Annotated in this window: 55 protein-coding genes and 1 riboswitch (1 of these 56 running past the window's edge); of the genes, 41 read left to right on the top strand and 14 right to left on the bottom strand. The window is 38.6% G+C overall.

Annotation, left to right across the window (positions count from 1 at the left end; all coding sequences use genetic code 11):
* On the top strand, positions 1-13 hold the final stretch of the coding sequence (locus tag O0V13_RS05255) for a VPS10 domain-containing protein (RefSeq protein ID WP_268033947.1). Its footprint begins 3,053 nt before the window's first position; the window shows 13 of its 3,066 coding nt (coding positions 3,054-3,066); its start codon lies off the left edge, out of view; the stop codon is at positions 11-13.
* Positions 14-616: 603 nt separating this feature from the next.
* Here O0V13_RS05255 and O0V13_RS05250 read toward each other — a convergent pair.
* Genes O0V13_RS05250 through O0V13_RS05235 form a run of 4 tightly spaced genes read right to left on the bottom strand, consistent with a single transcriptional unit; the run spans position 617 to position 4,378 of the window.
* On the bottom strand, positions 617-1,429 hold the full coding sequence (locus O0V13_RS05250; protein WP_268033946.1) for a polysaccharide deacetylase family protein: 813 nt from the start codon (positions 1,427-1,429) through the stop codon (positions 617-619).
* Positions 1,430-1,434: 5 nt separating this feature from the next.
* Positions 1,435-2,325, bottom strand: a complete 891-nt coding sequence (locus O0V13_RS05245) for a DUF1684 domain-containing protein (protein WP_268033945.1) — start codon at positions 2,323-2,325, stop codon at positions 1,435-1,437.
* 52 nt (positions 2,326-2,377) lie between these two features.
* Complete coding sequence (locus O0V13_RS05240) at positions 2,378-2,848, bottom strand: hypothetical protein (protein ID WP_268033944.1); 471 nt, start codon at positions 2,846-2,848, stop codon at positions 2,378-2,380.
* Between the two features lie 12 nt (positions 2,849-2,860).
* Positions 2,861-4,378, bottom strand: coding sequence for a M20/M25/M40 family metallo-hydrolase (locus O0V13_RS05235; protein WP_268033943.1), 1,518 nt, complete (start codon positions 4,376-4,378; stop codon positions 2,861-2,863).
* Between the two features lie 165 nt (positions 4,379-4,543).
* Between O0V13_RS05235 and O0V13_RS05230 the strand changes: the two genes are divergently transcribed.
* From O0V13_RS05230 to O0V13_RS05195, 8 genes are all read left to right on the top strand, one after another.
* Positions 4,544-5,275 carry a dioxygenase family protein gene (locus tag O0V13_RS05230; RefSeq protein ID WP_268033942.1) on the top strand — a complete coding sequence of 244 codons (732 nt, stop codon included), beginning with the start codon at positions 4,544-4,546 and terminating at the stop codon, positions 5,273-5,275.
* Complete coding sequence (locus tag O0V13_RS05225) at positions 5,275-5,943, top strand: hypothetical protein (RefSeq protein WP_268033941.1); 669 nt, start codon at positions 5,275-5,277, stop codon at positions 5,941-5,943. The genes O0V13_RS05230 and O0V13_RS05225 overlap by 1 nt, the downstream gene beginning before the upstream one ends.
* Before the next feature lie 30 nt (positions 5,944-5,973).
* Positions 5,974-7,092 (top strand): sensor histidine kinase, encoded by a 1,119-nt coding sequence (locus O0V13_RS05220; protein ID WP_268033940.1) that lies wholly within the window; start codon positions 5,974-5,976, stop codon positions 7,090-7,092.
* Complete coding sequence (locus tag O0V13_RS05215; RefSeq protein ID WP_268033939.1) at positions 7,086-7,748, top strand: LytR/AlgR family response regulator transcription factor; 663 nt, start codon at positions 7,086-7,088, stop codon at positions 7,746-7,748. The genes O0V13_RS05220 and O0V13_RS05215 overlap by 7 nt, the downstream gene beginning before the upstream one ends.
* 127 nt (positions 7,749-7,875) lie before the next feature.
* The gene (locus O0V13_RS05210) at positions 7,876-9,135 is read left to right on the top strand and encodes a sterol desaturase family protein (RefSeq protein ID WP_268033938.1); all 1,260 of its coding nucleotides are present in this window, start codon (positions 7,876-7,878) and stop codon (positions 9,133-9,135) included.
* 77 nt (positions 9,136-9,212) lie between these two features.
* Positions 9,213-9,968, top strand: a complete 756-nt coding sequence (locus tag O0V13_RS05205) for a sulfite exporter TauE/SafE family protein (protein WP_268033937.1) — start codon at positions 9,213-9,215, stop codon at positions 9,966-9,968.
* Between the two features lie 120 nt (positions 9,969-10,088).
* Entirely contained in the window at positions 10,089-11,207 is a 1,119-nt protein-coding gene (locus O0V13_RS05200; RefSeq protein ID WP_268033936.1) for an XdhC family protein, read from the top strand.
* A complete protein-coding gene (locus tag O0V13_RS05195; protein WP_268033935.1) occupies positions 11,204-11,791 on the top strand; it encodes a nucleotidyltransferase family protein in 588 nt (195 codons plus the stop codon). The genes O0V13_RS05200 and O0V13_RS05195 overlap by 4 nt, the downstream gene beginning before the upstream one ends.
* 2 nt (positions 11,792-11,793) lie before the next feature.
* Here the strand turns inward: O0V13_RS05195 and O0V13_RS05190 are convergent, their stop codons facing one another.
* Positions 11,794-12,933: a cysteine desulfurase family protein gene (locus O0V13_RS05190; protein WP_268033934.1), complete on the bottom strand. Its 1,140-nt coding sequence runs from the start codon at positions 12,931-12,933 to the stop codon at positions 11,794-11,796.
* Positions 12,934-13,010: 77 nt separating this feature from the next.
* Between O0V13_RS05190 and O0V13_RS05185 the strand changes: the two genes are divergently transcribed.
* Positions 13,011-13,361, top strand: coding sequence for a hypothetical protein (locus O0V13_RS05185; RefSeq protein ID WP_268033933.1), 351 nt, complete (start codon positions 13,011-13,013; stop codon positions 13,359-13,361).
* A gap of 108 nt (positions 13,362-13,469) precedes the next feature.
* Complete coding sequence (locus O0V13_RS05180; RefSeq protein WP_268033931.1) at positions 13,470-15,500, top strand: glutamine--tRNA ligase/YqeY domain fusion protein; 2,031 nt, start codon at positions 13,470-13,472, stop codon at positions 15,498-15,500.
* Positions 15,501-15,612: 112 nt separating this feature from the next.
* On the opposite strand, the gene O0V13_RS05175 is transcribed toward O0V13_RS05180, so the two are convergent.
* Together O0V13_RS05175 and O0V13_RS05170 are read right to left on the bottom strand one after the other, a co-directional pair.
* Positions 15,613-17,775, bottom strand: a complete 2,163-nt coding sequence (locus O0V13_RS05175) for a xanthine dehydrogenase family protein molybdopterin-binding subunit (protein WP_268033930.1) — start codon at positions 17,773-17,775, stop codon at positions 15,613-15,615.
* A 2-nt stretch (positions 17,776-17,777) separates the two neighbouring features.
* The gene (locus O0V13_RS05170) at positions 17,778-18,236 is read right to left on the bottom strand and encodes a (2Fe-2S)-binding protein (RefSeq protein ID WP_073570214.1); all 459 of its coding nucleotides are present in this window, start codon (positions 18,234-18,236) and stop codon (positions 17,778-17,780) included.
* 233 nt (positions 18,237-18,469) lie between these two features.
* Here O0V13_RS05170 and O0V13_RS05165 point away from each other — a divergent pair, with 233 nt between their 5' ends.
* The 4 genes from O0V13_RS05165 (at position 18,470) to hrpB (ending at position 24,223) form a co-directional block, all read left to right on the top strand.
* Positions 18,470-19,588, top strand: a complete 1,119-nt coding sequence (locus tag O0V13_RS05165; protein WP_268033929.1) for an MBL fold metallo-hydrolase — start codon at positions 18,470-18,472, stop codon at positions 19,586-19,588.
* Positions 19,589-19,932: 344 nt separating this feature from the next.
* On the top strand, positions 19,933-21,081 hold the full coding sequence (locus O0V13_RS05160) for a Gfo/Idh/MocA family protein (RefSeq protein WP_268033928.1): 1,149 nt from the start codon (positions 19,933-19,935) through the stop codon (positions 21,079-21,081).
* 80 nt (positions 21,082-21,161) lie between these two features.
* On the top strand, positions 21,162-21,671 hold the full coding sequence (locus O0V13_RS05155; RefSeq protein ID WP_268033927.1) for a DUF2911 domain-containing protein: 510 nt from the start codon (positions 21,162-21,164) through the stop codon (positions 21,669-21,671).
* Between the two features lie 65 nt (positions 21,672-21,736).
* Positions 21,737-24,223 carry an ATP-dependent helicase HrpB gene (gene hrpB, locus O0V13_RS05150; protein WP_268033926.1) on the top strand — a complete coding sequence of 829 codons (2,487 nt, stop codon included), beginning with the start codon at positions 21,737-21,739 and terminating at the stop codon, positions 24,221-24,223.
* Here the strand turns inward: hrpB and O0V13_RS05145 are convergent.
* Together O0V13_RS05145 and O0V13_RS05140 are read right to left on the bottom strand one after the other, a co-directional pair.
* Positions 24,220-24,840: a hypothetical protein gene (locus O0V13_RS05145; protein ID WP_268033925.1), complete on the bottom strand. Its 621-nt coding sequence runs from the start codon at positions 24,838-24,840 to the stop codon at positions 24,220-24,222. The genes hrpB and O0V13_RS05145 overlap by 4 nt on opposite strands.
* A 40-nt stretch (positions 24,841-24,880) precedes the next feature.
* A complete protein-coding gene (locus O0V13_RS05140; RefSeq protein ID WP_268033924.1) occupies positions 24,881-25,402 on the bottom strand; it encodes a HEAT repeat domain-containing protein in 522 nt (173 codons plus the stop codon).
* A 50-nt stretch (positions 25,403-25,452) separates the two neighbouring features.
* Here O0V13_RS05140 and O0V13_RS05135 point away from each other — a divergent pair, with 50 nt between their 5' ends.
* Positions 25,453-26,154 carry a hypothetical protein gene (locus O0V13_RS05135; protein ID WP_268033923.1) on the top strand — a complete coding sequence of 234 codons (702 nt, stop codon included), beginning with the start codon at positions 25,453-25,455 and terminating at the stop codon, positions 26,152-26,154.
* Positions 26,155-26,213: 59 nt separating this feature from the next.
* On the opposite strand, the gene O0V13_RS05130 is transcribed toward O0V13_RS05135, so the two are convergent.
* Together O0V13_RS05130 and O0V13_RS05125 are read right to left on the bottom strand one after the other, a co-directional pair.
* The gene (locus tag O0V13_RS05130) at positions 26,214-26,597 is read right to left on the bottom strand and encodes a TM2 domain-containing protein (RefSeq protein ID WP_268033922.1); all 384 of its coding nucleotides are present in this window, start codon (positions 26,595-26,597) and stop codon (positions 26,214-26,216) included.
* Positions 26,590-26,895, bottom strand: coding sequence for a DUF2752 domain-containing protein (locus tag O0V13_RS05125; RefSeq protein WP_268033921.1), 306 nt, complete (start codon positions 26,893-26,895; stop codon positions 26,590-26,592). Before O0V13_RS05125 ends, O0V13_RS05130 begins: the two co-directional genes overlap by 8 nt.
* 257 nt (positions 26,896-27,152) lie before the next feature.
* Here O0V13_RS05125 and O0V13_RS05120 point away from each other — a divergent pair, with 257 nt between their 5' ends.
* Positions 27,153-28,052 carry a hypothetical protein gene (locus O0V13_RS05120; protein ID WP_268033920.1) on the top strand — a complete coding sequence of 300 codons (900 nt, stop codon included), beginning with the start codon at positions 27,153-27,155 and terminating at the stop codon, positions 28,050-28,052.
* 4 nt (positions 28,053-28,056) lie between these two features.
* A complete protein-coding gene (locus tag O0V13_RS05115; RefSeq protein WP_268033919.1) occupies positions 28,057-28,971 on the top strand; it encodes an SMP-30/gluconolactonase/LRE family protein in 915 nt (304 codons plus the stop codon).
* An 84-nt stretch (positions 28,972-29,055) separates the two neighbouring features.
* Here O0V13_RS05115 and O0V13_RS05110 read toward each other — a convergent pair whose 3' ends face one another.
* The 3 genes from O0V13_RS05110 to O0V13_RS05100 form a co-directional block, all read right to left on the bottom strand.
* A complete protein-coding gene (locus O0V13_RS05110) occupies positions 29,056-30,420 on the bottom strand; it encodes a hypothetical protein (protein WP_268033918.1) in 1,365 nt (454 codons plus the stop codon).
* A 19-nt stretch (positions 30,421-30,439) separates the two neighbouring features.
* Complete coding sequence (locus tag O0V13_RS05105) at positions 30,440-32,851, bottom strand: TonB-dependent receptor (protein WP_268033917.1); 2,412 nt, start codon at positions 32,849-32,851, stop codon at positions 30,440-30,442.
* A gap of 226 nt (positions 32,852-33,077) precedes the next feature.
* The gene (locus O0V13_RS05100) at positions 33,078-33,782 is read right to left on the bottom strand and encodes a DsbA family oxidoreductase (RefSeq protein ID WP_268033916.1); all 705 of its coding nucleotides are present in this window, start codon (positions 33,780-33,782) and stop codon (positions 33,078-33,080) included.
* 59 nt (positions 33,783-33,841) lie between these two features.
* Here O0V13_RS05100 and O0V13_RS05095 point away from each other — a divergent pair, with 59 nt between their 5' ends.
* The 23 genes from O0V13_RS05095 to O0V13_RS04985 all read left to right on the top strand — a co-directional run bounded on the left by O0V13_RS05095 (position 33,842) and on the right by O0V13_RS04985 (position 57,646).
* Positions 33,842-33,997 (top strand): hypothetical protein, encoded by a 156-nt coding sequence (locus O0V13_RS05095; protein WP_268033915.1) that lies wholly within the window; start codon positions 33,842-33,844, stop codon positions 33,995-33,997.
* A gap of 15 nt (positions 33,998-34,012) precedes the next feature.
* Positions 34,013-35,266 carry an aminotransferase class V-fold PLP-dependent enzyme gene (locus O0V13_RS05090; RefSeq protein ID WP_268033914.1) on the top strand — a complete coding sequence of 418 codons (1,254 nt, stop codon included), beginning with the start codon at positions 34,013-34,015 and terminating at the stop codon, positions 35,264-35,266.
* 389 nt (positions 35,267-35,655) lie between these two features.
* Positions 35,656-36,339: a GNAT family N-acetyltransferase gene (locus tag O0V13_RS05085; RefSeq protein ID WP_268033913.1), complete on the top strand. Its 684-nt coding sequence runs from the start codon at positions 35,656-35,658 to the stop codon at positions 36,337-36,339.
* Positions 36,340-36,365: 26 nt separating this feature from the next.
* Positions 36,366-37,559 (top strand): argininosuccinate synthase, encoded by a 1,194-nt coding sequence (locus O0V13_RS05080; RefSeq protein WP_268033912.1) that lies wholly within the window; start codon positions 36,366-36,368, stop codon positions 37,557-37,559.
* A complete protein-coding gene (gene argC / locus O0V13_RS05075; protein WP_268033911.1) occupies positions 37,552-38,520 on the top strand; it encodes an N-acetyl-gamma-glutamyl-phosphate reductase in 969 nt (322 codons plus the stop codon). The genes O0V13_RS05080 and argC overlap by 8 nt, the downstream gene beginning before the upstream one ends.
* Positions 38,521-38,627: 107 nt before the next feature.
* Positions 38,628-39,761 (top strand): aspartate aminotransferase family protein, encoded by a 1,134-nt coding sequence (locus O0V13_RS05070; protein ID WP_268033910.1) that lies wholly within the window; start codon positions 38,628-38,630, stop codon positions 39,759-39,761.
* Positions 39,762-39,778: 17 nt separating this feature from the next.
* Positions 39,779-40,732, top strand: a complete 954-nt coding sequence (locus O0V13_RS05065; RefSeq protein WP_268034188.1) for an acetylornithine carbamoyltransferase — start codon at positions 39,779-39,781, stop codon at positions 40,730-40,732.
* 11 nt (positions 40,733-40,743) lie between these two features.
* On the top strand, positions 40,744-41,544 hold the full coding sequence (gene argB, locus O0V13_RS05060) for an acetylglutamate kinase (RefSeq protein WP_268033909.1): 801 nt from the start codon (positions 40,744-40,746) through the stop codon (positions 41,542-41,544).
* Positions 41,544-42,626: a M20 family metallo-hydrolase gene (locus tag O0V13_RS05055; protein WP_268033908.1), complete on the top strand. Its 1,083-nt coding sequence runs from the start codon at positions 41,544-41,546 to the stop codon at positions 42,624-42,626. The genes argB and O0V13_RS05055 overlap by 1 nt, the downstream gene beginning before the upstream one ends.
* A 4-nt stretch (positions 42,627-42,630) precedes the next feature.
* Complete coding sequence (gene argH, locus O0V13_RS05050; RefSeq protein WP_268033907.1) at positions 42,631-43,965, top strand: argininosuccinate lyase; 1,335 nt, start codon at positions 42,631-42,633, stop codon at positions 43,963-43,965.
* A 100-nt stretch (positions 43,966-44,065) separates the two neighbouring features.
* A complete protein-coding gene (locus O0V13_RS05045) occupies positions 44,066-45,610 on the top strand; it encodes a SulP family inorganic anion transporter (protein WP_268033906.1) in 1,545 nt (514 codons plus the stop codon).
* On the top strand, positions 45,607-46,257 hold the full coding sequence (can, locus tag O0V13_RS05040) for a carbonate dehydratase (protein ID WP_268033905.1): 651 nt from the start codon (positions 45,607-45,609) through the stop codon (positions 46,255-46,257). The genes O0V13_RS05045 and can overlap by 4 nt, the downstream gene beginning before the upstream one ends.
* Before the next feature lie 85 nt (positions 46,258-46,342).
* A riboswitch (SAM riboswitch) is annotated at positions 46,343-46,451 on the top strand.
* Between the two features lie 149 nt (positions 46,452-46,600).
* A complete protein-coding gene (locus O0V13_RS05035; RefSeq protein WP_268033904.1) occupies positions 46,601-47,905 on the top strand; it encodes an O-acetylhomoserine aminocarboxypropyltransferase/cysteine synthase family protein in 1,305 nt (434 codons plus the stop codon).
* Positions 47,906-47,913: 8 nt separating this feature from the next.
* A complete protein-coding gene (locus O0V13_RS05030; RefSeq protein ID WP_268033903.1) occupies positions 47,914-48,966 on the top strand; it encodes a homoserine O-acetyltransferase family protein in 1,053 nt (350 codons plus the stop codon).
* A gap of 138 nt (positions 48,967-49,104) precedes the next feature.
* On the top strand, positions 49,105-49,770 hold the full coding sequence (gene pdeM / locus O0V13_RS05025; RefSeq protein WP_268033902.1) for a ligase-associated DNA damage response endonuclease PdeM: 666 nt from the start codon (positions 49,105-49,107) through the stop codon (positions 49,768-49,770).
* Positions 49,771-49,827: 57 nt separating this feature from the next.
* Entirely contained in the window at positions 49,828-50,718 is an 891-nt protein-coding gene (locus O0V13_RS05020) for a cell division protein FtsX (RefSeq protein ID WP_268033901.1), read from the top strand.
* A gap of 1 nt (position 50,719) precedes the next feature.
* Positions 50,720-50,932 (top strand): DUF3098 domain-containing protein, encoded by a 213-nt coding sequence (locus O0V13_RS05015; protein ID WP_073570242.1) that lies wholly within the window; start codon positions 50,720-50,722, stop codon positions 50,930-50,932.
* A 29-nt stretch (positions 50,933-50,961) separates the two neighbouring features.
* A complete protein-coding gene (truB, locus tag O0V13_RS05010; RefSeq protein ID WP_268033900.1) occupies positions 50,962-51,648 on the top strand; it encodes a tRNA pseudouridine(55) synthase TruB in 687 nt (228 codons plus the stop codon).
* Positions 51,635-52,558: a bifunctional riboflavin kinase/FAD synthetase gene (locus tag O0V13_RS05005; RefSeq protein WP_268033899.1), complete on the top strand. Its 924-nt coding sequence runs from the start codon at positions 51,635-51,637 to the stop codon at positions 52,556-52,558. The genes truB and O0V13_RS05005 overlap by 14 nt, the downstream gene beginning before the upstream one ends.
* An 8-nt stretch (positions 52,559-52,566) precedes the next feature.
* Entirely contained in the window at positions 52,567-53,265 is a 699-nt protein-coding gene (locus O0V13_RS05000) for a CoA transferase subunit A (RefSeq protein ID WP_268033898.1), read from the top strand.
* Between the two features lie 27 nt (positions 53,266-53,292).
* A complete protein-coding gene (locus O0V13_RS04995) occupies positions 53,293-53,949 on the top strand; it encodes a 3-oxoacid CoA-transferase subunit B (RefSeq protein ID WP_268033897.1) in 657 nt (218 codons plus the stop codon).
* 52 nt (positions 53,950-54,001) lie between these two features.
* Complete coding sequence (gene gldC, locus O0V13_RS04990; protein WP_268033896.1) at positions 54,002-54,343, top strand: gliding motility protein GldC; 342 nt, start codon at positions 54,002-54,004, stop codon at positions 54,341-54,343.
* 336 nt (positions 54,344-54,679) lie between these two features.
* Positions 54,680-57,646: a carboxypeptidase-like regulatory domain-containing protein gene (locus tag O0V13_RS04985; RefSeq protein WP_268033895.1), complete on the top strand. Its 2,967-nt coding sequence runs from the start codon at positions 54,680-54,682 to the stop codon at positions 57,644-57,646.
* Positions 57,647-57,671 lie beyond the last annotated feature (25 nt).

Below are 57,671 nucleotides of genomic sequence, written 5' to 3'. Positions count from 1 at the left end.
AGAAAAGAAATAGTTTTTTCTTTCGAATATTTGTCATTCTAGGCGGAGTCGGAGAAATTCGGCTCCGCTATTTTTTACCTAAAAAGTATTTAAATTTGAAACCTTATTTCAGAATTTATTTTTGGTTCTTTTTCACCTTTAAGAAAAAGGACCAAAAAACCCACCGCTGTCCATTTTTGGGTTTAAATCAAATTAATTTTTTTTATAAGTATTTTTAAATTCAATCACCCTGTATTTCAAACTCTTGAATGTACTTTTGGCATGGCCCAAAAGTACGAAAAGGCCTAGTCGCAGCTAAGCTTCCCCCCACAAATCCTACCCACACCCCGCGACTACGACCACCCACCGCACCACTAGAGTTGAGTTATGAACAAGATTTAAAAAAAGTGGAAATTTAAAAGATTCCGGAATTTGCTTTGAAGTGGCTGGTGACGGATTGGAGGCAATAAGCGTTAAGAAAATCGGCTAGTTCCGAACTTGTTCGGAAATCCTGCGATTTTTAGCATTTGACCCAATCTGGCAGAAAATGTCCGCAGGCATTTTCAAGCCAATTCAGGTAAAAGACTCCCGATATTTCGCGGATGGTCACTTTTGGTCTTTCAAAAGTGACATAAATTTATTTTAATAATTCATCAACCTTCACAAATTGATAGCCTTTAGCTTTTAAGTCCTGAATCAGACTTTTTAACTCCAAATAAAACTTATCTTCCCTTATTGGAGATACTCCGATATGGCTTAATAATAAAAATCCCTCAAGCCCTTTTTCTTTTTCATAGCTTAAAATACTCTTCAAAATAACTTCATTGCTTCGGTAATTTTTTAGATCTGGAGTAGTGTAATCGGCATGAGAAAGCGTTCCTGGCGTGAAATTGATCAATTGGAAACCCAAATCTTTTGTCCATTGACTGATGCTGTCATTGTACCATTCATAAGGAGGTAGATAATAGGTGGCTTTCTTTGGATTGATTCCGAATTTTTCCATCTCCACGTAGTTTCCCATCAGATCAAGTTCGAATTCTTCTTTTGTGACCAAAAGACTATCTCTATTTTCCCAAGAACAATACAGGAGATGTTTATCTGAATGCGCTCCTAAATAATTGCCTTGAGACTTTAGGTTTTGGATGATGCTTTTGAAATCTGGATTTCTATAAAAGTTACCTGTAAAGAAAAATGAAGCTAGAATTTCTTCTTCTTTCAAAGTACTCAAGATGGTTTCTCCACCATCTGCAAATTCATCTCCAGAGAACATCAATGCTATCCTTTTTTCAGATGAATCTCCTCGAATTATTCCTCCTTTTACCCAAGTGAATTCTTGCGATTGGGTAGTTGATTCAAAAGTTGTGAAAGTTTTTTCTTTACATGAAGTAAATGATATTAAGGTACATAATATCAAGAAAATAAGAATGAAGTTTAGGTTTTTCGTTTCCATTTTTATTAATGGATTTGAAGAACCTTAGGCATCTTTTCACCTGCTGGAATTGCAAAGTCTAACCTGTTCTCTTTTGGAGGAATAGGACAAGTTGCAAAACTGGTGAAAGCACAAGGAGGATTGTATGCATAGTTGAAGTCCAAGGCCAATTTTCCTGTTCGATCCGGAAAGCCAACATACATATATCTTCCTGTTGGATAAGTGTCAGATAGGTTGGTTTCATCTGAGAAAATAACCCAGAGTTTTCCCTCTTCTTCCAAAGCGAGTAATTCGTAATCCACCCCATTAAAATTGAAAAGTATATGTCCCATGACATTCCAGTCATATTCTTGACCAAGGACATTGGTGATAGTGATGGATTCGTTGAATTTGGGAATAAACTTGGCTTCAAAATTCCAATCAGGATTGTATTCATAGACAGGAATTCCCTCGAATTGTACGACAGCTGGATGTTTTAGATTTCTAACACGAACTCCATACAATCCTCCCCTTTCTATGATGGACCATTTCCATTGTCCGACTTTCATAGCCAGATCCCCATAATGCTCCTCGGGAAACTGCAGGACTTTTGTAGGCAGGTTGAATTTTTTCTTTGTTTCTGGGTTTGGAATAAACCAAACCGAATCAGATTTCATACTAAATGATCCGAGGTTCTTTTCATTAGAATTTGAATCCAAACTCAAATTATTCCCAGCCTCATTAAGCGATGTCTTGTTTTCTTCTAACCAAAATAATCCGGAAAGATTGAGCCATCCATTTTCAGTAGTGATCTCTTCAAATCTCGCCTGTCTCCAAGCTTCATAGCCTTCGTTTCCTTTGTGGATCACTTGGGAAAAGCTCAGGGAATAACTGATTGATAAAAGAATGGGGAAGAGAAAGAATTTCAAAAGTTTCATTTGGAGGGAAATTTTCTAGGGTTGAAAATTAAGAATTTTCCCGATGTAGCACTCAAAGATCTTCTAATCTATTCATGTAATCATACTGGAGGTCTTCGTGCAATTTTTCGATCAGTTTCTCGACCTTTCCTTTCTGGATTTCAAATAGATTTTTGATCACAGGATTTCTATGTTTTAAAAAACCTCTCTCTTTCATTTCTTCGCTGAAAAACAACAAAACTTCGACTTGGTCTTCTTTAATTTTAGATAGTTTTAAAAGCTTGTTCATTTTTCTTCGAATAGACTGAATTCCCTTTTTAGCATAATAGGAATGATCCACTCTTACTTTTTCAAACTCTATTAGCAAATCTTCTTTGACCAATTCTACAAATAATCCCGGTTGATCCTTTTCATACAATTTGAAAAAAAGATAGGCCTTGTTGTCCCTGCTGAATTTGATCAAGTCAATCAGTAATTCTTTGATTTCAGATTCTGAGAGATAAGAAAGCTCTTTTTTAAGGTTAGCCAGACTGGGTATTTCCATGTAGGATTTAATTTATTTGAAAGGTTGGGTCAGAATACTGATACAAGTCTCGATTCCCTCCAAATAGTTTCCTATTCGGATATTTTCATTAGGAGCATGGATGCTATTGTCGGGATTTGGAATTCTTACAGAAACCGCCGGGGCATTCAAAATATTGATAAATGGAGCCATTGGTTGAGAGCCTCCGGTTTGTCTCGTATTGATAAAATTGTCTCCAAATACATTTCTCATTCCAGCTTCCAACCAATGAGCAAAATCTGAGTTCATATCGGTTCTAAAGGGCTCAGAACCTTCTTTCACAGTAAATGAAGCTAGTTTTTTAAATGTCTTTCGCTCGGCATCAGTTGGATCTTCTCCTTCTATCAAGTGATACCCTTGGGCTTCTATAAAGTCCTTGAGCAGACTCAATTGTCTTTCTCCAGGTGTTTCTTTCACCAATCTGAGATCCAATTCTGCCACTGCTACTGAAGGGATCAAGGTCCGTACTTCTTTCCCTACCCAAGCTGCGTTGATTCCTCTCACATTCAAGGATGGATATTGCAATGCTTCCTGATAGGTGTTTCCAACTTTTTCTGCTTCTGCGATTCCCAAATCATCTTCAATCTCTTCCAAACTTTCAGGTACCAAAGCCATTGCACGGATATCTTCCTCAGTCAGGTTTACTCCACCATAAAAGCCTGGAATCAAAACTTTCCCATCGTCATCTTTCATAGCTGCCAATAGTCTAGCCATTGAAAACACTGGATTAGGTGCAAAATTCCCATATTGACCACTATGAAGATCTCGTGAAGCACCAAATACTTTGATGGTAGCTGTAGCTATTCCTCTCGCTCCGAAGGTAAGATTGGGGAGATTGGATAGGTGTCGTGTTCCATCCATGATCAGTATTCCATCTGCAGCAAAGAGCTCTTTGTTTTGGGCTACCACACCTGCCAATTCTGGAGAAGAAAGTTCCTCCTGAAAGTCTAGAATCATTTTTAAGTTTACAGCTTGCTCCCAATTTTGAGCTTTCATGATCTGAAGTGCTGAGAAAAAGGAATTGGCCGGCCCCTTAGAATCAGATGCTGATCTGGCAAAGATTTTCCAATCCATATCAATCTCTCCATGGATTTTTTCCATTGGAATTTCCTCCCATTCCCCATCTTTTTTTTCTTTCAAAACAGGGATATAGGGATTTGCTTGATTCCATGCCTTCGGATCAGCCGGCTGTCCATCTATTTGCATATAAACCAATATGGTCTTCTTAGAAGGATCCTGCGATCCCTGTGCGAATAAATGAGGAATATTTCCAGCTTGAACAATTTGAGTCTGGAATCCCAATTTTTCCAATAAATTTTGACTCCATTTCAAATTATCCAAAATCTGATCCGGGTAATTTCCATTATTGGGGATTTTTAGAAATTCAATAAACTGATCCAGAGATGGTTTCAAATAGCTCTTTGATTCTCGTCTAATGTCATCAGCCTTTATTTGGGCCTGACTTTGGATTATGATACAGCAAAGAATCAATAGGATCAGAAGCTTTTTCATGCGGTGATTTTTTTTCAAAAGATAAGAATCCTCCTTAAAAAAAATTAAAAACTTTCTTTTCGTCGTAAGATTTTAGGTGATCGTCGCAAAGGGATTGAGAAGGGCAACCAAACCGAAAGAATTTGCCGTTGATTTGGGTATCTAATTTAACTAACCCATGAAATCATGAAAAAGAGAGAATTTATCAAAAGGCTGAGCATGAGTGCATTTGCTTTTCCTTTACTGACAAGATGTATCGATGAATCGGATACAATCATAGATGAGACGAGTACAGTAACTGACGATGGTTCAAGTAGTACAAATTCTTCAACTACCTCCTCGGATTGTACTTTGACCAACACAGAAACCGCAGGCCCTTACCCTACACATTCACCGGGATCATTGGTGAGAGAGGATATCAGAGGTGATAGAACTGGGATCGAACTTGATGTAGAAATCACCATTTTGGACCAATCACAATCATGCCTACCTCTCGAAGGTGCTTTAGTTGATATTTGGCATTGTGATAAGGATGGTAATTATTCTGAATACAGTGGATATACTTCAAGTTCATTCTTGCGCGGTCGTCAAGTAGCAGACGAAAATGGCAAAGTTGCATTCACCACCATCTTCCCAGGTTGGTACAACGGCCGCGCTACCCATATCCATGTCCATGTGTATACTGCATCAGGGAAATCCATAAAAGTAACTCAGATTGCATTCCCTGAAGGAAGTAACTCAGCTATTGTTCAGGTGAATGCCAGTTCGGCCAATGGTTATAAAAAAGGTATGTCTGGCTATACTTATAACAGTAGAGATAATGTATTTAGTGATGGGGTTTCTACTGAGATGGCTATTGTTTCAGGTTCAATTTCTGAAGGATTTAAATTAACTCATTCTATTGTAGCAGCCTCCTAATGGGAAATACAACTGAAATATTCGATAAAAGAATTTTTCTAGGTAAGAATGCTGAAATGCATCAAATCGGAAAAATGATTTTAAGAAATAGAGTTTTGGAGGTTTCTGATGAGGGCTCCATAGCTATTTCTGAGATTACAATTTTACCGGGAGAAAAATTAGATCTTGGCACCAAATCCCCGTCTCTGCAGCTGATCATTCCAGTAGTGGGTGAGTTAAAATTAGAGTCCGGTTTGTTCGTAGAGACCGGGGAAGTTTGGTCTAAGTTTATTCCAAAGAAAATGTCTCTATCACTGGAGAATCCATTTGATAAAGATCCGGTTCACTTTATTAGAATTGAGGTTCCTACCAAAAACTTTTATAGTGAAAGAACATTTGATTTTGACTTGGAAGACATCGCCAATAACATCTATACCATTGCAGAGTTCAAGAATGGAGATGAATCTTTCCGTCTCTGTTTAGGGAATTTACAAGGCAGAACAGATTTGGAATATCAATCTTATGGTCCTTCATTTTCAATGGCTGTAACAGGAGTATTTGAATTTGAAAATTGTCTTTTGGAGCAAGGAGATGCTTTATCAATTAATAAGAGTGGAATCCTCGAAATGGAAGCCTTGACGACAGAAGCTATGATCCTGATATTGGAATATAAAAACTTGAATTTGTAAAAATTGAGATCCTTTTTGTAAATAGGCTTTATGAAATTTATTCGCAGTTGGTGGCTTCACTTCTTCGGAGGTGTTGCTTTTTTGTTGGTACCAGTGATTTTATCTCCTCAGCCTCCTGAGGTTTCCAGATTTGCTTTGGACCCTGCCACCATTCAGGAGTTATTTAGCAATGCCTTAATGCTAGGATTTTTCTACCTGAATTATTTCTTACTGATTCCCAAATTCTTTCAAAAAGGTCATTATCTCATTTATTTTCTTTGGGTTGGAATCTCTTTTCTGCTGATCATAGAAATACCTGAGGTTGTTTTTTCACATGAGCCTGGAGGAAATGTTCCTACTCTTAACCATAATTCCCCACCGAAACCAAATTCAGAATTTAGACCTGGTCATGGTGCTGGTCCTGATCGTCCAGGTTTTGGACCACAGCCTAATTCCTTTTTGGATAAGCTTTTTCCTTGGGAAGAGTTGGCTTCTTATGCTTATCAATTGCTGCTATTTTCCGTGGTTGTGATGTTTTCAATTTTATTGAGATTGAGAGAGGCTTTATTCCAGACTGAGCAGGCAAAATCCAAGGCTGAAATTGGGTCCTTGAAAAATCAAATAAATCCTCATTTCCTATTCAATACCTTGAATTCGATTTATGCGCTTAGCATCAGGGAAAAAGCTGATAAAACTGGAGAAAGCATCATGAAGTTGTCTAAAATGATGCGCTATATAGTTTCAGATTCCATGGAAGACCGTGTCAGTTTGGAAAGTGAAATTCAATACATTGAAAATTACCTAGAACTACAAAAACTTCGTTTACCCCTTGATTTTTCATTGGATTATCAAAAAAGTGGAAGTTTCTCTGGAAAAAAGATGGCTCCACTCATTTTGATATCATTTGTCGAAAATGCCTTTAAACATGGAGTAAGTCCAGAAGAAACAGGTGAAGTCAAAATCATTTTAGAAACTCAAGGAGACGAGTTTATTCTAATGGTTGAAAACAAAATAGTCACCCATGAATTGGCCCAGCATGAGAAAAGTGGATTTGGCTTAGGAAATACCCTATCTCGATTAGAATTAAACTATGGTGACAAGCAAGAACTTGAGTTAGGAGAAAGAAATAGTTATTTTCGGGTTCACCTGAGAATAAACCTTGAATGCTAAAAGCCATTGCTTTAGATGACGAACCCCTTCCTTTAGAGATTCTGCAGACATTCTGTGATCGAATTCCGGAAGAAATTCAATTGGTCAAGATCTTTTCCAAAGTAACGGATGCGAAACAGTTTTTGGAGCTTGAACAAGTAGATTTAATATTTTTGGATGTTCAGATGCCTCTATTGTCAGGAATTGAATTCTATAAACTTTTTGGAAAAAATAAGCTGTTGATCTTAACGACCGCTTTTTCTGAATTTGCCTTAGAAGGCTTTAACCTTGAGGCTGTAGACTATTTATTGAAACCTTTTGATTTTGAAAGGTTTAAGAAATCAGTTGATAAGGCTAGTAGGCATTTTGCAATGCAATCTTCACAAAAGGACGAATCATTTATTTGGGTTAAAGTCGATTCCAAACATGTGAAAATTGAATTGGAAAAAGTGGTTTACATTGAAGGGATGGCTGATTATCTAAGAATTCATTTCGATGATGGGAAGCCAATTGTGACAAGGATGACCATGAAAAAAATGATAGAGAACCTTGATTCAAATTTTTTAAGAATCCATAAATCATTTATCATCCGGGAAGATAAGATTACTGCCAAATCAAGTAAAGAAGTACATCTGGGTGAGGTGACTTTACCGATAAGCGCATCTTATAATCTATGAATGGTTAGATAAACTTTTGAAATTGGTCAAAAAAGCGACTGTTTCAATTAATTGATTTCATGTGCTATTGTTCTGATTGTCCATTTTTCCTAGGTTTAGAGGAGTTAACACGCCATTCTAAACCCAAATGGAAGCCTACGGAGAAATATTATTGATTGCAATGCCTGCCTTTTTTGGCTTGGTACTTTTTGAAAAATTCTGGGGGATCTGGAAAGGCAAAGATACAGTTCCTGTCTCTGATATGATTTCCAGTTTGAGTTCTGGAATCACCAATGTGACCAAAGATGTTTTAGGATTGAGTTTAGTGGTGATCTCCTACGCTTGGCTTTATGATAAACTCGGATTCTTTGAAATCAAAGCTACTTGGTTGATTTATATCATAGCCTTTATTGCTTTGGACTTTGCTGGATATTGGACTCATCGGATTGCTCACGAATACAATATCTTTTGGAATAATCACATCATTCATCACAGCTCAGAGGAATTCAATTTAGCCTGTGCCTTGCGTCAAAGTATTTCAGGGATAGTAAAGATTTTCGCTGTTTTCTTGCTTCCTGCAGCTATTTTGGGAGTCCCACCAGAAGTAATTGCTATCGTAGCACCCTTGCATCTTTTCGCTCAATTCTGGTATCACACCCAGCATATTAGAAAGATGGGAATTCTGGAAAAAGTGATTGTTACCCCTTCACACCACCGAGTTCACCATGCCATCAATCCAGAATATTTGGACAAAAACTATGGTCAGATCTTCATCTTTTGGGATAGATGGTTTGGGACATATCAGGATGAATTGGAAGATGTTCCAGCCGTATATGGAGTTACGAGACCTGTGCAAACCTGGAATCCTATCAAGATCAATTTCATGCATTTATGGCTATTGATCAAAGACGCTTGGAGAGCCCAAAATTGGTCTGATAAATTGAAAATCTGGTTTATGCCCTTGGGATGGAGACCAGCTGATGTAGCTCAAAAATATCCTGTGAAAAAAATTGAAGATGTTTATCATTTTGAAAAATATGACTCTCATTTATCCAAGGGAATGGTCATTTGGAGCTTTGCACAATTAATCGTGTTGCTTTTACTCTTGAGTTACCTTTTTGGGAATCTCGCAGAAATAGGTGCTCCTGGTATATTTTACTATGGAGGTTTTGTCTTTTTAACTGTCTATGCCTATACCGAATTAATGGATAGAAATCCAAATGCATGGGCCTGGGAACTCTTGAAAGCAGTTTACGCCATGTATTTTGTGATTACTTCAGGTGATTGGTTTGGAATGAATACAGCCTTTCCGGGAGCTATTTATGGATTTGTGGGCTATTTGTTTATTTCACTTCTTCTTTCTTTTGTGTTTTCTCTTGGTAAAGAAAGGGTCCAATTGACTCATTGATTCAGATAGACCTAGCTTGGATTTTTTTAAGTTTGGGAAATCGGGATATTTTTGTCCTTTGCTCTTGACCCCAACCTATGTTTTTATCTCTTACCTCTGAAATCAGTACTACTTCGTGGATTCTTAGTTTTTTAGCTGCATTTGTTATTGGGATGTCCAAAGCAGGGATCAAAGGAATTGCGATAATCAATGTGACTTTTATGGCGATAGCTTTTGAGGCGAAGCAATCTACGGGAATTGTTCTACCACTTTTGGTAATCGCGGACATATTCGCAGTAATCTATTACAATCGTCATACCCAATGGAAATACGTTGCCAAATTCCTTCCATGGATGATTTTGGGAATTATTTTGGGAAGTTTGGTGGGGATGGATTTGCCAGAGAAAGCTTTTAAGATCTTTATGTCCATCATTATTTTCTTTACAGTAGGATTTATTGTTTGGTGGGATCAAAAGAAAACCAAAACAGTTCCTACCCATTGGGCATTTTCGAGTGGAGTTGGAACCTTGGCAGGATTTACCACGATGGTTGGAAACTTGGCGGGTCCAATTTCCAATATCTATTTTTTAGCTATGCGCTTGCCCAAAAATCATTTCATAGGGACTGCAGCTTGGCTATTTCTTATTATCAATGTTTTCAAATTGCCTTTCCATTTCTTCATTTGGGAGACTATTTCCAAAGAAACTTTGCTCTTGGATTTAAAACTCATTCCAGGAATTATGCTCGGGTTTATAGTAGGTATCAAAGTCGTAAAAATGATCAATGAGGAGTTTTTTAGAAAGATGATTTTGATCCTTACAGCCCTTGGGGCAATTATTATCCTTTTCAAATAAATTCTTATTCAATTCAAACGACCAAGTGATTTTCATCAGAATTGAAATAAAATCGAGTGTTTAAACATTCAATTTTGGCTATATTTTGATTCAATTCTAAAAAAATCATCATCAAGGTAAATGAAGGAATTCAAGCAAATCATTCAATCTTACGAACTGGCAAAATCTGAAAACCGAAATGTTGCCTTGGCTACGGTAGTTCAGGTGGATGGCTCTTCTTATCGCCGACCGGGAGCTAGGATGTTGGTGACTGAAGAGGGGCATTTGACTGGAGCTATCAGTGGTGGCTGTTTGGAAGGTGATGCTTTAAGAAAGGCTCAAACTGTGATTTTTCAACAAAAATCCATGTTGGTCACTTATGATACGACTGATGAAGATGATCAGAAATTCGGAGTTGGATTGGGATGCAATGGGATCATTCATGTATTGATCGAGCCCATCGATTTTGATAACCCTGTGAATCCTGTTGAGCTGATAAAATTGGCTCTTTCTGAAAGATCGAGCTGTGTTTTGTTGACTTTGTTTTCTATCAAAAGAAGTAAATCAGAACAGATTGGGACTGTTTTTCTAAAAAAAGGGAATCATGAATATGGGAAAGTGGACCATCTCCCTCCTGCCCTTTGGCTCGAAATGAAACACGAACTTTCCAGTTGGGAGTTTGCATCGAGTAAAATTCAAGCCTATCCTGATTTTGATGATATTTCAGTCTTTTATGAATTGATCCGTCCTCCGGTAAGAATTCTTTTATTTGGAGCTGGAAATGACACCATTCCTTTGGCCAAAATGGCGGATTTGTTGGGCTATGAGGTGGTTTTAATTGATGGCCGAAAAAATTTGGCAACGAAGCAAAGATTCCCAAGTGCCATTGATATAATTCAAGTTTCCGCAGAAGATGTTTCTCAACAGATAGAGACAGACTTGAGAACAGTGGCTCTATTGATGACTCATAATTTCGAATATGAGGCGGTGATAATGAGGAAGCTTTTGGATTGCATGATTCCCTATATTGGAATATTAGGTCCTAAAAAGAAGACTGAAAAGCTAATCGATCGACTTCAAAATCAAGGGATCTCTGTGAGTTTGGAAAATATTTATGCTCCGATCGGAATTGAAATCGGTGCCGAAACTTCTGAGGAAATTGCGCTATCCGCTTTGTCAGAAATCACGGCGGTTTTGAATAAGAAGGAGCCGATTTTCTTGAAGGATAAAGTGGGTCCAATTCATGAAAATCCATCATGAAAACAGGAGTACTAATTTTAGCTGCAGGATCCTCCTCACGACTTGGAAAACCCAAACAGCTTCTCAAATTTCAAGACGAAACACTCTTGGAAAAAACCATTAAATCAGCTCAGGAGGCCATTTTAGGCCCTGTTATAGTTGTTTTAGGTTGTCAATCCGACCTTATCAAAGATTCATTAAAAATTGATGGGATTAAGTGGATTGTAAACCAGAAATGGGAAAGTGGGATGGCTTCAAGCCTTCAGGTAGGTTTGAATTTTTTAATTGAAAATGAAAGTCCTGATCAAGTTATCTTACTTCTTAGTGATCAGCCTTATGTAAGTCCAGAATTGATTCATCAATTAATAACTGAAAAGGAAAATTCAGTTAAAGGAATTGCAGCTAGTAGCTATGCTGATACCATTGGTGTTCCTGCCATTATTGAAAAAAAATACTTCTCGGAATTATTAAATCTGAAAGGTGATCAGGGAGCAAAGAAGGTGATCAAACATCATTTAGATGACCTGATTCAAATCCCTTTTGAAAAGGGGAAAATAGATATAGATACGCAAGCTGATTGGGAAAATTTTAATTCAATAAATTAAAATTACCGTAGTTCTCTTACGACTTGTTTAACCCAATTTATAGTAGATTGGATATCTTCTTGATTCGTGTTCAATCCCAGACTAAATCGAATCGAAGCTCTTCCTAAATCAGGCTCTATTCCCATGGCTTCCAAAACATGACTTGGTTTAGGATTGATAGAAGTACAAGCTGATCCCGAGCTGACTGCTACCTTTTGGCAAACCTTTCTCAATAGCTCCTCTCCTTCTACTCCAGCAAATGATATATTGGAAACATGAGGCAATCGGTGAGTTTGACTTCCATTCAAATAAGTATCGGAGATTTCCAAAAGGCCTGTTTCTAATTGATCGCGCAGATTTTTGAGGCGGATTTCTTCAGAAACCAAATTTACAAGTCTTAATTCAGCCGCTTTTCCAAAACCCACAATTCCAGGAACATTTAGAGTACCACTTCTCATACCTTTTTCATGTCCTCCTCCTTGAATTTGAGCCAATGGTTTTGGAAGTGGATGATTATGTCGAACAAATAAGGCTCCTACTCCTTTTGGTCCATATATTTTATGGGCAGACATAGCCATCAGGTGGATCCCTTTGACATTTACAGGTATTTTCCCAACTGCCTGAACTGCATCAGTGAAAAAGATTATTCCCTGATCTTCACATAATGCTGCTATATCTGAAACTGGATGTATGACTCCGGTTTCATTATTAGCCCACATCAGGCAAATCATTTTTGTATGAGGTTTTACTGAATTGTATAGCTCATCAAAATCAATTTCTCCTTTGGAGTCAACAGGTAAATAAGTGACTTCGGCACCTCTTTTTTCGATTTCTTCAAAAGTGTCCAAAACTGCCTTGTGCTCAGTTTGGCAAGTGATATAGTGTTGTCTTTCACCCAAATAATGTTCAAAAAGTCCTTTGATTCCTAGGTTTATCGCCTCTGTAGCCCCCGATGTAAATACGATCTCTTTGGACTTCGCTTCTATCAAAGTGGCTACCTTTTCCCTTGCTTCTTCCACAGCATTTTCAGCCACCCAACCATAAGGATGGCTTTTGCTTGCCGCATTCCCAAAATGTGTCCCGAAATATGGGATCATTTCTTCGATGGCTTCGGGTGCACAAGGTGTGGTGGCGTTATAATCTAGGTAAATCGGATAGTTCATTTGACTAAAATAAGTGATTCTAATTCCATCCCCTTACAAATTTCAAGTAACTTCGATCTGAATCAATTTATTTGATCATGCAAGAAAATTGGACATTTGAAATTGGAAAAGAGCCACTGGCTAATGAAATGGAAATCATTGATTTTTTGACTGCCAGAAAAAAGGAACTAGGGATCTTTCTTTCTTTTTATTACAAAAAGAATGGGGCAGTTGCTGAAAACGTAAGTGTGATCAATACTTTGCTTTTAAAAGATAAAAAGTCCGGGAACCTTACTTTAACATTTGATGTCGTCTATTTCAATGCCTGCTTGGCTATCCATGAGCAAGAGCAGGATAAAATGTTGTTGAAATTCAAGCTAGATAGAGAAAATAGAAAATTGGATTTAATAGGTCCCTACTGGCCAGAAAGAGAAATGGATGAGATTTAAGGTGAAACTTGCCAGATCTGAATTTTTTTAATCTAATCTCTATCTTCATTTTCGCTGATTGTTGCAATTCCTTTCAATTGAAGTAATTTTGAATATCAGTTTTCACTTATGAAAGAATCACCAGAAGCACTCAATTTTATTGAGCAAATTATAGAAGAAGATCTGGCCAATGGCCTTCCAAAAGATAAACTAAGGTTCCGTTTTCCACCGGAGCCTAATGGTTATTTGCATATTGGTCATGCTGCCTCCATTTGTTTGAATTTCGGTTTGGGAGAGAAATACAATGCTCCTGTTAACTTGAGATTTGATGACACTAATCCTGCCAAAGAGGAACAGGAATACGTGGATGCCATCAAGCGTGATATTAGTTGGTTAGGTTTCAAATGGGCAAATGAATGCTATTCTTCTGATTACTTCCAGCAGCTTTATGACTGGGCTGTCCAGTTGATCAAAGCGGACAAAGCTTATGTTGACCAGCAAACTTCTGAGCAAATCGCCGAACAAAAAGGAACGCCGACGACTCCAGGAACTGCAAGTCCATACCGTGACAGACCAATCGAGGAAAGTCTTGAGCTTTTCGAGAAAATGAAAAATGGAGAGTTTGAAAAAGGCGCGTATCTTCTTCGTGCTAAAATCGATATGGCTTCTCCAAATATGCATATGAGAGATCCGATTTTGTATCGAATCATCAATGCTCATCATCATAGAACCGGAAATGATTGGTGTATCTACCCAATGTATGACTGGGCTCATGGCGAGTCTGATTACATCGAGCATATCTCCCATTCCCTTTGTACTCTGGAATTTAAACTTCACAGGGAATTGTATGATTGGTATTTGGATCAGATTTATGATCCAGCCAATCTACGTCCTAAGCAAAGAGAATTTGCACGCAGGAACTTGAGCTATACAGTGATGAGTAAGCGAAAACTTCTTGAATTGGTACAGAAAGAGGTGGTTTCTGGGTGGAATGATCCTCGTATGCCAACTATCTCAGGTTTGAGACGAAGAGGTTATACACCAGACTCAATTAGAAAGTTCAGTGACCTATCCGGTATCTCCAAAAGGGATAATGTGACGGATGTTTCACTTCTAGAATATTGCATCAGAGAGGATTTGAATAAGACTGCTACTCGTGTTATGGCTGTTTTGGATCCAGTAAAGCTTGTTTTGACGAATTATCCTGATGGTGAATCGGAAATTCTACATATGGAAAACAATCCTGAACTTCCAGATTCAGGAACACATGAGGTGCCATTTTCCAGAGAGCTATATATCGAAAGAGCAGATTTCCAGGAAGAGGCAAGCAAAAAATTTTTCAGATTGGCTTTAGGTACTGAAGTTCGATTGAAAAGTGCCTATATCATTAAAGCAGATTCAGTTGTAAAAGACGATTCAGGAAGAATCACTGAGATTCACTGTACCGTTGACTTGGATTCAAAGTCAGGAACGGGAACTGAAGCAAGCTTGAGAAAAGTCAAAGGAACCTTGCATTGGGTATCCATTGAGCATGCCATCAAAGCTGAGGTTCGTGAATATGATCGTTTGTTCTTGGATGAAGCTCCGGATTCTCATGAGGAAAAAAACTTCCTGGAATTCATCAATCCAGATTCTCTGAATGTGATTAAAGAAGCTTATTTGGAGCCGTTTTTGGCTAATGCTACTTTGGAAGACAAATTCCAGTTCCAAAGATTGGGTTACTTCACCTTGGATACGGATACTACTTCTGATCAATTGGTTTTCAACAAAACAGTTGGTCTGAAAGATTCATGGGCGAAGCAAAATCCTCAAAAAGAGCAAGCTAAACCAGCAGCTCCTGCGCCTCAAAATCAGCCAAAGAAAAATCCTTTGAGTGAGATGCAGCAATTGAGTAAAAAGCTAACCAATCTTCCTGAGGAAAAATATGCTTCCACAAAGGCAAACATTCAAAAATTAGCTGAAGAGATAAGTTATGAAGAGATTGAACCTTTGTTTAATACTGCAGCTAAAAAAGTAGGAACTCGAATCGGTGTCATGTTGATTTTAGGAGTTTTGATTAAAAAAGGTCTAGAAAAAACTGAGGCTGCGAAAGCATTCATCGAAGCAGGATTAAATGATTCAAATGAATTGCTAAAAACAGAAGCTGAGGCGATTGGTTGATTTCAATATTGGAAATTCATTTACTATAATTTAATAAAAAACGCCTCTGAGTATAATCAGAGGCGTTTTTGTTATTTCTATGGTCAAAAAACTATCGACTATAGACTTTTCATCAGGTTCTCTTGATTTCTAATTTGATATCAGAGAATTCCTTTTGCTCGATGAAAGGCTGACTTCTCAACCTTCGACCAGTTGCAGCAAAGATTGCATTGGCAATTGCTCCGCCTGTTGGAGGTAAGGCCGGTTCACCCAGACCTGTTGGATCAAAACCACTATCCAAGAAATGAGTATTAATTTCTGGAACTTCTTTCAATCGAATCAAGCGATAAGAATCGTAATTCTTTTGTTTTGGAACACCATTTTCAAATGTCAAATTGGTGTACATGGCATGTCCCATCCCATCCACAATCCCACCTCTTACCTGGTGGTTAGCTCCCGTAGGATTAACTACCATTCCACAGTCTGTTACAGCGGTGATTCTTTTTAGTGTTGGACTTCCAGCATCCATTTCGATGTCTGCAACTTGGGCTACATAGGATCTATGCGAGAAGTAAACGCTCAAGCCTTGTTTTACATTTGGATTTTTACCCCAATTCGACTTTTCAGCCACCTCTTTGGTCACAGCGATCATCCGATTGACATTGTATCCTAACTCTCCTACCGGATTGTTTTTGGCTCTTTCATATAATTCCAATCGAAGTTGAACAGGATCTTTTCCTGCAGCCAAAGCGACCTCATCTAAGAAACTTTGTTCCGCATAGGCTAAGAAGTTGGTAATTGGTGCTCTCCAAGCATTTGTTGTTATACTGGAATCGTAACTTATAGATTCAATCAGGACATTTTCTACAGCGCCAGACGGGAAATTATTTTCTCGGGTTGTATTGCCGGCATTCATACCCACTCCTTTGAGTTTATAGCCGATTATATTTCCAGCATCATCCAATGCCGCCGAAAATTTATATCTCACAGCTGGTCTGTAAGCACCACCAGTCAATTCATCTTCTCGGCTCCAAACAATTTTTACAGGACCATTGATTGCCCTGGAAACTTCTACAGCCTCTTCTACATAGTCTGCTCTTAATCTTCTACCGAAGCCACCCCCTAAACGAGTGATTTCTACAGTGATATTTTCTGGTGGAATTCCCAAAATCTGAGCGGCTGTCTGTCTAGCTCTGTCTGGAGTTTGGGTTGGACCAATCAATTCACAACGATCACCTTGGACATGGGCAAAGAAGTTTTCTGGTTCCATAGGCGAATGGGCTAGAAAAGGGCATTGATATTCAGCTTCAACGACTTTAGCTGCTGTCTTGAAAGCTTGATCTACATTCCCGTCTTTCCTTCTTACATCTGCCTTTCCATTTTCCAGTAGATCTTTGAAAATCCTGTCATGATCTGCGGTGCTTTCTACATTTCCATCTGCTTCATATTCAATTCTAAGAAGCTTTTTGGCTTTCATTAAAGGCCAAGTAGATGTTCCTACCACTGCTACTGAATTTCCAAAGGTCACAACATCTGTTACACCTGAAACTCCTCGAGCTGCTCCGTCATCCATTGATTTGATTTTCATTCCGAAAGGAGCTCGCTGAATCATCGCATGTTTCATTCCCTCACGGTAAAAATCCAAGCCATACATTGGTTTCCCGGTGTAAATTTCTTTTGCATCTACATTCTTTACAGGAGTCCCGATGATTTTGAAATCCTTTTTATCTTTTAAAGTGACTTCTTCCGGGGCTGACAAAGTAGAAGCAATCTCAACAAACTCCCCGAAATGACCTGTTTTATTAGATCCTTTATGGGAAATAACACCGCTTTCTACAGTGATTTCTTCTGCGGGAACATTCCAGGTTTGGGCCGCAGCAGCTACAAGGACATATTTGGCGGTAGCCCCTGCTTTTCTCAATCGCTCCCAGCTATGAGGCATAGCACCCGATCCGCCTGTTAATTGTCTGTCATACTTTTCGGTATCCAGGTTTGCCTGAATTACCCGGACTTTGGACCAATCAGCATCCAATTCCTCAGCAACAACCATGGGAAATGATGTCTTGATATTCTGCCCCAATTCTGGGTTTGGTGAATAAATCACCACGTCTCCCGAAGGTGCTATGGATAAATAGGCATTGAAGTTTTTGACTTGAGCCAAGACTTCTTCCGTGCTTAAAACTTCTACTTTGGGAGAGTCGCAGCTTGACCAGTTAAAGCCAATAAACAATCCTCCAGCAGTGGTTCCGACTATTTTGAGGAAATCTCTTCTTCCTTCTCTAGTGATTGTGCTCATGATTATTTGGTTTTGGCGGCTTGGGCTACGGCTTCTCTTACTTTATGATAGGTACCGCATCTGCAGATATTGCGGTTCATTGCATTGTCAATTTCCTCCATACTTGGGCTAGGATTATTTTTCAAAAATGCAGCGGCTTGCATGATTTGGCCTGGTTGACAAAAACCACATTGAGCCACGTCAATTTCTTCCCAGGCTTTTTGCACTGGATGATCCCCATTTTCTGACAATCCCTCAATGGTAGTAACCTCGGAATTCCCAACACTAGAGACTGGAGTCACACAGGAAAAAGTGGCATTTCCATTCAAATGAACAGTGCAGGCTCCACATTGGGCTATTCCGCAAGAGTATTTCGTTCCGACTAATCCTAAATGATCTCGAAGTACCCACAATAATGGGGTATCGTCCTCGACATCAACGGTATGGGTTTTTCCGTTAATTTTTAAGTTTAATGTTGCCATGGATAGATGTTGTTTGGATTTAAGTTACAAAAAATCAAGCCCTTCCAAATGCCATTTGTGGAATTCCAAGATTAAAATTGTAGTAATTGAACACTCTATATTCTTAATTAGTGAGAAACTAAGCAATCAAAGCATAAAAATATCGCTGGCTTTGGACCTATTTATTCCTGATTCTTGTTGCTTTCAATATCGTATTTTATCGCTCTGCTTTTGTGGAGTAAAAATTTATAAAAGTGATTAAAAAACTATTTCTGGGCCTTTTAGGCCTAATTTTAATAATACTGGTTGCTGGAGTTCTTTTTGTGAATTTGAGTCCACAATTCGGAGAAAACCCAAGTGAAGATAAGCAAGCTGAGTTTGAGAAACTGGACCATTATTCGGATGGAAAATTTCAAAATCTTATCCCTACAGATATGGATATGGGTTTTGCTAAAGCAATGAGAATGATGCCGGAATTTTTCAAAGATGATCCTTCTAGAAGACCAGATTTTGAATTACCCATAGTTTCGGTGGATTCAACTGAATTGGTTGGAAAAGTCTTCCCTACTAGATTGGTTTGGTTTGGACATTCAGCTTTTCTACTTCAATTGGATGGGAAAAATATCCTTTTAGACCCCATGTTGGGTGAAGTTCCTGCTCCTCATCCTTGGCTAGGGGATAAACGATTTTTTGAAGAACTGCCAATCGAGATTGAAGAATTACCTGAAATCGACATTATTTTATTTTCTCACGATCATTATGACCACTTGGACTATGAATCAGTTCAGCGGTTGAAAGATAAAACAAAGGCCTTCTATGTGCCGTTGGGAGTTGGTTCTCACTTGGAATCTTGGGGAGTTCCGGCAGATAAAATTCATGAAATGGATTGGTGGCAGGAAGGAAATGAGAATGAAATATTTTTGGCCTTTACTCCTAGTAGACATTTTTCAGGAAGAGGCTTGACCAACCGTTTTAGTACGCTTTGGGGTTCATGGGTCATTCGAGGCAAAAATGACACCATCTATTTTAGTGGAGACGGAGGATATGGCCCACATTTCAAAGAGATTGGTGAAAAATATGGACCTTTTGATTTTGCTATGGTAGAATGTGGCCAATACAATGAAAATTGGAAGGAAATCCACATGATGCCCGAAGAAACAGCTCAGGCCGGTGTAGATATCCAGGCAAAAGTTATCATGCCGATTCACTGGGCAGCTTTTCGATTAGCAATGCATTCTTGGACCGATCCAGTGGAAAGAGTTTTGGTAAAAGCTCAAGAACTTAACCTACCAATCATAGCCCCAAAAATCGGCTCCAAGATAGAGTTGAGTGCAAATCCTGAAATTCAAGAAAAGTGGTGGATTAAGCCATGATTTTAGCTTTTCATCTGATTTTCAAGGAATAAGTCACAAATTTTTGCTCTAAAAGCTAAACAACTCTACAAAAACTCTTTAAAATTTATAAAATGATAAAATTCACTTGAGTGATTTAGAAGCATTTTTCCTAATTTGAAACTTTAAACTCGAAATATGTAATAGGAATTCAATTCCGAATTGCAATTGCTTTAAAATCAGCCTAGTTCAGCTGTTTTCAATTTTACCATAGCAGTGCTATGACAAAATTTCCAAACAACCTGATTTTTTTGCACTAGCAATACTCACTAGGAATGCTATTACAAAATCCGAGTGAATCTAAAATTTATAAAACCTAATAACCTATGTCGAAAAAGATCAAAGTGGCGATTGTTGGTACTGGATTTATCGGGCCAGCTCATTTGGAAGCATTGAGAAGAATTCCAAATATCGAAGTCACTGCTCTTGTGGAAGTTAATCAGCAGGTTGCTGATGCTAAAGCGGATGAATTGGGAATTCCTTCTGCTTACACTTTTGAAAATATGCTGAAAGATGACAGCATCGAAGTGGTTCATATTTGTACGCCAAATTTCCTTCATTTCCCACAAACCAAAGCTTGTTTACTTGCTGGAAAGCATGTGATTTGTGAGAAGCCTTTGGCAAATACCATTGCTGAAGCAGAGGAATTGGTGTCACTTGCTGCTGAAAAAGGACTAATCAATGCCGTTCACTTTAATTTGCGCTATTACCCAATGGTAAGACAGATGAAAGTGATGAGAGAAAAAGGCGAATTGGGAGAAGTTTATTCTGTGATGGGATCTTACCTACAGGATTGGCTTTTCTTCAATACCGATTACAACTGGAGATTGGAGCCGGATCAATCAGGTGGATCGAGAGCTGTAGCTGATATTGGTTCTCACCTTTTGGATATGACTGAATATGTGACTGGATTGAAGATTACGGCTGTTATGGCTGATTTCTCTACCGTTCACAAAAAAAGATTGAAGCCTTTGAAGGCAATTGAAACGTTCTCCGGGAAAGCTTTGGATCCATCCGATTACAAAGAATATCCTGTAACTTCTGAGGATTATGCGACTGTTTTACTTCGTTTTGATAATGGTAATACAGGTTCCATTACGGTTAGCCAGGTAAATGCTGGTCGTAAAAACCGATTGAATATTGAAATCTCCGGCTCAAAGGCAAACTTTGAATTCAACGCAGAGAAACCTAATGAACTTTGGATTGGTAAGCGAGATGGATTAAACCAAGTTTTGATGAAAGATCCAGCTTTGGTAGACGAAGGAGCCAGATCCTTGGTTAGTTTCCCAGGAGGTCACCAAGAAGGATTTCCTGATACTTCCAAGCAGCTATTCAAAGAAGTTTATGCAGCTGTGAGAGAAGGAAAAATGCCTGAGAAAGCTTCTTTCCCAACTTTTGCTGATGGATTGAGAGAATTGATCATCGGTGAAGCTATCGTTGAAAGCAACGAAAAAGAGGCTTGGGTGAAGATTTAACAACATTTAATTCTATTTTTCAGTTATTAGATTTATTGTTGAATAGAAATAACCTTTAAATCAAAATAAAATCAAAACCCATGAACTTTAAGAAAAGTCTATTTTCATTACTTCTTTTTGCCGGATTTGCTGCTGCAGTATTCGCTCAGGAAAAACCTAGCCCTGCAAAAACAGCCGAAGGTGCCGTTGGCGATGCCAAAATCACTGTTAATTACTCTTCACCTGCTGTAAAAGGTAGAGTTATTTGGGGTGATTTGGTTCCGTTAGGTCAGGTTTGGAGAGCTGGTGCCAATGAAGCAACTACATTTACCACCACTAAAGATTTGATGGTAGAGGGAAAAGAGCTTCCGGCAGGCACCTACAGTTTCTTTATTATCCCTGATGAATATCAATCTACATTCATCTTTAATAAAGTTGCTAAGCAATGGGGAGCCTTCAATTATGATGCTGCTGAGGATCAATTACGCGTTAGTGTTCCTTCTGGGCAATCTTCTACGATGGAAGAAAGATTGAAATATGAAATCAAGGATGGAAAACTTACTGTGAAGTGGGAATATGGCGAGGCATCTGCAAAATTGGCTGCCAAGTAAATAATTTTGAAAACAATTAAAGGCCATCGGGATTATTCCTGATGGCCTTTTTATTTTTGTAGCCCATGTCAAGATTTGATTTCAATTCCTTTGATCTTCCTGTTTCGGAGATTATTCCTTCGGTAAAGAAGGCTCTTTCAGATTCTAATTCCTTAATAGTCCAAGCACCTCCGGGAGCAGGTAAGAGTACACTCCTACCTTTGGCTCTGTTGAAGGAAAAATGGCTTCAGGGAAAAAAGGTTCTGATGCTCGAACCAAGAAGATTAGCGACTAAAAGTATTGCAACCCGCATGGCTTCCATGCTTGGGGAGGAAGTAGGGAAAACAATAGGTTACAGAATACGATTTGAGTCTCGAATCTCAACAGAAACCCGACTTGAGGTAATTACCGAAGGGATTTTGACCAGAATGATGCATTCCGATAACGAATTGTCAGATGTTGGTTTGGTGATATTTGATGAGTTTCATGAACGAAATCTCCACTCAGAAGTGGCTCTGGCATTATGCCGTGAAGTCCAGCAAGTACTCCGTCCAGACTTGAGGATTTTGTTGATGTCTGCGACTATCAATAGCGAAGAATTGTCTCAACTACTTGAAGCTCCTGTTATTGAAAGTAAGGGACGACAATATCCTGTTGAAGTCAACTACCTCAACCCTGTTGATGAATATCATATTGGGGAAGATACGGCTCGTGTAATTTCATCTTTGGCGAAAAGTCATGAGGGTGATTTCTTGGTCTTTTTACCGGGTCAGGGAGATATCAAAAAGGCTGAATCTATCCTTCGAAAGTCACTTCCTGAAGATCAAATTCTTCCCTTGTATGGACAACTTTCTCCAGGTGAGCAAAACAGAGCTATTCAACCTAACCCTACTGGGAAAAGGAAAGTTGTATTGTCAACGGATATCGCAGAAACGTCTTTGACTATCGAAGGAGTGAAAGTGGTTGTTGACTCTGGCTTTGCTAAATCAAACCGATTTGATCCACGTTCTGGACTCTCAAAATTGGAATTACATAGAATAAGTCAAGATTCAGCAGACCAAAGAAGTGGTAGAGCTGGAAGATTGACCGCTGGCCACGCCTATCGTCTTTGGAACAAAGGTGTACAAAATCAATTACAGGAATTCAGAACTCCTGAATTGATGGAGGCAGATTTAACTGGGCTGGTATTAGATATGATGGCTTGGGGAAAATCTGATATCCGAGAAATGACCTGGTTGACTCCCCCTCCGAAAGGGAATCTAGCCTTAGCTGAAAAGACTTTGGAATCATTAGATGCAATTAATGAGGATGGTTTAACTGAGCATGGAAAAGAAATTCATTCCTTGCCATGCCATCCACGAATTGCCCATATGCTGCTTTATGCTGAGGAGCATAACATTTTGGGACTAGGAACAGACATAGCAGCTATTATCGAAGAAAGAGATCCATTAGGCCCAGATGCTGGAGTTGATCTGAATTTGAGGATTGAAGCATTAAGAAGATTTAGATCTCGCGGGCATAGTATTCCTCGAATCAAAAAGATTGAAAAAGTCGCTCAGCAATATCGAAGGCTATTCAAAATTGAAGCTGAAAATAGTCCGGTTGATCCTTGGCAAACAGGGATTCTTTTAGCCTATGCCTATCCAGAAAGAATTGCTTCCGCCAGACCTGGCAACAATGCCCAATTCCAATTGGCGAATGGGAAAATAGCTCAAATAGGTCATAGAGATGATTTGGCTCATGAATCCTGGTTGGCAGTTGCTGAGGTAGATGCTCGAGATGGAATGGGTAAAATTTGGTCAGCAGCACCTTTGAATCCTAAAGATTTGATGCCCTTGGTGAAAACCAAAGAAGTGTTTGAATGGGATCGAAAAAAAGGAGGACTGATTGCTTTGACTGAAGTTAGGATCGGAGCCATCATTTTGGGATCTAGGCCACTTAAAAATTATAGCTCAGAAAAAGCTCAACAAGCTATTTTAGAAGCAATTAAAGAAGAAGGTGAATTCTTGTTGAGCTTTGATGATCAGGTCATGCAACTGATCCATCGGGTGAATTCATTAAGAATATGGAATCAAGATGATAGGTTGCCAAACTGGTCTATTTCAGGTCTTTGTGAATCAGCAAGTGAATGGATCTCTCCATATTTGACCAATATTCAAAAGAATGAAGACTTATTGAAAATCAATCTGAAAGAGATTTTAACCCATAGTCTGGATTATGAATTGCAGCAAGAGTTAAACAAACTTACACCAGCTAAATTGGAAGTTCCTTCTGGAAGTATGATCCAGATCCAATATCGAAAAGATGGAGATATACCTTTGCTATCTGTACGCCTTCAGGAATTATTTGGAATGACCGAAACTCCCCGTGTAAATCAGGGTAAGACTCCCCTATTGATTGAATTGCTTTCTCCTGGATTTAAACCTGTACAGTTAACTCAAGATCTGAAAAGCTTTTGGGAAAACGGATATTTTGAGGTCAAAAAGGAATTGAAAAGAAGGTACCCTAAGCATGAATGGCCAGAAGATCCCAATTCTGCCGAAGCTATTCGTGGAGTAAAGAGAAAGAGCTAATGCAATTGATCCAAAAAGCTCAAAAATTGTAAGTAAGAGGCAATTGTAAAAGGTGTCATTTGTTGACGATTAATTTGACTAAGAAATCCATCGCGAATAATGTGATAGTCTTTCGGGTTGAATAATTTGGCTAATGCCGTTGCTCTGAATGCATTGTAGATGAAGTTTTGGGTTTTGAAAGAATAGTCTCTTTTATGAAAGAAGGCCCGTTCTAACAAAACCGGATCTATCATTTGATCTAACCAAGGGAAACCATCTGATACAAAGAATTTCTCTGCTTTCATCATAACTTGGGAAAGCTCCCAATTTGTGGAAACATGAAAAACCCTAGGTAATTCTTTTCCAATCTTATTGGGCGTTTGCACCAAAGTCAGACTTCGTTCCGAATAATCAGAAAGTGAGGGTAAAAATTTATGGATAATATTTTCTACCTGATCAATGCGTACTCCCAATGAGTACTCTAAAAGGTTGCCATCTTCTGAGTCTGTGAAATGGAGAAAAACTGCCTGTTTTCCGTGGGGAAATTGCTTGGTATACAAAGAGAAAGCCGGATCATAAATAAATCCGGAATCCAAAAAAAATGCATGGTGACGCTCTACAACTTCCAACTTTCTCATCTATTAAAAAACTACAGAAAGTTAGAAATGTTGTGACAGATTATGAAAATAATTCTTTCATTTCCAGTAACATAGGCTCAATCTCTGCTTTTTTGATGGCCATGCTACCCTCATCTTCTGGGTTGTGTATATAATGATTCCAATGCTTTTCAGCTTTTCGGATCGTTCTTGGGGTAATTTCAAATTCCACCTGGTCCAGATAGTCTTTTGCCAAAGTGGAAGCTTTGAAATTTCCAAATAGATAAACTCTAAAAATATCAACAAACCGAAGGCTTAGATCATACTCCTCCAAGATCTGAACGAAAGCCCCTTGGAGGTTTTTATTTTTCCTATCAAAAATAACATCAAAGATGGCGTCCAAAGCTTCATCTTGCCAAATGGTTTTGGAAAGTGCTCGACAAGCTAGATAAGCGACTTCCCAATTTTCACCTTTTACTAATTCCAATAGTTTGTCTTTTGCTTCATCATTAGCTTTCAAACCTAATTTATCGGCAAAAACATAAGCTTCAGATTCATTGGGGTCTGTAATTTTGGAGAAAAGAAATTCAAGGTCCTGGTCCATCTTTTTTGTTTTATTTGCACAAATATACTCGAAATGCCAGCGGAGTACCTATGAAAATCCCCAATTCTGAAATAATCCTTCCTGAACAGTTTGGGCAAGTTTTAGAACTTGCAAAATCAAGAGGTTGGGAAATTTCCTATTCCTCTGATAAACACCAATTAGTACTTTCTGATCAGGAGGACTGGGTAGCTAGAGTTTTTCTACCCTGGAATATGAATTGGCAAAATGAAAAGCTGAATACAATAGACAACTTCCATTGTGTTTTGGTGGCCATTAAGGCCGGTCAAGCTGTTGTTGGCTATTTTCATGAAAAAGAGCTTTTGGATCATAAAGTTTTCAGAGCTTATATGGTCCGTCAAAAACAGGGAAAATCCCAAATCAAGCATCTTAAAACCAAAGGGAAATCAAGAGCTGGTTCTAGGATTCGATTAGAAGAAACTGAGCGGTTTTTTGAGGATATCAGTGAAAGATTGAATAGATATGAAAAGGAATTTCCTATTTCAGTTTGGGGGATTTCTTGCGCAAAAACTCTCTGGCCCTATTTTTTTGGAAGTGAAACTACTCCCCCTTTTGAATCAGGTTCGGAACTTTTAAGGTCATTGCCATTTCATTTTCATCAAGGTTCTTATGAAGAATTGGAATTAGCAGGAAAGCTTATAAATCAGTTTCATTGGTTACCAAACCCTGATAAAAAGATTGAAATAGTGCTTTCAGGTTCAAAAGAAAGTGAACCTGATGAAGATGATTGGTAAAAAAATAAGCCCCGAAATTTCGGGGCTCAGGTTGGTGTTAAGTGGTAATCAGGTAATATTTATGAGTTAGAAGTATCTTCTCCCATTCCAGGCATGGTGCTAGAAAGCATTGCCAAAGTCTCATGGGCCATTTTCACATTGTATTCATAGGCCAAGCTTTTGTAGTTGACCAAATCCACGATGGTACCGATGAAACATAGACCTACAGTCAAAATGTAAAGGATACCTAGTCCGATTTGGCCTAATATGAATCTGTGAAGACCTGCGAATCCAAAGAAACCAAGCAAGGTCAAAATCAAGATCATTTGTGAATCCTTTCTGCGGGCACGATAAACTTGAGCAAATAGTGAAGCTTGATCGTCATCCATGTTTTTCATCAATCCCTGGATGTAGCCCAGTTCCATTCCCTCCAATTCAGGAAGGTGTCTTAATACATTAGCCATAATTGTGTGTTGTTTTTAGGTTTTTAATCAAATTCCAAATTCTAGAGAAGATCACTACATAGGCGAGCATCGCTAGAGGATGCATTGACCAGGAGGCTTGGAACTCCCCTCTTGCGAGTAAGTTCATAGATCTTCCCAATCCACATCCCGGACACCAGTCAAACCCCAAGTTTTCTAATGGACAAAGTGTGAAGTGATTTGAAACTGATGGATCAATTGTCAAAATCGCTACAATACTTCCTATCCAAAATATCAACTCCAGAGGAAATTGACTTAGCCGATTGGTGATTGCTTTCATGCTAGCAGAAGTACGAAAAGGATGCCAGTGCCTAAATGTGCCCTCATTTCGGTTTTTAAGCACTTTCCAATTTTTGATTGCATAATATCCGTACAAAAAAGTGTTCGGTTATGAACGGTTCAGAACAATATTTTGTGTAAAATAAGAATTGACGTGCCTTTTACCTAGGCATTTTTCTGTTTGAATAATCAATATAAGAAAATGGTTCTTTCTTCCTTTGATTTTGTAATTTGGTCGGCTCAGAATGAAATCGAAACATGAATAATAAAATTCTTGCTTGTACCCTTTCACTCGTTTTGGGAGCTTTCGTGGCCCAGGCACAAACTTCTACAGATCTCTGGGAAATCAAAACCAAGGGAAAAGGAAAAAGCTTACAATTGGTATCCGGGTCGGAAAAAGCCATCACTGATCGAGTCGAATATGATAATCAACCCTCTTTTATCAATGATTATCAAATGGTCTTTTCGGCAGCAGATGATAAAGGAAACCATGATATCATTGTCTATAATTTTGAAAGTGGGAAATTTACCAACTTGACCAAAACAGGTGATAGAAGTGAATATTCTCCAAGAATCACAGAATGCGGTCAATATATAGCGGCAGTGGTGATGGAGCCAGATCAAAAGCAAAGACTATGGCTCTACCCTACCAATTTTGGAGAACCGGAACTCCTTTATGATGACATCGAGCCGGTTGGATATTATGATTGGTATGATAACAAAGCCGCCATGTTTGTCTTGGGAGAGCCACATCAATTGATCTATGCAAGAGGTCGAAATGACTTGGTGGAAATGGATGAAGCAATTGGTAGATCTATTGTCAGAAGACCAAAAACTAATCAGATAACTTATTTGTCAACAGAGAATTCTGCCGAGCTACCTGATGGAAAAGCCTTTGAAATGTATGGCTATGATTTAGAAACCATGGTCAAAACGGATTTAGGTTTAAGTTTGGCTGGCTCTCAGGATTTTATTTGGCTTGACAAAAACACTCTTATGATGGGAAGGGAAAATTCCCTTTATATTCGGAAATGGAATGAGAAAAACTGGGAGCTCATAGGCACCCTTGAGTCAGAAACACATCATGGAATCACCCGCCTGGCCTACAGTCCTGATTTGGATGTAATCGTAGTAGCTATGGAAAGAAATCAACAATAAACCAATGAGAAAAAAATTAGGAACACTTGGACTGGCAATACTTTTGGCCAACTCCGCACTTTACGCCCAGATTGAAGATAAAAAAGGCCTTGTAGCCAAAGATGCTGAATTGGTCAAAGTTCAGGATGGATTTTCCTTCACAGAAGGTCCAGCTGTTAATAGATTTGGGGATGTCTTTTTTACCGATCAGCCAAATAATAAAATTTATAAATGGAAGGCGAATACCAATGAAGTTTCTCTTTTCAAAGATAATGCGGGTCGTTCCAATGGAATGTATTTCATGTTGGATGGGACATTGCTGACCTGTGCTGACGAAAATAATGAGCTTTGGTCCATGGATACAGATGGTAATGAAAAAGTTTTGATATCAGGTTTCCGTGGAAAAAAACTAAATGGCCCAAATGACCTTTGGGTTCGTCCGAAAGGTGGATTGTATTTCACAGATCCTCTCTATCCTAGACCTTATTGGGATGGAATCAGAAGCGAAGAAATGGAACAAGATGGTCAACATGTTTACTTCCTTTCTGAAGACAGAACTGAGCTATTCCGCGTTGCGGATGATTTAGTAAAGCCAAATGGAGTGGTGGGTACTCCAGACGGAAAACATCTTTATATCGCTGATATCGGAGCCAAAAAAACCTATCGCTATGATATCCGAGAAGATGGATATTTGACCAATAAAACCTTGTTTGTAGAAATGGGCTCAGATGGTATGACTATCGATTCGAGAGGAAATGTCTATTTGACTGGTGATGGTGTTACGGTTTTTGATAAAAAAGGAAATCAAATAGCACATATTCCTGTTCCAGGAAATTGGACTGCCAATGTAGTCTTTGGATCTTTAACTCGGAAAAAACTATTCATCACGGCTATGGATGCTGTGTACACCTTGGATATGAAAGCGCAAGGCGTTTGGTAGATTGAAATTCTAAAAACAAAAAAAATCCCGGAAATAAAGCTGAAATGCTTATTTCCGGGATTTTTGTTTTATAAATATTTCTAATTAGAATACTCCGATAAAGTGACTTCCAGCCACATTAACTAATTCTGCACCTTTAGTTACATCACCAGTTTCAGTATCTACTACGTAAATGTTTCCATTTTTACCTACAGGAGCTTCAGTGAGGAAAATTTCTGTTCCATGAACTACAAAGCCTTGGTATTGGAATAAGTAAAAGTCTGCTTCATAAGGGATGTCTTCAATTTTTTGAGCAGTTCTTGTTTCCAAATCTACCAAAGCAAAGAAACCTTGAGCTCCTGCAGCACCTGTTTCTGAAGTAGCATCTCTGTAGGCTACCACTGCTTTGCCATTTGCGGCTGGTCTCCAAGCCAATATGTATGCCTCATCAGTTCCTAATGCATTGTCTAGGCTAAACACATATGAATCATCATATTGGTTATCAGCACCGATTTTAAGGATGTGCGAACCATTTGGATCTCCTTGATTTGCCTGATAAACGCTTCCGTTGTATTCAAATGAATTAATGCTTCGATACCCATTTGTATTCCCGTGTCCTACTGTGGATGTAATTACAGTTGGGTTTAATAATGAAGGATAATCTAATACAATGGTTTTGGAACCTAAAATCTCTCCCTCTCTGTCAGTTTCTGCAGTGGCTGGGTCAACTTTGCTTACACGTGCGCCAATGTATAGTTTATCACCAGCAGCATTCAATGTTGGCATATCAATTCTAGAAATATAATAGCCATTTGCTTCTTCCTCTTCACTCAATGGAACAACACTTTCCTGGAAATCTACGATCACAGAATTTACTAAATCAAGAGTTACTATACCCATAGTAGCTTCTGTTCGAAGGTAAGTGTCATCAGTAGCATCTTCTGGTGTGCCATTGTCATCAAATTGATGTTCAGTGGATACATATACAGCAGCTCCTGTATTGTCACCATCGAATAATTTAATCCATCTTGGAGCAGAACCGACATATGGCGCAATACTTACGGAAGTACCTGTCTGAGAAAAACTTTGTCCACCGCCAACAGTGTATTTCGTGTAATTTCCACCTGTATCTCCGGCGTAGCTAATGTTAAAAATTGTAGTACCATCTTCTGAAGACTGAAGACGAGCTGTTCTATTGGAAGGAACAATAAAACCATTATCAAATGGTGCAATAGAAACTGTAGGGTCTTTAGCTTCATCACTTGTCAGAGAATAAATTAATGTTCCTCCATTTCCATCACCTGGATTATCACCCATTTTTGCTGCAGCTACTGTAATCCATCTGGATTCAACCACTGGATCTGGATCTGGTGTTGGGTTAGGTGTAATATCTTCAGTACATGCAGATACTAAACCACCAGCTAAAATAATGGCAGTTAATTTTTTAAAATTCATAAAGTTTCCTTTCATGATATTTGTTTGTGAACAGTTAAAATTTGTTGATTCTATAGTTTAATTTGAGGTAAAATGCGCGTCCCGGTTTTTGGACAGATAGGTTATCATAAACCGGTTTGTCAACTATGTTTTTGATGTCAAAGCTTGCCACCAACTTGTTACTAGGAAAGACATAGCTCAACCCTAAATCCTGTGCTATTTGTTGGGGAACTTTGAAGAATTCATCTCCTACAGTATTGGATCCCTGAGGGACCAGATAGGAAAATTCATCAGTAAAGTACAGGGTGTAAAAAAGATTTAATCGAGATTCTTTTTGGATCAAATCTTTGAATGAATAGCGAATATTTCCATTCATAGTAAAAAATGGGGTATTAGGGACGTCTATTTCTACACCCCTGTTTACAATTTTCAAATCAAAACGGGAAATATTGAAATTGATTCCAAAATTGTTGTTGTAGGTATAATCCAATTGTGCATCAAAGCCTTTGGAAGTCCCATTCCCTTGGTTTTCATAAAGAATGGTTTCATCGTTGACGTTTAAAGATGTTTCAATCGGCAATCCGATTCTATCTTTGATATTTCTAGTGAAAAGATTACTAGAAACTGTAAAATCATGCCCAGAAAGGCTGAATTTTCCGAGTCGAAATCCTAGATTAAAATTGTTGCTAAGTTCAGGCCTGATGCTTGGGTTGGCGACTACATTATCTCCGTCGTTTCCAAATACTTCACTTTCATTTGGCAATCTGATGGCTTTTTCGGCTGAAGTAAGCAGCGTTATGTTAGGAATTAGAGCGTATGAAACTGTAAAACCATAGCCTTCATCTTTGGTATTAGAACTGGTGATATCATCAACAATTTCATTGGTTTCATCATTTATTTCAGGGTCAATATTTACAGTCCTTTGTTGGTAATATTTTCCAAATACATTGGCCTTCAGCTTATTTTCTAATGCATTTACCTCGTAAGTGAATGAAGTAATATTCTTTTGTAAATCCCTAGTTCCCCGGAATGTGTTTTCCAAGACAGATCTTAGTTCATCACTATCTACCCTGTCTATACCACTATACACATGATTTATTAATACTTTGTGATGATCGTTTATCGCATAGGATACCCCGGTTCTAATAGAGGCAACATCACGATTTATTCTAGCCAATGTTGGGCCTCCCTCCTGTTGGGATCTCCATGAATACTGATATTCATTTCCTCTAAAATCAATGGCCTTTTCTCCATTCCAGCTGTAGGCCCAAGCTACTGTATCACTCACAAACCGGTTTCGATTTCCATATAGCCCATTTACGGTTAAATCAAGTCCTTTCGTGAATAGATTTTTCTTTTGATAGGCAAGATTTCCTAGAAAGGCATCCGATTCCATAAACCTATCCTTATAAGGCATAATGGTCATAAAAGCCCCATGCTGGATCTCTTTAAAGTCGCTCGAACTTGTGAAACCTATTAAAAATTGATCCGCCCATTTGACATCGGTATATCCTATTTGAAGCATGCCACCAGAGGATCTATAGGCATCATTAAATCGTCTAGCAGTAACTGGGGTTTGTACTCCTCCTAATCCAGTTACGATTACACTTCTTCCAGAAACTTTATAATCGTTGTCAGAATAATTATGGAAAATTGAGCCTTTGACGGTAAAACCAGAATCTTTAAAACGGTACTGGCCATTTACACTAGCTTGTAAGGTGTTAAATGAACCATAAGAAACTGAGGCATTGAAATTTGATTGGATGGAATTCTGGAGTACAATGTTTATTGCTCCTCCCAATGCATCATCAGACAAGTGACCCGGAACGACTCCTTTATAGACTTCAATTTCCTTAATCATGGAAGGTGGAATGCTATTTAAGTTAAAGGAATTTCCGTAAGCTGAAATAGGGATTCCATCAATAAAGATTCGGACAGCACTTCCTGACAATCCATTTAGGCTATAATTAACTTCTGATCCTAGTCCGCCATTTTGACGGATTTTAACCCCTACTGTTGTATTCAGTAATTCATTTGTTTGAATGTTTCGAAGGCTGGCTTCTTTCGTGTCAACAATGTTTACCGCAAACCCTGACTTCTCAATTTCTGTTTTGTAAGATTCACCATATACTCGGACCTCATCCAAATTGGTGTCTTCTGATCTTTTGAGAATGGGATTGTAGGACTTAATTCCATCACCTATTTCAATTTCGAATTCATGCTTTTGAATTTCAATAGATGAAATCGTTGCTTTATATCTACCCGAAGGAAGACCTACCATTGAATAGTTTCCGTCCTCATCTGAAAGACTATGTTTCTTGATGGATTCTATATAAATCGATGCAAATGCAACCGGCTTTTTATCCTCAAATTTTAGGGTTCCAGTTAGAACTCCGGTTTGAGAATAAGCCTGCAAGCTTCCAAAGAAACATAGGCTAAAAATGATGTGAAGGATCCCCCTTTTCATAGATGATTGACTCTAATTCTGGGGTAAAAATACGATCTATTTGTAATTAGTCTAAATAGTAATTAGAATTTATTTAAATAAGGATCTAAGTCCTAGAAAAACTTAAGCTTATTTAGATTGATTAAAAAGTTGATTTTTAACTACTTGATGGACAAAAAAGAAGGGAGAAAAAATTTTACATTTTCCTCCCTTTAATTCTGATAAAAACTGATTTATCTGGCCTTTTTTAACAGTTTCCGTCTATATCACAAGCTTCACCATCTGATCCTTGAAGCAAAATTTCACTTTTGTTTTTAGAAAACTCAGACCAAGCTTTTTTCAACGTATCATCAAATACTTCGTCAGGTTGAGCTCCTGAAATTCCATATTTTCTATCCAATACAAAGAATGGAACACCTCTCACTCCTACAAGTCTTGATTCATAGATATCCTGATTTACTTCATCCAGATATTTATTTGAATCCAAAACAGCCTGCGCTTCTTCAGCATCCAATCCTAAGTCCACTGCAATGGATTTTAAAGTAGCTATATCATCGACATTTAACCCATCCGTGAAATAAGCTTTCAATAATCTTTCTTTCATTTCAGATCCTTTTCCATTTGCCTGCGCAAAGTGGATCATTCGATGTCCATTTAGCGTGTTTGCAACCACTGCTTTATCAAAGTCAAAAGTCAAGCCTTCTTTGGAAGCTGCTTCTGTTACATAGTTGCTGGCATCTTTTGCTTGCTCCAAAGACCAGCCTTTTCCTTTTGCAAGGTTTTCAATGGTAGAAATAGATGGATTGGTTTTTTCTTCAGGATTTAACTGAAAACTTTTCCATTGAATTTCAATCTCTTCTTTATTGGGGAATTTAGCCAATGCCTTTTCCAACTTCCTCTTTCCGATATAACAAAATGGACAAACGATGTCCGACCAAATTTCGATTTTCATAGATTTTGATTTATTTACAGGTAAATCGAAAAGCCTTCAAAAGAGTTCAGTAAAGTATCGTGAAAACCAAAGAATGCCCTTCCTGTGCGATGGAAATTGATTCCAATGCAGCTGTTTGCCCTATTTGTAACTATGAGTTTCCAAAAAGAGCTCCATGGATCACCTGGTTGGCGATTTTTTTATTGATCGTTTGGCTTTTGACTTATATTCTCTAACCACCAACACGCATTATGAATAAGCGCTCATTTCTTAAATCCCTGGCCTTTTTAGGTATTTCAAGTTCATTTAGTCTGAAATCTCAAGCAAAAGACTTTGGGATTCATTCTATCGATTTTGAGGCGGATGATCTTTGGGACCAAATCCGTGCTGGATATAAGCTGAAGCCTGATTATATCAATTTAGAAAATGGATACTATTGCTTCCTTCCACAAGAAACTCTTGAAAAATACATTGAACACTTAAGAGAGGTGAATTACCAGGGATCTCATTATATGAGAACTGTTCAGTGGGAAAACAAAGCTAAGAGTGCTGCCATGCTAGCCGAATTGGTTGGTGCCTCCCCTGAGGAGATAATCATTACGAGAAATACAACAGAATCCTTAGATCTGATCATCGCTGGGTATCCTTGGCAAGAAGGTGATGAAGCGATCATGTCTAATCAGGATTATGGGAGTATGCTCAATATGTTTGAGTTGGCCAGCCGGAGACATGGGATGAAACCTGTAAAAATCGACATCCCCATGCATCCTGAAAATGATGAAGAAGTGGTGGCGGCTTATGAAGAAGCCATAACTCCCAATACCAAGCTGATGATGGTGCCTCATATTGTCAATATTACCGGACACATTTTACCGATTCAAAAGATCTGCGATATGGCTCATAGTCATGGTGTGGAAGTCATGGTGGATGGAGCCCATGCGGTGGGGCATTTTGCTTTTAATATGAATGACTTGCATTGCGATTATTATGGAAGCTCTCTTCATAAATGGTTGAGCGTGCCACTTGGTGCTGGTCTGCTTTATGTGAAAAATGGAAAAGCCCCTAAAATCAGGCCTCTTTTAGCACCTTATCAATTGGATCAGGAAACAATCCTCAACCTGAACCATACGGGAACCCATGCGGTTTCTACGGATTTGGCAGTGATCAATGCGATAGAATTCCAGAATAAAATGGGTGCAAAAAGGAAGGAAGAAAGACTTCGCTACATTCAGAAATATTGGTCCGATCAAGTCAGAGGCTTACCTAATGTGGTTATCAACACTCCAATCGATCCGCAGAGATCTTGTGCTATTGCCAACGTAGGAATTGAGAGTATGAAACCTGCAGATTTGGCAAAAAGACTTTTGGATGAATATCAAATTTTCACAGTTGCAATTGACGGTGCAGGAGTTAAAGGTTGTAGAATCTCTCCCAATGTTTATACATCCGAAGCAGACATGGATGCCTTCGTAATCGCTTTAAAGGAACTTTCTGGCAACGCTTAAGATTAAAATTCCGCCAAATATTATTTGGTTTCATTGATTTATTGGGAATATTGGCTTGTTTTCATTGGCGCAAATTCAAGGAAGTCCAAGAATCTTTAAATTTTTGAGAAATTTTCTTGCAATTCCTTTACAAAGGCATCACCTTTGCTGCCCATTAGAAATGATTAACACAGTAAACATAGCGCCAAAAACATCTCATCCTATCGCAATCGAATTGCGTTTGGCTGCTATTTTGCTTTTTTCTCCATTGAGGAGGCACAGGTTCTTTTTCAGGGTTTGACCCTGTAGTATTGTTTGTTTTCCTACGTGGAAAACTGTCCCCGCCAAATTTTCCCTTTAATCATTTATTATATTCCCGAAATTACGGGTTTCAATTCATGTCTTAGTCCATGGAAGAAATTTCATTTAAAATCATAGTAGCAGATCCTTCTCACAAAAAATATTCGGAGATAATCACCGAAGAAATGGCTAATTCTGCCAAAGCTAGAGGAACTGGTATTGCTAAAAGATCTCCTGCCTACATCGAAACGAAAATGGATGAAGGCAAAGCTGTAATCGCTTTGACTTCCGATGGCGTGTGGGCTGGCTTTTGTTACATCGAAGCCTGGGGACACGGTAAGTACGTAGCAAACTCAGGTTTGATCGTCTCTCCTGAATTCCGTAAATACGGACTGGCCAGAAAAATCAAACAAGAAGTTTTCAAATTGAGTAGAATAAGGTATCCTGAATCCAAAATCTTTGGCTTGACTACCGGTGCGGCAGTGATGAAAATCAATTCTGAATTAGGCTATATCCCCGTTTCATATTCTGATTTGACAGATGATCAAGAATTCTGGAAAGGATGCCAAAGCTGTGTGAATTTTGAGATTTTGACTGCCAAAAACAGACAAAACTGTCTTTGTACAGCCATGCTATATGATCCTTTGGCCAAGAAAAACCAAATGGCAGAAATGGCTTTGAGAGAAGATTTCAAGAAAGACCTGAAACTATTTGACCGTTGGGTCAGATTAAAAAAATACGTGATGTTGAAGCTGAATAAAACCAAAGATTCAGCACTTAATTTATTCCTTTAATTTAAACCAATTGCAACCCTTTCAAAATGAAAAAAGTTGTTTTAGCCTATAGCGGTGGCCTGGATACCACCTTTTGTGCACTGCACCTGTCCAAAGATTTAGGATATGAAGTTCATGCTGTTTTGGTCAATACAGGTGGATTTTCAAAAGAAGAATTGGAGACTGTTGAATCCAGGGCAAAAAGCTTGGGAATTGCTTCTTTCAAAATTTTGGAAGTTGTTGATACCTATTATCAAGAGGTGATTAAGTATTTGGTATTTGGAAACGTACTGAAAAACCAGACCTATCCCCTTTCTGTATCTGCCGAACGTATTTTGCAAGCCAAGTCTTTGGCAGAGTATGCAAAGTCCATTGGTGCAAAAGCAGTAGCACATGGTTCTACAGGTGCTGGAAATGATCAGGTTCGTTTCGATATGATTTTCCAAACTATCGTTCCAGATATCGAAATCATTACTCCTATCCGTGACTTGAAACTTTCCCGTCAGGAAGAAATCGAGTATTTGAAAAAGCATGGAGTAAGCATGAACTTCGAAAAAGCGGCTTATTCCATCAATAAAGGAATCTGGGGAACTTCTGTAGGAGGAAAAGAGACTTTGACTTCCTCAGAATACCTTCCTGAAGAAGCTTGGCCTACTCAAGTGACTGAAACTGATCCAAAAGAGATCAAATTGACTTTCGTTCAAGGTGAGTTGAAAGGTGTCAATGGTGAGACTTTTGAAAACCCTGTGGATGCGATCCAAAAGGTACAAGCTATGGCTGCTCCTTATGGAATCGGAAGAGATATTCACGTAGGTGATACTATTATCGGAATCAAAGGTCGCGTGGGTTTCGAAGCGGCTGGACCATTGATTATCATCAAAGGGCATCAGTTGCTAGAGAAGCACACTTTGACCAAATGGCAATTGTTCTGGAAGAATCAGCAAGCTGAATTTTACGGTAACCACTTACATGAAGGACATTATTTGGATCCTGTGATGAGAAACTTGGAAGCTTTTATGGCCAGCACTCAGCAATTCGTTAGCGGAGATGTGAAAGTTTTGCTTCAGCCTTATAGATTTACCTTGATCGGTATCGAATCAGATCATGATTTGATGTCTTCCAAGTTTGGTAGCTATGGAGAAATGAACAAAGGTTATACAGGAGAAGATGTGAAAGGATTTACTCGAATTTTGGGTAACCAAACAGCCATTTTCCATAAAGTAAATAGTACCGATGACTAAGATCAAAACAGCAATCATAGGCGCTGCAGGTTATACTGGAGGAGAACTTTTAAGATTATTGGTTCATCATCCAGCCTGTGAGTTGGTTTATGTGCATTCAAATAGCCAAAAAGGAAAAACTGTTTCAGAAGTACACCCTGATTTGATTGGGGACTGTGGTCTTGTATTTAAAGATGAAGTACAAACAGAAGGAATAGACGCTGTTTTCTTAGGGTTGCCACACGGTCAAACCAAAGGGTTTCTAGAAGAGCACTCCTTCCCAGAAACCACTGTGGTCATTGATTTATCGACAGATTTCCGTGATGAAAGCAATGGTTTCGTCTATGGTCTTCCAGAGGTAAATGCTGAAAAGATCAAGACTGCAAAAAAGATTGCAAATCCAGGCTGTTTTGCGACCGGTATCCAATTGGCTTTGGCTCCGGCTATTGCTAAAGGATGGGTTAAAGATGCTGTACATATTTCAGGAACGACCGGTAGTACAGGAGCTGGTAAAAAGTTGGCAGAAACTTCCCATTTCAGCTATCGAACAGGAAACCTTTCTGTTTATAAGCTTTTCACCCATCAGCACCTGAAGGAAATCAAGCAAACTTTTGGACAATTGAACCAGGAGTTTGATTCAGAATTGCTTTTTGTCCCTTATCGTGGAAATTTCTCCCGTGGGATTTGGGTGACTGCTTACTTCCCATTTGACGGAACTGAGGAAGAAGCTGTTCAAGCGTATGAAGAGTTTTATAAAGATGCTGCTTTTACTCATGTTTCTAAGAAAGATATTGATTTGAAGCAGGCTGTAAACACCAATAAATGCATTGTCTATGTTCAAAAAGAAGCTGGACAATTAGTGGTTTATTCTGCAATTGATAACCTTTTGAAAGGAGCTTCTGGGCAGGCAGTACAGAATTACAATTTGGCCTTTGGGTTGGATCAGAGGATGGGCTTGAATCTGAAAAGTATAGCATTCTAAGATATTAGAATCTAGACGCTAGAATCAAGTTTGAGTGATGATCAATCGCTATTCAAAATTCATCATTCGGAATTCATTATTTTCCAATTCTTAAATCGTAATTCAAAATGAAATTATTTGATGTATATCCTCTCATTCCAGTCACTATTGACAAAGCGCTAGGTGCTCAACTTTGGGATGAGAATGGTCAAGAATATTTAGATCTCTATGGAGGTCATGCAGTTATTTCCATTGGTCACACCCATCCTCACTATGTGAAGCGGATCAAAGACCAATTGGACAAAATGGGATTTTATTCGAATTCCATTCAGATTCCTATCCAAAAAGACTATGCCACTAAATTAGGTGAGCTTTCAGGCCTTCCTGATTATCAATTATTCCTGTGTAATTCCGGTGCTGAAGCCAATGAGAATGCCATTAAAATGGCCTCGTTTGCAACTGGAAAGCCAGGTTTCATCGCTTTTTCAGGTGGTTTTCATGGTAGAACATCAGGTGCCGTTGCATTGACGGACAATCCCAAAATTGTCGCTCCTTGTAATGCTCGCGAGGATTTTCACATCCTTCCTTTTGGAGATTTGGAGTCAGTGGAAAAAACTTTGAAAGAGGGAAACATAGCTGGAATCATCATTGAAGGAATCCAAGGAGTTGGTGGGATTCAAGTTCCCTCTCCAGCCTTTCTAAAAGGTTTGGCTGACTTGGCCAACCAATATGATGCAAAATTGATTTTGGATGAGGTTCAGTCTGGATTTGGACGTACAGGTAAGTTCTTTGCTTTCCAAAATGTAGAAGGAATCAATCCAGATTTGATTTCCATGGCAAAAGGAATGGGTAATGGATTTCCAATAGGAGGTTTGTTGATTTCTCCTGAATTCCAAGCTAGCTATGGACTTTTGGGTACCACTTTTGGAGGAAATCATTTGGCATGTGCAGCTGGTATTGCTGTCTTGGAAGTGATGGAACAAGAGGACTTAATTACTAATTCTCAGGAGCTTGGTGAGAAAGTGATTGCAGAGCTTAAAACAATCCCTGGAGTGAAGGAAGTTAGAGGAACTGGTTTGATGATTGGGATTGATCTGGATCGCGAAGCAGGACCTGTAAGATCTGAATTAGTGAACAAATACAAAATTTTCACTGGTTCAGCCTCAAAAAAGGAAACGATTCGTTTGCTTCCACCCTTGTCCATTGAATGGAATCAGTTAAATTCGTTTTTAGTAGCCCTAAAGGAAATCCTCAGCAAATAAACTTGATGAATTCTTCAATTACCCACTTTACACAATTCGACTCCAAGGCATTAGGTGAACAACTCATTCAGGATGCTCTTTATTTCAAAGCCAATCCCCGTGCAGATCTCACAAAAGGTCGAGGAAAAAGGATTGGATGTATTTTCTTAAATCCATCTTTGAGAACTAGAGTTTCTACTCAAATCGCAGCTCAAAATCTTGGTATGGAACCTATCGTCTTGAATATGGACAAAGAAGGTTGGGCTTTGGAAATGAAAGAAGGAGCTATTATGAATCAGGGCACCGTCGAGCATATCAAGGATGCTGCAGGTGTTTTAGGGACTTATTTTGATATTTTGGCTATCCGGGCTTTTCCTACATTGACTGACAAGGAAAATGACATCAATGATTACGTGATTAGTCAGTTTATGAAATACACCGGTACTCCTATCGTCAGCTTGGAATCTGCAATCAGACATCCTCTTCAGAGTTTGGCAGATCAAGTTACCATACATGAGCATAGTGTTGAAAGCAAAAGGCCAAAAGTTGTTTTGACTTGGGCTCCTCATATCAAGGCGATTCCTCATGCTGTTGCCAATAGCTTTGCAGAATGGACTGCGGGAATGGAACATGATCTGACAATCACTCATCCTGAAGGTTATGAGTTGGATGAGAAATTTACCAAAGGTGCTAAAATTGAGTATGATCAATCCAAAGCCTTGGAAGAGGCTGATTTTGTTTATGTGAAAAACTGGTCTTCATTTCAGGATTATGGCAAAATCCATTGCACGGATACCTCTTGGATGTTGACAGAGGATCATTTGAAAAATGCTCCAAATGCTAAAATTATGCATTGTTTGCCTGTAAGAAGAAATGTGGAATTATCTGATGAAATGTTGGATGGACCGCGTTCATTGGTACAAAAGCAAGCAGAAAATAGAATATACGCTGCCCAATCTGTGATCAATCACTTGTTGGACAGCAATTTTTAAGTACCCTTATTATGAAGATTAGTATTATCAAGATCGGTGGCAATGTGATTGACTTTCCTGAAAAGCTTGATGAGTTTTTGGGACAGTTTGCCAAATTTCCTGGACATAAAATTTTGGTCCATGGAGGAGGAATTATGGCTTCCCGATTTGGTGAATCTTTAGGCGTAATGCCAGAAATGGTTGATGGAAGAAGGATTACCGACAAAGATACTTTGGATGTAGTAACCATGGTTTATGCCGGTTTAATCAATAAAAACATCATAGCCAAATTGCAGGCATTGCATGTGAATGGAATTGGAATGAGTGGTGCCGATGGAAATATTATCCGATCAAAAAAGCGTCCTGTCAAAGGAATTGATTATGGTTTTGTTGGTGATATACAGGAAGTTAATACTGATTTAATCAAGCATTTGTTAAGTGCTGATTTAGTTCCAGTTTTGAGTGCAATCACCCATGATAAAAAGGGACAATTATTGAATACCAATGCTGATAGCATCGCCTCTGCACTAGCTACTAGTTTGGCAAAAGAGCATCAAGTGAATCTTTATTTCTGCTTTAACAAAAGCGGAGTTCTATTGGATGAAAAGAATGAAAATTCTATCATTCCTAGAATCAATGAAGATATCTATGCTGAATTGAGAAAGGAGAATGTGATTCATTCAGGCATGATTCCAAAATTGGACAATGCATTCGAAGCACTTCAAAAAGGAGTACATAATGTGTGGATCGGAAAAGCTGAAAACTTATTACTTTCCATCAAAGGCAAACTATCGGGGACTATCATCGAACGACACAGATACGATCTATATTAATGGAAATACAAACAGGAATTGTTCAGGATGCTATTGAGCTTTTGAAGGATTTGATTTCAACTCCTTCCCTTTCTAGAAAAGAAGAAGATACAGCCACCCTGATCAGTAGGTTTTTCATTGAGAGAGATGTAGATATTAAGCGAAAAGGCAATAATATTTGGGCTTTTGCCAACAAGTTTGTCCCTTCCAAACCAACCATTTGGTTGAATTCTCACCATGATACTGTTAAACCAAATGTCGGCTATACCAAAGATCCTTTCCAAGCCATAGTTGAAGAAGGAAAACTTTTTGGATTAGGTTCCAATGATGCAGGAGGTCCATTAGTCTCTTTGATTGCCGCATTTCTTCATTTCAAAGGAGTTGATCTTCCATTTAATTTGATCATGATTGCCTCTGCTGAAGAAGAAATTTCTGGGGCACACGGAATTGCACATGTTATTTCAGAATTACCTGAGCCTGAATTAGCCATCGTTGGCGAGCCAACTTTGATGAATCTAGCTGTGGCAGAAAAAGGCCTGATGGTCATCGATGCCAAAGTTTATGGAAAAGCTGGTCATGCAGCACGTGAGGAAGGAGAAAACGCACTTTATAAAGCCTTGGATGATTTGATCACAATCCGTGACTTCAAATTTGATCGAGTTTCGCCTTTTTTGGGTAAAACCAAAGTATCTGCCACCATCATCCAATCGGGTAGCCAACATAATGTAGTTCCTGATCTTTGTGAATACACTTTGGATGTTCGGGTAACAGATGCATATACGTTGGAAGAGGCTTTGGGAGAATTGGTCAATAGTCTTTCAGCAGAATTGACGCCACGATCTTTGAGACTTCAAAGTTCTCATGTACCCAAGGGTCATTTGATTTTGAAAGTAGCTGATGAATTGGGCTTAGAAAAGTATGGAAGCCCTACTCTTTCAGATCAGGCCTTGATCCCGTTTCCTTCGGTCAAAATCGGCCCCGGAGATTCTGCACGTTCTCATACTGCAGATGAATTCATTTATTTGGATGAAATAGAAAAAGGAATAACTGGATACGTTCAGCTCCTTGAAAAATACGCCTCTTTAAAATCTTCAAATTTATAATCTCATGAAAATCTGGCAAAAAGCCACCGATAGCAAAAAAGAAGTTGAATCCTTTACTATCGGTAGAGACCCGGAATTTGATTTGGTTCTTGCTCCCTTTGATGTCTTAGGTTCTATGGCTCATGCTCACATGTTGGCCAAAATTGGATTGCTAACGACAGAGGAAAATGAGATTCTTCAAAAAGGACTCAAAGAGATTTACCAGGAAATTGAAACTGGAAAATTTGTAATTGAGCCAGGAGTTGAGGATGTGCATTCCCAAGTAGAGTTCCTGTTGACAGAGCGATATGGGGATGTTGGTAAAAAGCTTCATTCCGGTAGAAGTAGAAATGACCAGGTTTTGGTGGATTTGAAACTGTATTACCGAGCTGCTATCCGTGGTTTGGTGGAAGCAAGTACTGAATTGACCACCTTACTTCTTGAATTGGCAGAAAAGCATAAAAAAGATTGGATGCCGGGTTATACGCATACTCAATTGGCCATGCCTTCTTCTTTTGGATTATGGTTTGGGGCTTTTGCAGAAGGGATCAGTGAAGATCTAGGCTTATTGAAGGCAGCTTTTGATTTAAGCAATAAAAATCCATTAGGTTCAGCTGCCGGTTATGGCTCTAGTTTTCCATTGGATAGAACAATGACCACCAATCTTTTGGGATTTGCTGACTTACATCATAATGTAATCAATGCTCAAAATAGCCGTGGAAAGACTGAAAGAACCTTAGGTTTTGCAGTTGCTGGAATGGCTGGAACACTCAATAGACTTGCCGATGATGTTTGCCTGTTCATGAATCAACATTTCGGTTTCATCAAATTTCCAGATGAATTGACGACCGGTTCCAGTATCATGCCTCATAAAAAGAATCCTGATGTATTTGAATTAATTAGAGCTAAGACCAATCAAATTCAGGCAGTTCCAAATACGATAGCACTTCTATTGACGAATTCTACTACAGGATATCATAGAGATCTTCAGTTGTTGAAAGAGGAAATATTCCCAGCAATAGATTCTCTTCAATCTTGTATTGAGATGACTACTTTCATGTTGAAGTCAATCCAGATCAAATCGGATATTCTTAAAGATTCTTTTTACAAGCATGTGTTCTCAGTAGAAGTTGTAAATGACTTGGTACTGGAGGGCATGCCGTTTAGAGATGCTTACAAAAAAGTAGGTTTGGATATTGAAAAAGATGATTTCAACCCTGATCAAAGTCAGTTGAAGCATAGCCATGAAGGAAGTATTGGAAATTTGAACCTTCCTGAGATCCAAGGAAAACTTGATTCAGCTATTCAAGCATTCCAATTTGGCAAAATCGATGAAGCCTTTAATAAGCTGATCCATTAAAATAGTCCCTCTTTACTAATTTTCAGGTTTTAATTATCTTAGATAAAGTTATTTTTGATGAGGATGGGTTTTTCCCGTCCTCAACAATAAACCCACATCTATGGATAATTCCCTTTTTGGCTCGAATCTGAAATATGATTTAAAATCGAGTCTTGTTGTATTTTTAGTTGCTCTCCCCCTTTGTTTGGGAATCGCTATTGCTAGCGGTGCTCCTCCTATGTCAGGACTGATTGCAGGAATCATTGGTGGAATAGTAGTCGGTTCTTTTTCTGGTTCACATGTTAGTGTAAGTGGACCTGCTGCAGGCCTTACAGTCATTGTACTTGATGCAATATCTTCATTAGGGACTTTCGAATTGTTTCTTGCCGCAGTTGTTGCAGCTGGGTTAATCCAAATGATTTTGGGTTTCTTAAAGGCAGGTGTTTTGGGCTACTACTTCCCTCATTCCGTGATCAAAGGGATGCTTACAGCAATTGGTTTGATCCTGATTTTGAAGCAGATTCCTCATGCCTTGGGTTATGATAAGGATACAATGGGAGATGAAACTTTTCTTCAAGCTGATTCACATAATACGATCACCGAAATTTGGTATGCTTTCAAGTACTTCAGTCCGGGTGCAATACCAATAGTTTTAATTTCATTGGGAATTATTCTCTTTTTTGACAGACCTCAAATCAAAAATCATAAAGTCCTGGGATTAATACCTGGAGCGCTTTGGGCAGTCATTGGTGGGATATTGATCAATCAATTCTATGGTACTTTTATAACTTCTTGGCAATTGGACGGAGAGCATTTGGTAAGTATTCCAGTAGTGGATAGTTTGACTTCTTTAGGCGGATTAGTCACTTTTCCGGATTTTGGATTACTAACAAGTCCTGAATTCTGGATTATTGCAGTTACAATAGCAATAATCGCAAGTATTGAAACTTTGCTTTGCTTAGAAGCCGGAGATAAAATGGATCCTTACAAAAGGTTATCTCCTTCTTCTAAGGAATTGGTTGCGCAAGGAATTGGGAATACTGTTTCAGGATTGATTGGTGGCCTACCTGTGACTGCAGTAATTGTTAGAACCTCAGCAAATATTAATTCAGGGGCAAAAACTAAACTTTCGGCTATTTTGCATGGGGTATTGTTATTGGTTTTGGTTATTGGGATTGCAAGCATTTTAAATTTAATTCCATTAAGTTGTCTTGCTGCAGTCCTTTTTGTGGTAGGATATAAATTGGCCAAACCAAGTCTTTTTATCAATGAATATAAAAAAGGTATCAATCAGTTTTTACCCTTTATCGTTACAGTAATTGCGATCTTGTTTACGGATCTTTTGGTGGGGATAGGTATCGGAATGATTTTCGGGATATTCTTTGTGATCAGAACGAATTATCAACGGTCTGTCATCGTAACTGAGCTGAAAGGTAGCTACCTGGTAAAGCTTCAAAAAGACGTGTCATTCCTGAACAAGGCCCCTTTGATGAAAAAATTATCAGAAATCCCTTCAGGTAGTGAAGTGATTCTAAATGCTACAAAAGCTAGATTTATTGATCATGATATTCAGGAGGTTTTAAATGATTTCATAGATAGCTCTCCTGATAAAAATATTACTGTAACTATAGAAGGATTTAATTTTAACCTGAACAAAACTATATGAATCCATACGAAAAACTACTTCTCCAAAACAAAGCTTGGTCTGAAGAAATGGTAGAAGTAGACAAGGAATTTTTTCAAAGATTAGCCAAACAACAAAAGCCCAAATTTTTATGGATTGGATGCTCGGATAGTAGAGTTCCTGCAAATGAAGTTACCGGAACTGATCCAGGTGAGATTTTTGTCCATAGAAATATCGCCAATATGGTGGTCCATACAGATTTGAATATGCTTTCTGTTCTTCAATATGCAGTTGAAGTATTGGAAGTGGAACATATTATAGTTTGTGGTCATTATGGCTGTGGTGGTGTGGATGCTGCATTGACCCCGAATCATTTGGGTTTGATCAATAAATGGCTAAGAAACATCAAAGAAGTCTATTCCAAACATCAGTCAGAGATTGACGCTATTGAGGTACATGCAGATAAAGTAGATAAACTAGTCGAAGTAAATGTCATTGAGCAATGTCAGGATTTGATCAAAACTTCCATTGTCCAAAAAGCTTGGGCGAATAGAAAAGCCCCGGAAATTCATGGATGGGTGTATGGACTCAAAGATGGACTTGTAAAGGAGTTAGTCACAATCAAGCCTGATTTCGACAACATCTCTCCCATCTTCCGTTATGACATGGATCAGCTCAAAGATTCATAAAAATTAAGAACTAGGTGAAATTCTTTTTTGAAAATTCACCTAGTTCTTACATCTTTACATCATCCTTTCACTTTTTCCGTGCAAGGATTTATAAAGAAGAGGCGAGAGACAGGCTCTATGACCCTCTGGCAACCTGGAAAAACCAAGGTGCCAATTCCTGCCAAATGAGATGGTCTTATTTGGAACTATAAATTCTCTGCGATATGAACAAAGGATTTTCAATCCCACTTACTGGACAAACCTCCCCTCTTTCAAAGAGATTTTATTCTATTTATTTCAACTCAATCTTTTCATTGAGCTGTTTTTTCTATGTCTTTTTTCTAAAACCATAAACCCATTAATTATGTCAGCGAACTATCGTTTCGAAACACTTCAGCTACATGCTGGACAGGAACCAGACCCAGCAACTAACGCAAGAGCGGTTCCTATTTACCAAACAACCTCTTATGTTTTCAATTCCGCAGAACATGGAGCAAACCTTTTTGGACTAAAAGAATTCGGGAACATTTATACCCGAATCATGAATCCTACCACAGATGTTTTTGAGAAACGTCTTGCAGCTCTAGAAGGTGGTGTGGCAGCAGTCGCTACGGCATCTGGTCAAGCTGCCCAATTCTTGGCTTTGAATAACATCCTACAGGCCGGTGATAATTTTGTGTCTACCTCATTCCTATATGGAGGTACATTCAATCAATTCAAAGTAGCCTTCAAAAGAATCGGTATTGAAGCAAGATTTGCCAAAGGAGATTCTCCAGAGGCTTTTGAAAAACTGATTGATTCCAAAACAAAAGCGATTTATTTGGAAACAATCGGTAACCCTGAATTCAATATTCCTGACTTTGATGCAATTGCCGCGGTAGCTAAAAAGCATGAAATCCCATTGGTAGTCGACAATACTTTTGGGGCAGGTGGATATTTATTTAACCCAATTAAGCACGGAGCCAACATTGTGACTTCCTCAGCTACCAAATGGATTGGTGGACACGGAACCTCTATTGGAGGTATCATTATCGATGCTGGGAATTTTAACTGGGGAAATGGAAAATACCCTCAGTTCAGTGAGCCTTCTGAAGGTTATCATGGATTGAACTTCTGGGATGTTTTTGGGGATGGGAACCCTCTAGGTCTTCCGAATATTGCTTTTGCGATCCGGACTAGAGTTGAAGGTTTGAGAGATTTTGGACCGGCAATCAGTCCATTCAATTCTTTCTTGCTTTTGCAAGGCTTAGAAACGCTTTCTCTAAGAGTTCAGAGAACTGTTGATAATGCCTTGGAATTGGCAAAATGGCTAGAAAATCATCCGAAAGTTCAAAAAGTAAACTATCCGGGTTTGGACTCATCTCCTTACAATGCTTTGGCTAAAAAGTATTTAAAAAATGGTTTTGGTGGTGTTTTAAGTTTCGAAGTGAAAGGAGACAAAGAACAAACCTCTGCCATCATTAATAATTTGAAATTGATTTCCCATTTGGCAAATGTAGGTGATGCAAAGACCTTGATTATTCAACCATCTGCGACCACTCACCAACAGCTATCTGAAGAAGAGCAAAAAGCATCAGGAGTTACTCCTACTCAACTTCGTATTTCCTTGGGAATAGAACACATAGAAGATATCAAAGCTGATCTTCAACAAGCATTTGATTCAATCTAAAATCAAGAATGAACCTTAAAAGTCAATACGCAACGATTACCATGTCTTTGGAATTATTTCAGTCCTTTGAAGCCCTTGAACTTGAGTCAGGGGAATCTTTCTCCCAATTTGATGTCGCTTATACTACTTATGGAAGTCTCAATGAGGATCAATCCAATGTGGTTTGGGTTGTACACGCCTTGACTGGTGATTCGAATGCCTCAGATTGGTGGAATGGATTAATTGGTGAAGACAAATTCTTTGACCCTTCAGATAAGTTTATCATCTGTGCCAATTTGTTGGGTTCCAATTATGGATCTACCAATCCTTTGAGTAAAAATCCAGAAACTGGGGAAACTTACTATTACGATTTTCCTCATGTGACACCACGTGATTTAGCCAATTCATTGGAAAGGCTAAGAAATCATTTGGGCTTGGAGCAAATCCATACCTTAATTGGGGGTTCTTTGGGCGGCCAAGTGGCGCTGGAATGGGCTATCACTTTGGGTTCAAAATTGAAGAATCTGGTCGTATTGGCTTCTACCTCACAATCTTCTCCTTGGGTTATTGGTTTTAATGAAACCCAGAGAATGGCAATCGAATCTGATTGTACTTGGGGAGAAAAAAGTGAGTTTGCTGGCCAAAAAGGTCTGGAAACAGCTAGAGCAATTGCTATGTTGAGTTACAGACATCCTGGTGATTTGCAGAAGAAACAAAAGGATCAGGATTCAAAACTGGATAATTTCAAAGCATCCTCTTACTTGCGCTATCAAGGACAAAAACTAGCCAAGCGATTCAATGCGCTCTCCTATTGGACTTTGTCCAAAACCATGGATAGTCATGATTTAGGAAGAAATAGAGGTGGTTTGGAAGCTGCTTTGGGATTAATCGAAGCCAAAGTATTAACTGTTGGTGTAGATACCGATTTGCTGTTTTTACCAGAAGAGTCTCAATTCATTTCCAAACATGTCAAAAGAGGAACCTATAAGGAAATCAAATCCTCGGCAGGCCACGATGCCTTTCTGATTGAGTTTGAACAATTAAGTTATTTCCTCCAATCCTTTTATTTGGAGCATGAATAAAGATTTTAATTTGGATTAAGTTTTTAAAAACCTCTGTGGAGATTCCATGGAGGTTTTTTTTATTCAATGACGCCAAATGTCAGAAAATTCAAATTTCTATTAGTTCAATAATGGCTTTCAAATTAGTTTTGGTTTCTAATGAAGCAAGCATTGAATCAAGCTATTATCGAACATCAGGGAATGGAATTGTGGCTGTTAAAGGAAAAGGCTATTTGGATTCCTGAATTGAAAACTCTTTTGGTTTCAGATGTTCATTTTGGAAAGGCTGCTCATTTTAGAAAGTCTGGAATTCCCATTCCGGAACCAATCCATCAAGAAGATTTAGAAGGTTTGAAAAGACTATTTCAACATTTCAATCCATCCGATGTTTACTTTTTAGGAGATTTGTTTCACAGCGATTGGAATGGACAATGGGACGTTTTAATGAAGTTTTTGAGGGATTTTGATAAAATCTCATTCCATTTGGTTCAAGGTAACCACGATGTCCTTTCCTCGGAATTTTATGGAAATAGTCCGATGAAAATTCATCAACAGCCGGTTTTCCTATCCCAGTTGATGCTTTCCCATGAGCCAATAGAAAATGTGCCAGATGGATATTTAAATCTTTGTGGACACATTCATCCGGGAGTCCGCTTAATGGGATTGGGTAGACAATCAGTGAGGATTTCTTGTTTTTATCTGGAACAGAACAGAATGATTCTACCAGCTTTTGGGAATTTTACCGGATTGGCTTTGATGAAACCTCGACCTCAATCAAAAATTTATGGAATTACCACAGAAAAAGTGATTCTTATCCATTCCTGAAACAAATTGGCAAAATCCTTGGGGATGATTAGCTTTGATAGGAATTTATAAAACCAAATGGCAAACTACCCTCGCAAGAAAAAGACTTTAGGGCATTTCAAATACGGAAGCGTACTCTTTAGCACAACTCTTTCTCTATTTATTGTTGGACTTTTTGGAGTCATTTTGATTCAAGCAAAAACATTGACCAGTTTGATCCGGGAAAATGTCGAAGTCCAGATCTTTTTGGATAAAAATTTAAAAGCAGAAGAAATTACTGCAGTTAAAAATAATCTTGCCAGTCGTCCTTTTGTATTGATCAAAGAGGATACAGTTAGTCTTCGTTACATTTCCAATGAAGATGCAGCCAAAACTTTCATAGAAAGTACAGGTGAAGATTTTACAAAATTTTTGGAGGATAATCCTTTGAGAGATAGCTATGTTATCACCATTTCTGAGGAATTCCAGACAGCCGATCAATTGGAAAGCATTGCCACAGAATTGGAAGCCATTCCTGGTGTTTTTGAAGTTTCCTATATGACAGATTTGGTAGAATCGATCAATAAAAACTTGGTAAAAGTTACCTTGGTAATGGGTGGATTTATCCTGATTTTGATAATCACTGTCGTGATGTTGATCAATAATACCATTCGCTTGGCCTTGTTTTCACAAAGATTCCTAATTAGATCCATGCAATTGGTCGGTGCCACTAGGGCATTTATCAGAAAGCCTTTTCTGATGCGTTCCTGGGTATTTGGAATGCTTGCAGGAGCTTTTGCTTCTCTCATTTTATTTGGATTAATTTCCTATACTCAAACCGCAATTGAGGGTTTTGCATTACTTCAAAACCAAGAACTGATGTTGATTCTTTTTGGAATTTTGGTAGTTGTGGGTGGAATTCTATCAGTTCTCAGTACCTTGCGAGCTGTTAATAAGTATCTCAATATGACATTGGACGAATTGTATTAATATGAGTAAAGCATCTTTTCCTTTTTCCAGAAAAAATTACAAGCTGATGTTTATCGGGATCGGTTTGATCATTTTGGGCTTTATCTTGATTGGTTTAGATCCTGAGCCACACGGAAATGGAGTCTTGGGATTGACCATTGGTCCAATTGTTACCCTAGCTGGATTTATTTTTGAGTTTTATGCCATCTTGGCAAAATCAGAAAAGAATAGCTGATTCTATCGGCCAAATTTCTATTTCAACACATGCAAGAACAAGCCTACGCAGAGGTCTTTTTGATTGACAAACCGAAAGAATGGACTTCTTTTGATGTTGTCAAAAAGGTGCGAAATGCACTTAAAATCAAAAAGGTTGGCCATGCAGGTACCCTTGACCCCTTAGCAACTGGTTTATTGATCGTTTGTGCCGGTAAAATGACCAAACAGATAGAAACCTTCATGGGTCAGGAAAAAGAATACACCGGAACTTTCGTCATCGGTGAAACCACAGAGTCCTTTGATCTGGAAAAACCAGTTGAATTTGTTGCTAATGCATCCCATATCACCTTGGAAGATGTAAAAGCAGCAGCACTCCAGTTGACTGGAGATATCATGCAGGTCCCTCCTATGCACTCAGCGATAAAGGTTGATGGCAAACGTATCTATGAATCTGCAAGAAAAGGGTTGGACGTAAAAATGGAGCCTAGACCTGTTCAAGTCAGAGAGTTTGAAATCATTTCTTTTCAAGATAGAGTTGTTGAATTTCGGATTTCTTGCTCCAAAGGAACCTATATAAGAAGCTTAGCAAGAGATTTAGGTGAAATATTGGGAGTTGGCGCCTATATGAGTTCACTTTGTAGAACCAGAATTGGAGAATTTCAATTGGAGGATGCCAAAGATCTTTTGCCTTTAATAGAAGAAATAAAAGCCCGAAGAGCAGATGAAAATCTATGAGGGATTAAATGAGTTCTTGCCAGTCAAAAATCCAGTAGTCACTAGTGGAACTTTTGATGGTGTTCATTTAGGACATCAGAAAATATTACATAGAATCCGTGAAATCGCCCGCTCAGTGGAAGGCGAGACGGTTTTGATCACTTTTTGGCCTCATCCCCGATTGGTTCTTTATCCTGAAGAGCACAAACTTCGTTTACTTTCAACTTTTGAAGAAAAGGCCAAACTGCTTCGTCAGTTTGGTATTGATCATTTGGTTACTATTCCTTTTACCAAGGAGTTTTCCCAATTGACTTCCAAGGAGTTTATCGAAGAGGTAATTGTCAATAGAATCCAAACCAAAAAGTTGGTCATTGGGTATGATCATCGCTTTGGGAAAAACCGTGAAGGATCGTTCGAATACTTGAAAGAGAACTGTTCTTCCTATGGTTTTGAATTGGAAGAGATTTCTAGACAGGATGTTGATGAGATCGGAGTTTCCAGTACCAAAATCCGCCAGGCATTAGAATCCGGGGATATCGAAACAGCCAATTCTTATTTGGGAAGACCCTATGAATTGAATGGTTTGGTGGTCAAAGGACAGCAGATCGGAAGATCGATCGGTTTTCCTACAGCCAATGTTCATATCCCAAATGATTATAAATTAATCCCCAAAGACGGGGTCTATGCTGTGGAAGCTTCTGTGAATGGAAGCATTTACAAATCCATGCTAAATATTGGGAATCGTCCTACTGTAGACGGTAGCAAAAAATCAGTGGAAGCTCATCTGTTTGATTTTCAAGGAGACCTTTATGATAAACAAATCACAATTTATCTGAAGGCATACTTGAGAGAAGAGCAAAAATTTGAGAATTTAGAAGGACTAAAAGCTCAATTGCACAAAGATCAGCAGAGAGCCAAACTCATTTTATAAACCCAATTATGATCAATAAAGTAATAAAAGACGCCCAGGAAGCCGTAAAGGACATTCCCAGTGGTTCATTTTTGATGATGGGGGGATTCGGTTTGAGTGGGATACCCGAAAACTGCATTTCTGCCCTTTTGAAAAGAGAAATCAATGGTTTGACCATTGTTTCCAATAATGCCGGAGTCGATGACTTTGGAATTGGCCTTTTGCTGAAAAAGAAAATGGTCAAAAAGATGATCTCTAGCTATGTCGGAGAGAATGCAGAATTTGAAAGACAGCTTCTTTCCGGTGAATTGGAAGTAGACCTGATTCCACAAGGAACTTTGGCAGAAAGAGTCAGAGCCGGTGGAGCTGGAATTCCAGCCTTCTTCACTCCTGCCGGAGTCGGAACCGAGGTGGCTGAAGGAAAAGAAATCCGAGAGTTTGATGGCAAACTCTATTTGATGGAAAGATGGCTAAGAGCAGACTTTTCTCTTGTAAAAGCCTGGAAAGGTGATACTGCGGGAAATTTAATATTTAAAGGTACAGCAAGGAATTTCAATCCTATCATGGCAGCGGCTGGTAAAATCTGCATAGCTGAAGTGGAAGAATTGGTTCCTGCTGGAGAGTTGGACCCCAATCAGATTCATACACCTGGAATTTATGTTCAGCGGATTTTTGAAGGGAAAGATTATGAAAAGCGAATTGAACAAAGGACTGTATCCCATTCCTGATTTTCTAATCTCAAAACTTCAAGAATTATGTTGACTAAAGAACAAATAGCCCAAAGAATAGCCCAAGAAGTCCGAAATGGACAATACATCAACTTAGGAATCGGCATCCCTACCCTAGTTGCCAATTACATTCCGGAGGATTTGGAAGTAGTTTTGCAATCAGAAAATGGATTATTAGGAATTGGCCCTTTTCCTACGGAAGATAAAATTGATCCGGATTTAATTAATGCAGGAAAGCAAACCATTACCATGGTTAAAGGTTCAGTATTATTTAATTCCGCAGAATCCTTTGCCATGATCAGAGGTGGTCATGTACATTTGACAATATTAGGAGCCATGGAAGTTTCAGAAAATGGTGATATCGCCAACTGGAAGATTCCTGGCAAAATGGTCAAAGGAATGGGGGGAGCCATGGATTTGGTTGCTTCAGCTGAAAATATCATCGTTGCCATGCAGCATTGTAGTAGAAGTGGTGACTCCAAGCTATTGAAGGAATGCTCCTTGCCTATTACAGGTATTAGATGTGTGAAGAAAATAGTAACCGATCTGGCTGTTCTTGAAGTCGCGGCTGAAGGTGGTTTTATTTTGAAAGAAAGAGCACCTGGAGTATCAGTTGAGGAGATTCAATCAAAGACAGAAGGCAAGTTGATTATTGAAGGAGAAATCCCTGAAATGAAATTTTAAGAAAAAATGGAACCCGGGGAAGCTGGATTTGGTTTCACCCAAAATTTATAAAATGAAAAAGTCAGATATAAAATTTCAAATCGCCCTTGACGAAAATAATGTACCAAAAGAAATCCTATGGGATGCATCAGATAAAGAGTCTGAGGGATTGGAGTCTACAAAAAGTATCAGTTTGAATGTTTGGGATAACTTGAACCAAAGTACGCTGAGAATAGATTTGTGGACAGATGAAATGTCTGTAGTGGAGATGAAAAGATTTTACATCGATGTGATTGGAGGTATGGCACAAACGATATTGACGAGTACAGGCGATGAATATATGTCTGAAGAGATGAAAGATTTATGTGATCGATTAGTCAAACATGTCAATGAAGAAAATGCCAAAAACAAATAAAATAAGAGCCTGATATTTAATCAGGCTTTTTTTTGATCTAGAGCAAATCTCAGATTTTTATTTAGGATTTTTTAATAATAATTAAAGTCTTATTCCGATTCTCTAAAGTTCTCCGCAATTCATTCTCAGTTTTTCATTAATAGAGCTAAAGTTTCCAAAATCACCCTCTAATTTCCCGTATAGGGCGAAAATGTTTTTTTTGGATATACCGTTTTATATTCACTTTTTACAATAAATTCGGTACGAAACTAATCCCTATGGTCTATTTCTAATAGATTATAATTTAAAACCCCTTAATAGCCTATGAGCAATTTTACTCACAAATTTTCTAGGTATATGGCATCATTTGTCATCCTAGTTTCCTTGAGTATAGGAACAGTGTTTGCGCAAACTACCATTTCTGGTAATGTGACAGATGCAGAGTCTGGCGAGACTTTAGTTGGAGTTAATATTATTGTAAAAGGAAAGGTAATTGGCACAATTACCGATCTTGATGGCAACTTTAACCTAAATGTAAATCAAGAGCCTCCTTTCACTTTGATTTTCTCGATGGTCGGTTATACTAGCCAAGAAATTGAAATCAGTGGTGGAGTATCAAACCTAGATGTGAAGCTTCAAGAGTCAACAGTACTCGGACAGGAAGTCGTGATTTCCGCCTCAAGGGTTGAGGAGAGTGTAATGAAGTCTCCAGTGTCTGTAGAGAAGATGGATATCATAGCAATAAGAGAAGTGCCACAAGCAAGTTTCTATGATGCTTTGAATAACTTGAAAGGCGTGGAAATGAGCACTCAATCACTCACTTTCAAATCTTTCAACACGCGAGGATTCAATGCCAACGGTAACGTAAGAACGGTTCAGATGATTGATGGAATGGATAATCAAGCCCCAGGCTTGAACTTCTCTGTTGGTAATATTCTAGGTATCTCAGAATTGGATTTGGAAAGTGTTGAGCTACTGCCTGGTGCTTCTTCTGCCCTTTATGGACCGAATGCTATCAATGGAATATTGTTAATGACTTCAAAAAACCCATTCCAATACCAAGGTCTTTCTGCAAATGTGAAAACCGGTATCATGAATCAAGGTGAAAGAAGTACTGCTACCACCGGATTTTATGACTTTAGCGCAAGATATGCTAAGGCTTTCAACGATAAAGTCGCATTCAAGGTAAACTTGCAATACCTAAGAGCTGATGATTGGCAAGCAAATGATTTCAGAGATCAATCTCTATTGAATGGATCGACAATTGAAGGAGGAACAAGAGAAAATAATCCAGCTTACAATGGTGTAAACATCTACGGAGATGAGACCAATGTCAATATGTTCTCTGTGGCTCAATCCATGGTTGGAGCAGGGGTTTTACCTGCAGCAGCATTAGGAATCATTCCTCAAACTTATGTTTCCAGAACTGGATATATGGAGCGTGATCTAGCGGATTATGGTACCAAATCTTTGAAATTGAATGCTGCTTTGCATTGGAGATTGAATGACAGAGTTGAAGCTGTTCTTCAAGGCAATTATGGATACGGAACGACTGTCTATACAGGAGCTGATAGATATTCTATCCGTAATTTCAACATGGGACAGTACAAAGCTGAATTGAAAGGCGCCAACTGGTATGTTAGAGCTTATACTACTCAGGAGAGATCCGGAGATGCATTTGCAGTAGGTACTGCAGCCCAAGGTATAAATGAAGCGTGGAAAGCAAGTACTCAATGGTTCCCTGAATATGTTGGAGCTTATGCACAAGCTATTTTAGGTGGAATGACATCAGATGCTGCACATGGAGCTGCAAGAGCATATGCTGATCAAGGAAGATATTTGCCTGGTTCTACTGAATTCAAAAATGCATTGAAAGATGTGACTTCAAGACCAATTCCCGGAAACGCTTCAGGTGTAGGGGCCCAATTTGTTGATAAAACGAACCTTTATCATTTCGAAGGTTCTTATAATCTTGCTGATCAAATAAAATTTGCCGAATTCGTAGTTGGAGCTAATTATAGAATCTATCAATTGAACTCTGAAAAAACACTTTTTGCAACTGATGAAAATGGGAATGAGTTCAATATCAAAGAATACGGCGGCTATGTACAAGGCTCCAAAATGTTGTTCAATGATAGATTTAAACTCACTGCATCTGTTCGCTATGATAAAAACGAAAACTTCCAAGGCCAGTGGTCTCCAAGAGTTTCTGGTGTATATTCTGTAGGAGATCATAATTTCAGAGCCTCCTATCAGACTGGATTTAGAATCCCAACAACCCAAGATCAATACATCGACTTATTGACTCCTCAAGCAAGATTAATCGGAGGATTGCCGATCTTTAGAGACCGCTATAATTTAAATAGCAACCCTGGTTACACTCTTACCAATGTAACTCAATATGGAGCAGGAGTTGCAGCAGATGTGAATAATCCAGCGATTATTCAAGCAGCAATTCAACAAGCAACTCAATTGGTGATGCAGCAAGTGGCTGCAGGTCAGATTCCTAATGATCCAGATGCTATTCAGGCAGCTGTAGCCACATTGGTTCCTCAGGTGGTTCCTTTCTTGGCTGCACAAAACAATTTGGCAACACTTCAACCATATGAATTGTCTGAATTCAAGCCAGAAAGAGTTAAGTCATTTGAAGTTGGATATAAAGGATTGTTTGCCAATCGCTTATTGGTAGATGCATATGCCTATTTCAACAGATTTGAAAACTTCATTGGAGGTCAAGTTTTAATTCAAGACGGAAATCCTGACACAGGTTCTACAGGTCCTAATCCAATCACTGGTTTAAACCTGATAGGCGTAGGCCCAGGAGGTAGAAATGTATTTTCTATGCCTGTAAACAGAACTGAAGTAATCAAATCTTGGGGATGGGCTGTTGGAATGGATTACAAACTTCCGAAGAATTACTCGATCGGAGGTAATGTTTCATTCAACACGCTTTCCAACCTAGATGAATTAGCTGAAACTGGTTTCCAGCCTAGCTTCAATACTCCAGAATATAGATATGTATTGAATTTCGCTAACAGAGAAGTATGGAAAAACTTTGGTTTCTCCATGGCTTATAGATGGCAAGGAGAATTCGTATGGCAATCCTCTTTTGTTTCTCCAGCAGTATCCTCCTCTCAAATGTCTGTGATGCCTGCTTTTGGAACATTCGATGCACAAGTAAGCTATAAATTGAAGAGCATCAAGTCTATCCTAAAAGTAGGTGGTTCTAACTTGTTCTCTGATGGGTATCGTCAAGCTTGGGGTAACCCAACAGTTGGTACCATGTACTTTGTTAGCTTGACTTTTGATGAATTCTTGAATTAATCAACGATAACCCCTCATAAAAAAT

The organism is Algoriphagus sp. PAP.12, assembly GCF_026652115.1.
Classification (GTDB): domain Bacteria; phylum Bacteroidota; class Bacteroidia; order Cytophagales; family Cyclobacteriaceae; genus Algoriphagus.
This window is presented reverse-complemented; position numbering and strand designations above follow the sequence as displayed.

Excerpts from the sequence above, each read along its gene's own strand:
- O0V13_RS05250 (WP_268033946.1), bottom strand. The coding sequence starts at position 1,429 with ATGGAAACGAAAAACCTAAACTTCATTCTTATTTTCTTGATATTATGT.
- O0V13_RS05245 (WP_268033945.1), bottom strand. The coding sequence starts at position 2,325 with ATGAAACTTTTGAAATTCTTTCTCTTCCCCATTCTTTTATCAATCAGT.
- O0V13_RS05240 (WP_268033944.1), bottom strand. The coding sequence starts at position 2,848 with ATGGAAATACCCAGTCTGGCTAACCTTAAAAAAGAGCTTTCTTATCTC.
- O0V13_RS05235 (WP_268033943.1), bottom strand. The coding sequence starts at position 4,378 with ATGAAAAAGCTTCTGATCCTATTGATTCTTTGCTGTATCATAATCCAA.
- O0V13_RS05230 (WP_268033942.1), top strand. The coding sequence starts at position 4,544 with ATGAAAAAGAGAGAATTTATCAAAAGGCTGAGCATGAGTGCATTTGCT.
- O0V13_RS05225 (WP_268033941.1), top strand. The coding sequence starts at position 5,275 with ATGGGAAATACAACTGAAATATTCGATAAAAGAATTTTTCTAGGTAAG.
- O0V13_RS05220 (WP_268033940.1), top strand. The coding sequence starts at position 5,974 with ATGAAATTTATTCGCAGTTGGTGGCTTCACTTCTTCGGAGGTGTTGCT.
- O0V13_RS05215 (WP_268033939.1), top strand. The coding sequence starts at position 7,086 with ATGCTAAAAGCCATTGCTTTAGATGACGAACCCCTTCCTTTAGAGATT.
- O0V13_RS05210 (WP_268033938.1), top strand. The coding sequence starts at position 7,876 with ATGGAAGCCTACGGAGAAATATTATTGATTGCAATGCCTGCCTTTTTT.
- O0V13_RS05205 (WP_268033937.1), top strand. The coding sequence starts at position 9,213 with ATGTTTTTATCTCTTACCTCTGAAATCAGTACTACTTCGTGGATTCTT.
- O0V13_RS05200 (WP_268033936.1), top strand. The coding sequence starts at position 10,089 with ATGAAGGAATTCAAGCAAATCATTCAATCTTACGAACTGGCAAAATCT.
- O0V13_RS05195 (WP_268033935.1), top strand. The coding sequence starts at position 11,204 with ATGAAAACAGGAGTACTAATTTTAGCTGCAGGATCCTCCTCACGACTT.
- O0V13_RS05190 (WP_268033934.1), bottom strand. The coding sequence starts at position 12,933 with ATGAACTATCCGATTTACCTAGATTATAACGCCACCACACCTTGTGCA.
- O0V13_RS05185 (WP_268033933.1), top strand. The coding sequence starts at position 13,011 with ATGCAAGAAAATTGGACATTTGAAATTGGAAAAGAGCCACTGGCTAAT.
- O0V13_RS05180 (WP_268033931.1), top strand. The coding sequence starts at position 13,470 with ATGAAAGAATCACCAGAAGCACTCAATTTTATTGAGCAAATTATAGAA.
- O0V13_RS05175 (WP_268033930.1), bottom strand. The coding sequence starts at position 17,775 with ATGAGCACAATCACTAGAGAAGGAAGAAGAGATTTCCTCAAAATAGTC.
- O0V13_RS05170 (WP_073570214.1), bottom strand. The coding sequence starts at position 18,236 with ATGGCAACATTAAACTTAAAAATTAACGGAAAAACCCATACCGTTGAT.
- O0V13_RS05160 (WP_268033928.1), top strand. The coding sequence starts at position 19,933 with ATGTCGAAAAAGATCAAAGTGGCGATTGTTGGTACTGGATTTATCGGG.
- O0V13_RS05155 (WP_268033927.1), top strand. The coding sequence starts at position 21,162 with ATGAACTTTAAGAAAAGTCTATTTTCATTACTTCTTTTTGCCGGATTT.
- hrpB (WP_268033926.1), top strand. The coding sequence starts at position 21,737 with ATGTCAAGATTTGATTTCAATTCCTTTGATCTTCCTGTTTCGGAGATT.
- O0V13_RS05145 (WP_268033925.1), bottom strand. The coding sequence starts at position 24,840 with ATGAGAAAGTTGGAAGTTGTAGAGCGTCACCATGCATTTTTTTTGGAT.
- O0V13_RS05140 (WP_268033924.1), bottom strand. The coding sequence starts at position 25,402 with ATGGACCAGGACCTTGAATTTCTTTTCTCCAAAATTACAGACCCCAAT.
- O0V13_RS05135 (WP_268033923.1), top strand. The coding sequence starts at position 25,453 with ATGAAAATCCCCAATTCTGAAATAATCCTTCCTGAACAGTTTGGGCAA.
- O0V13_RS05130 (WP_268033922.1), bottom strand. The coding sequence starts at position 26,597 with ATGGCTAATGTATTAAGACACCTTCCTGAATTGGAGGGAATGGAACTG.
- O0V13_RS05125 (WP_268033921.1), bottom strand. The coding sequence starts at position 26,895 with ATGAAAGCAATCACCAATCGGCTAAGTCAATTTCCTCTGGAGTTGATA.
- O0V13_RS05120 (WP_268033920.1), top strand. The coding sequence starts at position 27,153 with ATGAATAATAAAATTCTTGCTTGTACCCTTTCACTCGTTTTGGGAGCT.
- O0V13_RS05115 (WP_268033919.1), top strand. The coding sequence starts at position 28,057 with ATGAGAAAAAAATTAGGAACACTTGGACTGGCAATACTTTTGGCCAAC.
- O0V13_RS05110 (WP_268033918.1), bottom strand. The coding sequence starts at position 30,420 with ATGAAAGGAAACTTTATGAATTTTAAAAAATTAACTGCCATTATTTTA.
- O0V13_RS05105 (WP_268033917.1), bottom strand. The coding sequence starts at position 32,851 with ATGAAAAGGGGGATCCTTCACATCATTTTTAGCCTATGTTTCTTTGGA.
- O0V13_RS05100 (WP_268033916.1), bottom strand. The coding sequence starts at position 33,782 with ATGAAAATCGAAATTTGGTCGGACATCGTTTGTCCATTTTGTTATATC.
- O0V13_RS05090 (WP_268033914.1), top strand. The coding sequence starts at position 34,013 with ATGAATAAGCGCTCATTTCTTAAATCCCTGGCCTTTTTAGGTATTTCA.
- O0V13_RS05085 (WP_268033913.1), top strand. The coding sequence starts at position 35,656 with ATGGAAGAAATTTCATTTAAAATCATAGTAGCAGATCCTTCTCACAAA.
- O0V13_RS05080 (WP_268033912.1), top strand. The coding sequence starts at position 36,366 with ATGAAAAAAGTTGTTTTAGCCTATAGCGGTGGCCTGGATACCACCTTT.
- argC (WP_268033911.1), top strand. The coding sequence starts at position 37,552 with ATGACTAAGATCAAAACAGCAATCATAGGCGCTGCAGGTTATACTGGA.
- O0V13_RS05070 (WP_268033910.1), top strand. The coding sequence starts at position 38,628 with ATGAAATTATTTGATGTATATCCTCTCATTCCAGTCACTATTGACAAA.
- argB (WP_268033909.1), top strand. The coding sequence starts at position 40,744 with ATGAAGATTAGTATTATCAAGATCGGTGGCAATGTGATTGACTTTCCT.
- O0V13_RS05055 (WP_268033908.1), top strand. The coding sequence starts at position 41,544 with ATGGAAATACAAACAGGAATTGTTCAGGATGCTATTGAGCTTTTGAAG.
- argH (WP_268033907.1), top strand. The coding sequence starts at position 42,631 with ATGAAAATCTGGCAAAAAGCCACCGATAGCAAAAAAGAAGTTGAATCC.
- O0V13_RS05045 (WP_268033906.1), top strand. The coding sequence starts at position 44,066 with ATGGATAATTCCCTTTTTGGCTCGAATCTGAAATATGATTTAAAATCG.
- can (WP_268033905.1), top strand. The coding sequence starts at position 45,607 with ATGAATCCATACGAAAAACTACTTCTCCAAAACAAAGCTTGGTCTGAA.
- O0V13_RS05035 (WP_268033904.1), top strand. The coding sequence starts at position 46,601 with ATGTCAGCGAACTATCGTTTCGAAACACTTCAGCTACATGCTGGACAG.
- O0V13_RS05030 (WP_268033903.1), top strand. The coding sequence starts at position 47,914 with ATGAACCTTAAAAGTCAATACGCAACGATTACCATGTCTTTGGAATTA.
- pdeM (WP_268033902.1), top strand. The coding sequence starts at position 49,105 with ATGAAGCAAGCATTGAATCAAGCTATTATCGAACATCAGGGAATGGAA.
- O0V13_RS05020 (WP_268033901.1), top strand. The coding sequence starts at position 49,828 with ATGGCAAACTACCCTCGCAAGAAAAAGACTTTAGGGCATTTCAAATAC.
- O0V13_RS05015 (WP_073570242.1), top strand. The coding sequence starts at position 50,720 with ATGAGTAAAGCATCTTTTCCTTTTTCCAGAAAAAATTACAAGCTGATG.
- truB (WP_268033900.1), top strand. The coding sequence starts at position 50,962 with ATGCAAGAACAAGCCTACGCAGAGGTCTTTTTGATTGACAAACCGAAA.
- O0V13_RS05005 (WP_268033899.1), top strand. The coding sequence starts at position 51,635 with ATGAAAATCTATGAGGGATTAAATGAGTTCTTGCCAGTCAAAAATCCA.
- O0V13_RS05000 (WP_268033898.1), top strand. The coding sequence starts at position 52,567 with ATGATCAATAAAGTAATAAAAGACGCCCAGGAAGCCGTAAAGGACATT.
- O0V13_RS04995 (WP_268033897.1), top strand. The coding sequence starts at position 53,293 with ATGTTGACTAAAGAACAAATAGCCCAAAGAATAGCCCAAGAAGTCCGA.
- gldC (WP_268033896.1), top strand. The coding sequence starts at position 54,002 with ATGAAAAAGTCAGATATAAAATTTCAAATCGCCCTTGACGAAAATAAT.
- O0V13_RS04985 (WP_268033895.1), top strand. The coding sequence starts at position 54,680 with ATGGCATCATTTGTCATCCTAGTTTCCTTGAGTATAGGAACAGTGTTT.